Annotated in this window: 42 protein-coding genes and 1 CRISPR repeat array (2 of these 43 running past the window's edge); of the genes, 27 read left to right on the plus strand and 15 right to left on the minus strand. The window is 40.7% G+C overall.

The window, feature by feature from the left end; all coding sequences use genetic code 11:
• Positions 1–11,066 carry the 3' portion of a S8 family serine peptidase gene (locus SAGCYANO_RS23110; RefSeq protein ID WP_202222218.1) on the plus strand. 1,474 nt of this gene lie to the left of the window's left edge, so 11,066 of the gene's 12,540 nt are visible here — the last part of the coding sequence; the start codon falls outside the window, past its left edge; the stop codon is at positions 11,064–11,066.
• Between the two features lie 204 nt (positions 11,067–11,270).
• On the opposite strand, the gene SAGCYANO_RS23115 is transcribed toward SAGCYANO_RS23110, so the two are convergent.
• Positions 11,271–11,693 carry a PIN domain-containing protein gene (locus SAGCYANO_RS23115; RefSeq protein ID WP_237396569.1) on the minus strand — a complete coding sequence of 141 codons (423 nt, stop codon included), beginning with the start codon at positions 11,691–11,693 and terminating at the stop codon, positions 11,271–11,273.
• 47 nt (positions 11,694–11,740) lie between these two features.
• Positions 11,741–11,950: a hypothetical protein gene (locus SAGCYANO_RS23120; protein ID WP_202222220.1), complete on the minus strand. Its 210-nt coding sequence runs from the start codon at positions 11,948–11,950 to the stop codon at positions 11,741–11,743.
• Positions 11,951–13,512: 1,562 nt separating this feature from the next.
• On the opposite strand from SAGCYANO_RS23120, the gene SAGCYANO_RS23130 reads away from it, so the two are divergent.
• Positions 13,513–25,017 (plus strand): S8 family serine peptidase, encoded by an 11,505-nt coding sequence (locus tag SAGCYANO_RS23130; protein WP_202222221.1) that lies wholly within the window; start codon positions 13,513–13,515, stop codon positions 25,015–25,017.
• A 64-nt stretch (positions 25,018–25,081) separates the two neighbouring features.
• Here the strand turns inward: SAGCYANO_RS23130 and SAGCYANO_RS23135 are convergent, their stop codons facing one another.
• Positions 25,082–25,708 (minus strand): hypothetical protein, encoded by a 627-nt coding sequence (locus tag SAGCYANO_RS23135; protein ID WP_202222222.1) that lies wholly within the window; start codon positions 25,706–25,708, stop codon positions 25,082–25,084.
• Between the two features lie 70 nt (positions 25,709–25,778).
• Here SAGCYANO_RS23135 and SAGCYANO_RS23140 point away from each other — a divergent pair, with 70 nt between their 5' ends.
• The gene (locus tag SAGCYANO_RS23140) at positions 25,779–26,009 is read left to right on the plus strand and encodes a hypothetical protein (RefSeq protein WP_202222223.1); all 231 of its coding nucleotides are present in this window, start codon (positions 25,779–25,781) and stop codon (positions 26,007–26,009) included.
• Here SAGCYANO_RS23140 and SAGCYANO_RS23145 read toward each other — a convergent pair.
• Positions 25,994–26,431 carry a hypothetical protein gene (locus SAGCYANO_RS23145; protein ID WP_202222224.1) on the minus strand — a complete coding sequence of 146 codons (438 nt, stop codon included), beginning with the start codon at positions 26,429–26,431 and terminating at the stop codon, positions 25,994–25,996. The genes SAGCYANO_RS23140 and SAGCYANO_RS23145 overlap by 16 nt on opposite strands.
• A 70-nt stretch (positions 26,432–26,501) precedes the next feature.
• On the opposite strand from SAGCYANO_RS23145, the gene SAGCYANO_RS23150 reads away from it, so the two are divergent.
• Entirely contained in the window at positions 26,502–26,732 is a 231-nt protein-coding gene (locus SAGCYANO_RS23150; RefSeq protein WP_202222225.1) for a hypothetical protein, read from the plus strand.
• A 98-nt stretch (positions 26,733–26,830) separates the two neighbouring features.
• On the opposite strand, the gene SAGCYANO_RS47945 is transcribed toward SAGCYANO_RS23150, so the two are convergent.
• On the minus strand, positions 26,831–26,959 hold the full coding sequence (locus SAGCYANO_RS47945; RefSeq protein WP_255502668.1) for a hypothetical protein: 129 nt from the start codon (positions 26,957–26,959) through the stop codon (positions 26,831–26,833).
• Here SAGCYANO_RS47945 and SAGCYANO_RS23155 point away from each other — a divergent pair.
• From SAGCYANO_RS23155 to SAGCYANO_RS23190, 8 genes are all read left to right on the plus strand, one after another.
• The gene (locus SAGCYANO_RS23155) at positions 26,953–27,165 is read left to right on the plus strand and encodes a hypothetical protein (protein ID WP_202222226.1); all 213 of its coding nucleotides are present in this window, start codon (positions 26,953–26,955) and stop codon (positions 27,163–27,165) included. The genes SAGCYANO_RS47945 and SAGCYANO_RS23155 overlap by 7 nt on opposite strands.
• Entirely contained in the window at positions 27,149–27,745 is a 597-nt protein-coding gene (locus SAGCYANO_RS23160; protein WP_202222227.1) for a transposase, read from the plus strand. The genes SAGCYANO_RS23155 and SAGCYANO_RS23160 overlap by 17 nt, the downstream gene beginning before the upstream one ends.
• A 211-nt stretch (positions 27,746–27,956) precedes the next feature.
• A complete protein-coding gene (locus SAGCYANO_RS23165) occupies positions 27,957–28,220 on the plus strand; it encodes a UPF0175 family protein (protein WP_202222228.1) in 264 nt (87 codons plus the stop codon).
• Positions 28,201–28,683, plus strand: a complete 483-nt coding sequence (locus SAGCYANO_RS23170) for a DUF3368 domain-containing protein (RefSeq protein ID WP_202222229.1) — start codon at positions 28,201–28,203, stop codon at positions 28,681–28,683. Before SAGCYANO_RS23165 ends, SAGCYANO_RS23170 begins: the two co-directional genes overlap by 20 nt.
• A 64-nt stretch (positions 28,684–28,747) precedes the next feature.
• Entirely contained in the window at positions 28,748–29,386 is a 639-nt protein-coding gene (locus SAGCYANO_RS23175; protein WP_202222230.1) for a GNAT family N-acetyltransferase, read from the plus strand.
• 119 nt (positions 29,387–29,505) lie between these two features.
• Positions 29,506–30,519, plus strand: a complete 1,014-nt coding sequence (locus tag SAGCYANO_RS23180) for a GNAT family N-acetyltransferase (RefSeq protein WP_202222231.1) — start codon at positions 29,506–29,508, stop codon at positions 30,517–30,519.
• Positions 30,520–30,689: 170 nt separating this feature from the next.
• Positions 30,690–31,205, plus strand: a complete 516-nt coding sequence (locus SAGCYANO_RS23185; RefSeq protein ID WP_202222232.1) for a pyridoxamine 5'-phosphate oxidase family protein — start codon at positions 30,690–30,692, stop codon at positions 31,203–31,205.
• Between the two features lie 4 nt (positions 31,206–31,209).
• On the plus strand, positions 31,210–31,398 hold the full coding sequence (locus SAGCYANO_RS23190; protein WP_202222233.1) for a hypothetical protein: 189 nt from the start codon (positions 31,210–31,212) through the stop codon (positions 31,396–31,398).
• Positions 31,399–31,763: 365 nt separating this feature from the next.
• Here SAGCYANO_RS23190 and SAGCYANO_RS23195 read toward each other — a convergent pair whose 3' ends face one another.
• From SAGCYANO_RS23195 to SAGCYANO_RS23215, 5 genes are all read right to left on the minus strand, one after another.
• Complete coding sequence (locus tag SAGCYANO_RS23195; protein WP_202222288.1) at positions 31,764–32,036, minus strand: transposase; 273 nt, start codon at positions 32,034–32,036, stop codon at positions 31,764–31,766.
• Positions 32,026–32,325: a hypothetical protein gene (locus tag SAGCYANO_RS23200; RefSeq protein WP_202222234.1), complete on the minus strand. Its 300-nt coding sequence runs from the start codon at positions 32,323–32,325 to the stop codon at positions 32,026–32,028. The genes SAGCYANO_RS23195 and SAGCYANO_RS23200 overlap by 11 nt, the downstream gene beginning before the upstream one ends.
• 86 nt (positions 32,326–32,411) lie before the next feature.
• Entirely contained in the window at positions 32,412–32,552 is a 141-nt protein-coding gene (locus SAGCYANO_RS23205) for a helix-turn-helix domain-containing protein (RefSeq protein ID WP_202222235.1), read from the minus strand.
• A gap of 219 nt (positions 32,553–32,771) precedes the next feature.
• Complete coding sequence (locus SAGCYANO_RS23210; protein ID WP_202222236.1) at positions 32,772–33,170, minus strand: hypothetical protein; 399 nt, start codon at positions 33,168–33,170, stop codon at positions 32,772–32,774.
• Positions 33,171–33,737: 567 nt separating this feature from the next.
• A complete protein-coding gene (locus tag SAGCYANO_RS23215; RefSeq protein WP_202222237.1) occupies positions 33,738–34,298 on the minus strand; it encodes a YHS domain-containing (seleno)protein in 561 nt (186 codons plus the stop codon).
• Positions 34,299–34,833: 535 nt separating this feature from the next.
• On the opposite strand from SAGCYANO_RS23215, the gene SAGCYANO_RS23220 reads away from it, so the two are divergent.
• The gene (locus tag SAGCYANO_RS23220) at positions 34,834–36,639 is read left to right on the plus strand and encodes a S8 family peptidase (RefSeq protein WP_202222238.1); all 1,806 of its coding nucleotides are present in this window, start codon (positions 34,834–34,836) and stop codon (positions 36,637–36,639) included.
• Positions 36,636–36,860 carry a hypothetical protein gene (locus SAGCYANO_RS23225; RefSeq protein ID WP_202222239.1) on the plus strand — a complete coding sequence of 75 codons (225 nt, stop codon included), beginning with the start codon at positions 36,636–36,638 and terminating at the stop codon, positions 36,858–36,860. Before SAGCYANO_RS23220 ends, SAGCYANO_RS23225 begins: the two co-directional genes overlap by 4 nt.
• Before the next feature lie 308 nt (positions 36,861–37,168).
• On the opposite strand, the gene SAGCYANO_RS23230 is transcribed toward SAGCYANO_RS23225, so the two are convergent.
• A complete protein-coding gene (locus tag SAGCYANO_RS23230; RefSeq protein WP_202222240.1) occupies positions 37,169–37,459 on the minus strand; it encodes a hypothetical protein in 291 nt (96 codons plus the stop codon).
• 363 nt (positions 37,460–37,822) lie between these two features.
• Positions 37,823–39,173: direct repeats of the CRISPR family, unit length 37 nt; unit sequence GTTTCAATCCCTAATAGGGATTAGGGTAAGTTTCCAC.
• A gap of 405 nt (positions 39,174–39,578) precedes the next feature.
• Between SAGCYANO_RS23230 and SAGCYANO_RS23235 the strand changes: the two genes are divergently transcribed.
• The 3 genes from SAGCYANO_RS23235 (at position 39,579) to SAGCYANO_RS23245 (ending at position 41,562) form a co-directional block, all read left to right on the plus strand.
• Complete coding sequence (locus SAGCYANO_RS23235) at positions 39,579–40,145, plus strand: phycobiliprotein lyase (RefSeq protein ID WP_202222241.1); 567 nt, start codon at positions 39,579–39,581, stop codon at positions 40,143–40,145.
• Positions 40,142–41,296, plus strand: a complete 1,155-nt coding sequence (locus tag SAGCYANO_RS23240; RefSeq protein ID WP_202222242.1) for an extracellular solute-binding protein — start codon at positions 40,142–40,144, stop codon at positions 41,294–41,296. Before SAGCYANO_RS23235 ends, SAGCYANO_RS23240 begins: the two co-directional genes overlap by 4 nt.
• 119 nt (positions 41,297–41,415) lie before the next feature.
• Positions 41,416–41,562, plus strand: a complete 147-nt coding sequence (locus SAGCYANO_RS23245) for a hypothetical protein (RefSeq protein ID WP_202222243.1) — start codon at positions 41,416–41,418, stop codon at positions 41,560–41,562.
• Positions 41,563–41,979: 417 nt separating this feature from the next.
• Here the strand turns inward: SAGCYANO_RS23245 and SAGCYANO_RS23250 are convergent, their stop codons facing one another.
• Positions 41,980–42,504: a hypothetical protein gene (locus SAGCYANO_RS23250; protein WP_202222244.1), complete on the minus strand. Its 525-nt coding sequence runs from the start codon at positions 42,502–42,504 to the stop codon at positions 41,980–41,982.
• Between the two features lie 939 nt (positions 42,505–43,443).
• A complete protein-coding gene (gene dprA / locus SAGCYANO_RS23255; RefSeq protein ID WP_202222245.1) occupies positions 43,444–44,586 on the minus strand; it encodes a DNA-processing protein DprA in 1,143 nt (380 codons plus the stop codon).
• Between the two features lie 559 nt (positions 44,587–45,145).
• Here dprA and SAGCYANO_RS45410 point away from each other — a divergent pair.
• The 5 genes from SAGCYANO_RS45410 to SAGCYANO_RS23275 all read left to right on the plus strand — a co-directional run bounded on the left by SAGCYANO_RS45410 (position 45,146) and on the right by SAGCYANO_RS23275 (position 50,073).
• Positions 45,146–45,826 carry a vWA domain-containing protein gene (locus tag SAGCYANO_RS45410; protein WP_237396555.1) on the plus strand — a complete coding sequence of 227 codons (681 nt, stop codon included), beginning with the start codon at positions 45,146–45,148 and terminating at the stop codon, positions 45,824–45,826.
• Between the two features lie 24 nt (positions 45,827–45,850).
• Complete coding sequence (locus SAGCYANO_RS45415; protein ID WP_237396556.1) at positions 45,851–46,207, plus strand: hypothetical protein; 357 nt, start codon at positions 45,851–45,853, stop codon at positions 46,205–46,207.
• Positions 46,208–46,703: 496 nt separating this feature from the next.
• Complete coding sequence (locus SAGCYANO_RS23265) at positions 46,704–47,744, plus strand: MotA/TolQ/ExbB proton channel family protein (protein WP_202222246.1); 1,041 nt, start codon at positions 46,704–46,706, stop codon at positions 47,742–47,744.
• Positions 47,741–48,580, plus strand: a complete 840-nt coding sequence (locus SAGCYANO_RS23270) for a hypothetical protein (protein ID WP_202222247.1) — start codon at positions 47,741–47,743, stop codon at positions 48,578–48,580. Before SAGCYANO_RS23265 ends, SAGCYANO_RS23270 begins: the two co-directional genes overlap by 4 nt.
• A 149-nt stretch (positions 48,581–48,729) precedes the next feature.
• Entirely contained in the window at positions 48,730–50,073 is a 1,344-nt protein-coding gene (locus tag SAGCYANO_RS23275) for a cytochrome P450 (protein WP_202222248.1), read from the plus strand.
• Positions 50,074–50,331: 258 nt separating this feature from the next.
• Here SAGCYANO_RS23275 and SAGCYANO_RS23280 read toward each other — a convergent pair whose 3' ends face one another.
• On the minus strand, positions 50,332–50,631 hold the full coding sequence (locus SAGCYANO_RS23280; protein ID WP_202222249.1) for a DUF2103 domain-containing protein: 300 nt from the start codon (positions 50,629–50,631) through the stop codon (positions 50,332–50,334).
• A gap of 62 nt (positions 50,632–50,693) precedes the next feature.
• Between SAGCYANO_RS23280 and SAGCYANO_RS47950 the strand changes: the two genes are divergently transcribed.
• The 3 genes from SAGCYANO_RS47950 to SAGCYANO_RS23290 all read left to right on the plus strand — a co-directional run bounded on the left by SAGCYANO_RS47950 (position 50,694) and on the right by SAGCYANO_RS23290 (position 53,644).
• A complete protein-coding gene (locus tag SAGCYANO_RS47950) occupies positions 50,694–50,816 on the plus strand; it encodes a hypothetical protein (protein WP_255502669.1) in 123 nt (40 codons plus the stop codon).
• An 819-nt stretch (positions 50,817–51,635) separates the two neighbouring features.
• Positions 51,636–52,067, plus strand: coding sequence for a hypothetical protein (locus SAGCYANO_RS23285; RefSeq protein WP_202222250.1), 432 nt, complete (start codon positions 51,636–51,638; stop codon positions 52,065–52,067).
• Between the two features lie 458 nt (positions 52,068–52,525).
• Entirely contained in the window at positions 52,526–53,644 is a 1,119-nt protein-coding gene (locus SAGCYANO_RS23290) for a DegT/DnrJ/EryC1/StrS aminotransferase family protein (protein WP_202222251.1), read from the plus strand.
• A 756-nt stretch (positions 53,645–54,400) separates the two neighbouring features.
• Here the strand turns inward: SAGCYANO_RS23290 and SAGCYANO_RS23295 are convergent.
• Complete coding sequence (locus tag SAGCYANO_RS23295) at positions 54,401–54,541, minus strand: hypothetical protein (protein ID WP_202222252.1); 141 nt, start codon at positions 54,539–54,541, stop codon at positions 54,401–54,403.
• A 4-nt stretch (positions 54,542–54,545) separates the two neighbouring features.
• On the opposite strand from SAGCYANO_RS23295, the gene SAGCYANO_RS23300 reads away from it, so the two are divergent.
• Together SAGCYANO_RS23300 and SAGCYANO_RS23305 are read left to right on the plus strand one after the other, a co-directional pair.
• Complete coding sequence (locus SAGCYANO_RS23300) at positions 54,546–56,396, plus strand: LA_3751/LA_3752 family putative glycosyltransferase (RefSeq protein WP_202222253.1); 1,851 nt, start codon at positions 54,546–54,548, stop codon at positions 56,394–56,396.
• Positions 56,397–57,143: 747 nt separating this feature from the next.
• Positions 57,144–57,671 carry the 5' portion of a polyprenol monophosphomannose synthase gene (locus tag SAGCYANO_RS23305; RefSeq protein WP_202222254.1) on the plus strand. It continues 237 nt past the right edge of the window, so the window shows 528 of its 765 coding nt (coding positions 1–528); its start codon is at positions 57,144–57,146; its stop codon lies beyond the right edge, outside the window.

Here is a 57,671-nt window from a genome sequence, read left to right on the forward strand (position 1 = left end):
AATTTGCTCGCGAGAATAATGTTTTGTTGGTGGTAGCTGCCGGGAATACTGGCGGTCAGATGTCTGGTTTAGGCATGGCGGCAGAGAAGTTTGATAATATTATTACTGTGGGGGCGGTGGATCGTTCGAGAGACCGCGCGGACTATTCTGCTTATGACTCCGAGGGAGTTACTCCCCAACTTTCCCTGGTGATGGCACCGGGGGGTGAGTGGGAAAACGACCCCAATGCTTTTGTGGGTACGTCCAGAGCGGCGGGTTATGTGACGGCAGCAGCGTCTTTGGTTTGGGGCGCTAATTCGGAGTTGAATTATCAACAGGTGAAGGAGTTGTTGTTGACTACTGCTGATGACTTGGCAGCTCCGGGTTGGGATGCGGAGACTGGTGTGGGTTTGTTGGATGTTAAGGAAGCGGTGGAACGGGCCAAGGTGACTGAGGCAAAACCGCTGGAGGTGACTGCTGCGCCAGAGGTGTTGTCTTTTACAGGTGAGGGTCGGGTTAATACTTCGTCTCGCGCTGCTTCTGCGGGAACTGAGGCAGCTATTGAGGAGTTGTGGAGCGATCGCCAAAATTTGGTAAAAGATTTGGAGTCTTTGCAGGATGCGGGGAATCCAGATTTGGGTTTGGATGAGTTGAGGGCGCGGGTTGAGGATAAGACAGAGGCAGCTTTTAAGGAGTTTGGGCGCTTGAGTTCGGATGTAGCGATCGCTTCTGCCAAGGAAAATATGGTTTTGGAGGAGTTGGGGTTTGCGAGTCGGTGGAATGGAATTGAGCAAGGGCGCTTGCAGAATTTTGAGGTGGTTAAGTTAGCTTTGAAAAATCGTTTGGAGGCGTTGAATGAGGCTAAGGTTGAGTTAGAGAAGCCTTCTGCGAATGAGAAGTCTTTGAAGAAGGCGATCGGTGAAGTTGAAGAAAAACTGCGCAAGCACAAAGTACCGACTTACCCGGATTACTATTGGTTGGTAGCAACAAATACCAGTCAAATTCAAGACGAGATTGATTTAATCTCTGAACAAATTTCAGATTATCAAACTAAATACAATAAGAGTAAGAACCCGTGGAGACCACGCCAAAAACGGGAGATATTTGATAAGTTAAAGACGAGTGCAGAAGAAGTAAAAAGTAAGCTTCAAGAATATTTGAATCTGACCGCACAACAAACACGTCTCTCCAAGTCCAGGAATGGAATAGAAAAAGATCGGCAGCTACATAACATTTTGAAACGACGAGCTGCGGCAAAAGCTGACATTGATACTGCTTATGGCAATTTGCTAAAGTGGGCAAAAGAATGGAAGGAAAAAAATGGAACTATATGGAAGCACTTTCGTGGAGAAGGATTTCCTCCTATTCCTTTTATATTGAATCAATATAATAGATTTTCTACTATCTTGACTTACCCTAGTAGTAAAAGAGAAGTTCTTAAAGAGCCGAATGAAAAAATCGATTTTTACGATAAAAGAATCAATAATTGGAATAACATAAATTTTTTGAATGATCATGCGAGGGATGTTGGAGAGCGTGTTAGTGCATTAGATACGAAGCATTTTTGGGAGGAGCAACGGGCGGCCTTAAAAGACAAGAAGAAAATTGCCGATATTGTTAAACAGCAAAAAATTGAAGCTCTGGAATTGCAAATTGCTCAGACCGAATCCGAATTGAAACAGTTGGAAAATCTGTCTGTATATACCGAGCAAGAAGTCAAAGCCGCAGACGATCGCTTAATGGCCATCGAACAGCAGCTAAATACACTTCTGCAAGACAAAGCATCCGCAGAGCAAAAGCTGCCGGGATATGAGGAAGATTATCGTCGGTTCCAGGAAGCGGGCGAAGAAAAAAATAACATCTCTCAACAAATTCAGACATTAGAAGCACAACAGCGCTCTCTCCAACAGCGGGAACAGAACGAGCGAGCGCAGTTGCGGAATATTGAGGCAGCTCAGTTAGCTGATGAAGCAGCAATTGTTCGAGCCAAGAATAATATTAATTCGGTTCAACAAAGGTTGCGCTCTCATAGAATACCGATTTACCCGACTTCTTATCGTACTGAGAGTACCACAGCAATTCTGGCTGAAATAAAACGTATTAAGGACGAAGTAAGCTATTACGAAGGAAGGAGTAATACAAAAGTAGATATCAATGGCGTGCGTAAATACAGAAAGATATTTCGCCAACTAATACCACCGACTGAGAAAGTGCAAAAAAGTCTGGAAAAGTATTTGGATATCCTCAACAAGCAAAATCGCATTAAAAATGGCGCCTGGGGAATAGAAGAAGACCGAGAATTATCTCAAGTATTGAGGGAGCGAGCTCGCCAAAAACAAGAAATCGTTCGTTCCTATCAAGATTTGCTCAATTGGGTTGAAAAGTGGAAAAAGCGAAATAACGAAATATGGCCTGGAAGTAGAAATACAAATGCGAGAAATAAAGAGAGTGCTTACGATAGCGCCATCTCAAATTGGAACCGCATTGATAATTTTAGCTATAGAGCTAATTTGGTGACAAATCGCGTTAATGCACTGCAAACCAAACAAAATCTGGAGTCACAACTAGCTTCCGAACGCAATAAATTGGCATCCTTAGAAAACAATAAGAAGATTGCTGACCCTGTTAGACAACAGGAAATAGAGAGCCTAAAATTGCAAATTGCCCAGACTGAATCAGAAATAGAACAGTCTCAACAAAATATCGATAGCCTCCTTGAGCAAAAAGCAGTCGTAGAAGAAGACTTGCTGAAATACCAAGATAGCGATCGCCTCCTTGAGCAAACTCGCCAGCAGTTAGAAACTATTGGCCAACAGTTAGATACCTTGAATGGGAAAAAAGACGAACTGCAAAAGCATAAAGTCGCCCTTGGGGAAATGCAACAACACCTGGACTCTCTAGCAGGAGGCAAAGCAGCAGCAGCTACCCAAGCACGATTAGAAAAAATCGAGGAGAAACTGAATGAGAGGCGGTCGCAATCTACCTCCGCAGAAAGGAAGTTGCAACAATTCCTAGAGACTTCCGGCTATTTCCTACCTACCCGCGAACGGTTGGCGATTATTGACAAGCGAATTAGGGAGCTAATTACCGAACAGCTAACAGTGCAAACCACTAAATTTGAACTGTCAATGCAACCAGGAGCAGAACAAATTCCAGAGATGGAAGCTATATCGAATCAACTGCAAAATTATATAGATGACCTGGAACTAGAATTGCTCTGGATGCAGGTGCAGCGCGATGCTTTGGCACTAACGGTATCTGATTCTCTCGAACGGATGGCGATCGCCGATGTTAAGGCTGAAATCGAAAAATATAAAGCTACGGTCGGCGAGGCTGACTTGCCGTTGGATCGGTATCTTGATTTCTTAAATGGAATTGAGGGTAGCGGGGGAAATCTACGGGATGGTTTTGACGATATTAGTGCGTCGTTGCAAAAGGCTAAAACTGAACTGGAGGAAGCCGAGGATATTGTGGTGACTCTGGGAATACAACAGTTACAGCTAGAGGATGAAGAAATAGCAACTAAGGAGGCTATATCGAAAGCAGAAGAGGAGATTCCACAGACAGAGGAGGCGATCGCTCAAACTCAGGATAAGATTCAAGAAACTCAAGCATCTTTGGCAGCGTTGCCGACATTAGCGGAAATCCAAATATCTAAAACTCAAAAGCAAGCTGAGATAGACGAACGGGAGGAAGCGATCGCTAGTACCAGAGCCCAGATTAACAATATCAGTAGGCAACAATCAATCTATCACTCGCGGATTCGGAGTCGCAATAGCAGTATCAGCAATTACAGCCGACAAGTCTCTAATTTGTATTCTCATGCCAACTTCTACGAACGACAGCGGCAAACTTACCAAGCAGAAGTAGATCGCTTGACCAGAAAGGGCCTTTGGAAGAAAGTAGCTACTTGGCAGGGCGGACGAATTGTCCATAAATGGGTTTACAGGAAAAATCGTGGTCAAAAGTTGGATGACGCAAAAGCAAAAGTTCAAGATTTTACTAGAGCGCGTGATTCAGCACGCCAGCAAGCGCAATCGCTGAATGCGACAATTTCTCGAATGCGGACGGAAATTTCAGCCTGGAATCGGCAAATAAGCAGTTTAAACAACCAGCAACGAGGATTCAATAATCAGTTGACAGCAGATCGATCGCAACTCTCGAATTTGCAGCAAGAATTGGAGCAACTTGTCAGTCAAGAGAACGCTGTTAATTCCTACACCGAGCAATTGGGAACCCAGAATACTCAACTTTCCCAACTACAACAAAAACTGGATGAGTTGACAAACAGCTTGCCATTGCTGAAAGAGAAATTGCCAACTATTGCCCAACAGCTTACGGACAAATACCGGGAAAAAGAACTCGTAGAGACTTATTTACCCCAGGTGCAAGCAGAAGTCGAACGCTTCCAAGGACGACTGGACTTGTTCCAACGTGCGGATGTCTTGGAGCAGGAGTATCAAACCCAACAGGATGAATGGCAGAAAGCGACGGAGGAACAAAGCACTGCCACCGACGAACTGCTGGCAACTCGTCTGGAAGGGGCAAGCGATCGTGCCAGGTATGCAGCGTTGGAAACTTTTGTCGCCGAAGCTCAAGCCAAAATAGACGCTTACGAAGCTGAGAAGGAAGAAATAGACCCATCGCTGAAAAAATTGAGGCAAGAGCAAGAATTAATGCAAATGCAACTCAGCAACCAGAATCGGCAACTAGAAAGCAATATCGATCTGTATAATTCAACAAATGGGGCTTATATACAGGCAGACCAACAAGCCCAATTTCATAACAATAGGATTTGGAAGTGGGAAAACGGAAAATGGAATTATCGCGGGAGGCAGAGACGGCTACGCGATGAATTCAGAGAAGACGCATCCTTATTGTCCGACAGACTCAATGGACTGTGGGCAACTCGCAACCAGATTGTAGGACGCATCAACGACTTGCAAGAGAAAATGGATGAAAATCAGAGCGAGATTAACGGCCTCGTCTCCAAGAAATCTGCACTGAATCGGCAAATTCGGGAACAGGAGAGTTCTCAAACAAAGTGGAAAACCGAGCTTGCCTCTCTGAAAACTATTCTCGATCCCCTAGAGACAAAGGAACAAGCCCAACGAACAACTTTCGATAACGCCAATACCAAGTTGCAAGACACTTCTGGCAACATCGCCGAGACAATGGAAGAACAAGTAACAGCATTGCGTCGGTTGATTAGTTTGGGGATGGTGGCATCGGAATCGGATATTGATTTCTTCTCCAGCCAGGTTGAAACTAAGATTAATGGGTTTATTGAACAAATTGGCGGACGCGATGGCAAGCTGAAAGAACAAGCAGAACGGTTGCAGCAGTTAATTGACGATCGCCAGAAGGAGTTGGAACAAAAAGCCGAAAAAGCAAAAGCTATACGCGCTCAAGCAGACTTGTTAGAACAACAGGCTAAGGAGGCTTACGAACGCAGTAAAAAACAAGGACGATTCTATACTCGCGAATGGACCAAATATGAATTTCAGCGATTCGGCAACCGCACTCGTCAATTGCGGACGGATGTTTATACCGATCCTGATTACATTGATTACGAAACTTTCTCCCAACAAGCTTTGGAGTTACGGCAGCAGGCAGATAATATTGAGGATGGAGAATTAATGACCGATGTTGTGGAATTGCTGGAAGAGCAAAACGCACATCTGGACACCTGGCAGGGAGAAAACAAAGCCACTGTTGAAAAATTGGAGAAATGGTTGGAAGAGGCGATCGCTGCTTTGAGTCCGCTGCGGGAGAAGCAAGAGTTGGAAACTCGTGAAAAACTAATTCGCAATGATATTCGACTGAAGGCGCTGGAATCTCAGAAGGGATTGGAACAAGCAGCAGCGGAGGCTTTGGAAACAGATTCCATTCTATCTTCTGTTAAATTGAGCGATCGGGCTACCGAAGATTTGCAAAATCTCGCCCAGACTTGGGTCAAGGATTGGCAGTCTGGCAACCAGATGACGAAAAAGTTGGGTGATAAACAAAAGCAGCAGTCTCAGTCTGTGGATGAGTTGATTGAGGATATTCAGGAGATATTAGCCGATCCTCACGGGGAATATCTGCGTGGCGGGGCGAATTTGCGGGATGCTCTCACTATTCTGGGAGTTGTCGCTCCTCGTGCTGACCAATATGCGATTGGTAGCGTTAAAGAGGTAGATGTTGAGACTGTTAAAGAGGTAGATATTGAGACTAATGAAAGCGCCACTGAAAGGGACAACTGGGTTAGTAATATTGTCAATGCTGCCGCCAACGTGCAAAGAATTGTGGCACCAGAAGAAACGAGTCAACCTGATGCAAGCGATGCTAACAGCGAAAACTGGACTTCAAGCATTTTTAATACTGTAAATGCTGCTGCCAATGCGCAAAGAAATGTGACACCAGAAGAAACAAGTCAACCTGAGGCAAGCGTCACTGATACGGAAGAAACCGTAGCAGAAGCAGCACAGTTTGGGCGGGTTCGCAGCGTCACAAACACCGAACAGGCTGTAGAAGGACTGGATTTGCGCGTAGAGCATTACACCGAGTTAGGAGAGGAACTCGCACCGATCGCCAAGCGTTATGAAGAACGGGCTAAAACAGTAGAAAAGTACGTCGAGCTTTGGCAGCGCTTGAAAAAAGCTGAGTCTTTAATTGGGCGAGCGAATGGGCTTTACGAGGAATTGAAGCCTTCTAATGAGCGGTTGATCAGCTTGAACAACCAAGCTGATGAGAAAGAGAAAAAGGCAAGAAGGCTTGACAGAATAGCTAATAAAGCAGGCAAAAATTCCAATCGCCGAGCAATTTTGAATTCGCAGAGCCAACGTTTTAAAAATGAAGTCGATGCCCTGCGAGCAGGAGCAACTCGACTTGATCAAGACATCAATAACATACCCTTAGATGCCCGCGAGCTGCGAGAAAAAGGATTTTCAGAGTTAACGAGCGTTATCTCTGACACGCGCACTGAAGCATTGAGAGCAAGAGAGAACGGCGATGCCAGCAATTTGAGTTCGACTCGCTCTAGCTTAATTTCTATAAAACAGTCATGGCTGGTAAACGGCTTATCCGACAGAATGAATCAGCAGTTCGTCGATGCGATCGCTGAAGTTGAAGAGGTACTAGAAAAACTGCTTCGGAAGAAAGAAGAATCTCTCCAACAGTTGCCAGAAGTAATGCTAGCGGAGTCGGACTATAAACAACAACTACAGCAAGCAAAAGCCGCCCTAGCCCAAGCAGAAGGTAAGGCAAAGGCTGCTGTGGATACGATTAACTGGTACGAGACACAAATTGACGACCACCGCAAGCAAAGCAAAAGGAAAGGGTGGATCTGGTCAGATGAAGAAGATTTTCTTCACGTCGATCACCACTCGCTCATCGTTCAAAACTACCAGAAAATTCTCAACGGGCGAAAACGTGCAACTCCTGACACCGAGGAAAATCTCGGTTTGCGTCAGGTAGCGATAAACAATTTGGCTGAAGCGGAACGCTGGCGTGCAGAAGTTGCTCGCTTGTCAGAAGTGGTCGCCCAAGAAGAGGAAGCTGCGGATGCTGCTGCGGGGGCACGATATGCAAGTAAAGAGTTTCGCAATTTTGCCGAACAGTTGCAAGTACGGGAGGAATATATTCCCTCTTACGAACAACAAGGCGATCGCCTCGAAGATTTAGTCGAAACTTTGAAACCGCAACGAGCGGAAGCGATGGCCGAAGCTCAAAAAGCTGCCAACAAGGTCGAAAGTAGTTGGCAGGAGTACGAGGACGCGGCAGCAAATTACCAGAAAGCGATCGCCGAAGTACTGGAACGGCGGGGAACAGTTAACCAACAAGCGGTGGAACTCCAGCATTTGATGGCCGAAGCAGAACGGGAGCTAGAACGGCAAAGCGTGGCCTTGGCAACGGAACTGGAACAGGGACTATCGCTGAAAGATGCGGTCCATACTGCTTACCAGGAAACTGTCGGCAAAATTCAACAACTCGAATCCGAAGGCAGCACCGACGGTTTGACCGAATTAGAAACCAAAAAAGCCCAGTTAGAAAAAACCCTGCACCTGCTCACCAATAAAGCTGCCGTGCTGACTTCCCAACAAACCGCCCTCACCCAGAGGCGCACCCTACTAGCAGCACAAAACGAAGTAATTTGGGCAGAACAACGGCTCGTCGATGCCTATATCCAAGACCCAGACGACGATTTCAGCAACCTGGAAGACCAATTAAAAGATGCCCGCGAAGTCCTAGCAGAAGCCCAACGTCTGGCAGAACAAGCAGCTAAAGCTTCAGAAGCATTGGGCGAACATTTACAGGTGCTGCAATCGGATTTAGAAGTCCAGAATCAGGAGCATCTCGACGAACTCCAGAAGCATCGCGACACCTTCAAGGAATTAATCGAGAAGGTGGAAATCTACGATAACCTTGCTGGGGAAGCAGCGCAACAGCAGCAGAGAATTAACGATCTGGAGCGGGACATTATTCAGGAGTTGGAAAAAGCTATAGATAGCGGCAATACAGAAGCTCAGAAATTGCTCGAAGCAGTTCGGAATCGCGACTTTTTTGCTGCTGCCAATATTTACAAGCGCGATTACCAAGACCTCGCTCTGGAGGAGGGAGGCGATCATTTTCACCGCTTGTGGCGTAAATATCGCGAGGAACAACTAGATTATCGGGAGAAACAGAGAGAAGCCCTACAGGAAACTGTCGAGAACCAGGAGATAAGGCTGGCAGCAGAAGCAACTCTGGCAACTCTGGAGGATGAAAAAGAGATCGCCCAAGAGCAACTAAACGATACCCTGGAAAAACTGAACGATGCCCAAGAGGACCAAGAACGGTTGCAGCAAGAGTTAGCGATCGCTCAAGTCCGGGTAGATGAAACGGAACGGTTACGGGCACAAACGGAGCAGACCATCGTCCAGTTGGTAGCCTTGGAGCAGATGAATCTAGCCCAAGCCCAGTTAGAGCAGGAGATTGCTAAGGCTCGTCAGCAGGACATGGATAAAGCAGTGCGCGATCGGCTCCTCCGAGAGCAACGGGAATTGGAGCGGGAACGTCAGGCTACTATTGCTGAAATAGAGTTAATTAAGCAGTTGCAAGCTGAAGATGGCCTGCGTCTGTCATTGAATCAAATGCGGGGTATTTTGGGCCAATCTGGTTTGGCAGCAACAGATGATGCAGACGAGTTGGAAAGCCAGTTGGCGGGTTTGCAATCGCACTTGGGAAGTACGGAAGCGCAACTAGCAGGAGTGCTAGAAGGTTTTGAAAAGTTGGAAGCCGAACAACTTGACGACTTCCCCGACGAGCTTAAGACTTTGTTGGACAATGCCAAGAGCGATATTAACGATGCTTTGCAAGGTAAGGAAGCGGCGACGGTTCAGACTAACTTGCTGCGAGCAGTCGAGGGTCTGATAGGGCAGATGACGTACTACCAGATCCAAATGGCCATGATTACACAAGATGATGAGGAAGATCGCGATCTCCTGATCGATCTGATGGAAAGTTCGGACGAGAATATGGAGCGTTTGCAACAAGCAGGTCTGAAAGCAGATATTTTGGAAGAAGAGAAGCAAATTCTTCTACCAGATTACCTAGCTTCTCTAAATAAAGTGCTGTATGCCGAGCAAGCGTCAGATATTTCTAAATCTCTAGCGAAACAGTCGCGGGCAGCGATCCAGCAGATTATTCAGAAACGGATCGAAAGGCGCGAAGCAGCTAAGAAGAGTTTTTGGCGAAAGGTGTTGGGTATATTTTCCCAGATAATCAGCATTCTTACTGCAATCGCAGGACTTGCAGCCATCGTTTTTCCAGCGCTAGCTCCTGTGATGATCGGTTTGAGCGCTGTCGGGGCTGGTATTAATACCATCCAAGCTGCTGTCAATGGCGATTGGATAGGGGCAATAGTCAATGGTGTCATGGGAGTTGCTAACTTAGTTACAGCAGGATTGAGCAAGGCTCTCAATGCGGTGAAAAATGCTTGTGCGAGCGCCTGCCAAACTGTTTGGGGCATGAGTCAGGCAAAAGCCCAAAAACTTCTCACTATTCTCAACACATCGAAGGAAGTCCTACCCGGCACTGTTGATGGTATCCGTAATATTGCGGATGATAAGGAGATTCTGGGTATCGTTCAAATTTTAGGCAGTCTGGCAACAGCAATTACTGAGCCGAGTGCGTTAGGAAATTTAACTAAAACTACTTTATACAACCAATTTGGCAAAGGCTCGTTTATGGCCGACCTGATTTTTAATGGGTTCAAAACCTTAAAAAAAGCTCCCGAAGCCATTTATAAGAGCATCGAATACATTGATAAAGGCGACCTATTTAACGGTATTACAACAATACTAGGCACTGCTTTCTCTTTGGGTGAAGACCTAACAAAAGGTGTGGCTGACAATATATTTTCTAACTTGTTTGATGTCTTGGGCGCGGTAAATAGCACTGCAGTTACAGTTAACAACCGATTTATCGAGCAAGGCGGTGTCACTGGTTTGCTAGCAGGGATAGGAGAAATTGCCAGCGCTTGGAACGATCCGATTGATACTTTTGTTAATTATTTGGGCACCCAAGTTAATCTACCTGAAACGGTTGGTAAGTATGTGTCAAAAACGGTAGATGCTCTCTCGGTAGCACCGCAAAAGATAAGTGCTGGAATTGAAGCCATACAAAACGGAGATTGGGTAGATGGTATTGGCAATATACTTAAAGCAACTCTCAAATCGGCTAAAATTTATGCTAAAGGCACTAAAGTCGAACCATTTGCTAATGCTTTTGAAAACGCTGGTTATACCGCTATCGCCATCAGCGAAATTATAGAGGGTGCTGTCAATGGTTGGCGCGAATTGCCTAACAGTGCTAAGGATGCTTGGAAAACTCTTAAAGAAGGTTGGAAAGATGATGTGGAACGTTACACAATTGAGGAACGCTTTAAATCAATTTTCAAAGAACTGGGCATCCAAATCAAAGATTCTCATAGCCTAAAAGAGATGTTTGAAACTGCCAGAAATTGGGTTACAACTGAATTCTCTGGAGAAGTTAAAGAATCTCTACTAGACCTTCTTAGCACCTTAAATCCTTTCTCTAACCGACCAGTGCCCGTAAACCCTTAGACAGACAAGAATGAGCCGTTAACTTTTGTCTCAACTACCACTAGAACCCAGGCGATCGCTCTTGTTTTCAGGGAGCGATCACTTTTTTTCCTCTTGTCCGTCAACGCTCTTTTTATCTCAGAAAAAAAGCGATCATTTTTTATGATAACTGATAACTGAAAGGAGCGATCGCTATTATAACCAACTCTATTACCGATGCTACTCTCAATCAGTTAAAACTGAATCTGGTCCAGCAATAACAATCCCATCAGGAGCAAAAACTTTCCAGTCATCTACATCGTAAGTGTAAACCTGAAAAACACCAGCTACTAAAGCTGTAGCAGCGTGCCTAGCATCGTGAATCCGACGAGCTGTTAAACCTCGGTTAGCAGCAATTTCCAACATTTTGATACTCACCTCAAAATTAGTATCTAAAACGGCAATTTTTGAAGGGTTTTCCACCAATGCATGAACGCAAAGCTTCGCTAATTCTGGTGTTTGAGGAGGTTTAGCACCTACCCAGGTTAAAGCCGCATAAACTTCACTCAAAACCCCAACAGAGGTACAAGCATTCAACTCCCCCCCGTCTGGCCGCTTCCACGATAGCTCTGGCTTCAGTATGCCGATAATCACCACTACATAAAGCACCAATAAAAATTCCTGCATCTAAAAAAAAACAATTGTCATTGTTAACCCTAGTAAATTGCTTTCTTCCAACCCGAAGGTACGTTCGCCTCTAAAATAGGTAAAGGCTTTAATTCTTCTTGCCGAACTTCTACTACTAATATTTCTCTGTCGGATAACTGCACTGAGAGTGTCGTCCTCTCTTTTAGTAATTTGAGAAAATCCTCAACAGAAAAAGATTGAATATTTTCGATGGTCAAGACTTGATTAGTATCACTCATTGTCCAGGTTCTTAAATTCTATTTGATTTTAGTATAGCAGTTGTTGGGGCGATCAAGACAGATTTAATTGGGTTCCCAAGAATCAATTTCTGTAGGAAAATCAAGTTCAATACTGTTGTCATAACGGGGATTTTCTGCCAGCGCATCAATTATTTTCTTAATCCTTTGACGCACAACACCAGGTCATTTCAGTTATCAGTTATCAGTACCGACCACTAAAGCTGGAGGCTACGAAAATACTGAACTGAAATTTTTTCATCCCCTTAAAAGGGGAGGCTTTGGATCTCATTTTTTGGTAAATTATATCAAATCCGTTTTATTGAACATAAAAAAATTCTCCAATCGTCATAACTACGCTCATCTTTGTAATTCTCTCTCCTCCTGACTCCTGACTCCTGACTTCCCTTCCTGGGAGGGGTTAGGGGTGGGTTGACTCCTCCTGGCTTAACCATTCTATGGCTGTTTAACCGGATTTGATATTACGCCTGCGATCGTGGACTGATGCTAATAACCAAACTCTATACATATCTCTAGCCCAATTTGAATCTTTAATCCCATTCATCCTTAACTGCATCCCAATCTAAACCAAGTTATGTATAGCGATCGCTTTTTTCCTCTTGTCTACAGCTAGGTGCGGTGCTAATCTCATGTTTCATTAAATAACTGTAACAGGACTTGCGCAAACTCTTAGACAATATGCTACCTGTAGAGGGCAATAGATCCCAAATGGGGTTCTATAGTTGGGAGTGGGGGAGATTGAAGTAGTTATAGAATTATCAACATATACTATATAACCGGATTCTATATAATTTGTGGGAAAAATTAAATTTTTTTCTAAAATAGACAATTTTTTCCTTACCTATGTTATTTTCCTATAGAACCCCTGAGTGGATCTTTGGACGCGGTATGTGCTTTTGGCTTCCGTCCTCAGTCTGAGCGATCCAGTGGAAATTCAGGAACGAGAATAGGGGAGGCTAGCGGATGGGACCCCGCGTCGCCCAATAGCACACCTGGTAGCTTCCCTTGCAGGTAGAAAAATACTCTCATCTCCCCATCTCCCCATCCCCCCATCCCCCCATCTCCTCCTCTATTTTTAAATAGATACCACTCAGGGGTTCTATAATAGGTGATTTTAATTAGGGCTTGCTGAATAAAGCTAAAAATCAGGATATATAAGGTAATGAAGCTTTTTATATTCAATTGATCTCCTAGTTTATGGCTCTTATTTGCCTCAAAATACTGACATTTTCTGCTGAAATTCAAGAAAATTTATTCACATAAAATGGCCGAAACAGTTGTCTGTTCTCCACAAATCGACCCGTCCCCGCGTATCGACCCGTCCCCGTGTCCTACTCCACCAACCAATTTATTCAGCAAACCCTAATTATTAGTTTGCCTCCTGGTTAGGAGCTTTTCTTTGGAATGCTTTGCCAACTCTAACAGTTCTATAATGAGGATTAATTTCTCAAATAATCAAAAAACTAGATTAAGAACTGGATAGACTAAGAAAAATGCAATATAATTTTTTTGATTTAAAACACTAATAATTAGAGGTGCAAATTATGATTTGGTTCTGGAAGAAAAAGAATAAACAAAAACCACAAAAAAAATCTGCCAAAAAGCCAAGAAGTAAGACTTTTATTTTAGAAGAAATTATTAGTCCTGGTGCTTATTGTCCCATACCAATAGATGACTCCCTCGTTAACCATCCCATTTTTGGATTATTCACAGACCAAGAATTAATTACTACTATTTTAGGAATTGACGCTCCTCCAAATATTGCAGATATAGACACAGAAATTTTAGTCCAAGATTATTGGGAAAAGCTCAACGAATACTTTCAAGAAAACCCGACAGAAGCGGATGCTTTTGATATAAATAATTTGTCTACTTGGCCGACATTGGAGGCGCTGATAAATCCAGGGCAACCTAGTGTAGAAATACCTGATGTGGGTGGAGCTGTGGGTACTTTACCCCCTCCAGTGACGGTGCCAGTAGACCCCCCTAGAAATAATCCGGGTAGTGGCGGTCAAGACCCAGTTATCCCTCCTCCTGAACCACCTACCCTAGTTAATGCTATTTCAGATATTACTCTGACACCAGAAATATCCTCTCAAACCATAGATATATCCCAGGTATTCGCTACTCCAGATGGGGAACAACTAAAATATGAAGTCATAAATAACAACAACGAACTTCTTAATCTCAACTTAGAAAATAATCAACTATTAATAGAAGCACTACCCAAAACAGGGTCAAGTCAAATTACAATTCAGTCCACTACTAACGCTGGAGGTGTGGCAGCTCATACTTTTAAGGTTTTCAATAATTATGTTCCACCAGAGTCTGTGGCAACTATTAATACTGGTTTAACCGAGTTACAAAATGTTATTGATACTAACCCGGATGACTTATTAGCTAGTTTGGATAACCCAGAAGCACAAACAGCTTTGGAAACTCTAGCGACTGAATTAGAATCCAATTTTGATAATATTTTCAACGCTATCCAACAACCAGAAACTCTGGCAAAAGCAGGAGTATCTCCCGAAGCAGTTACTACTTTGGAAAAACTATTGGCCAATAGAAAAGTGGGTGCAGCTTTAGGTTTACCAACTTCTGTGGAGTCAGCTTTGACTTCGGATGATTTTCGGATTTGGGATAACTATTTAATTAACGCTACGGAAGCTGCTTCTATTCTTTTACCCGACGCACCTCAAACGAATGTGGCATTTTTGGATTTTGCTGATGAACATGGGGAAAATGTGACAGAAGTATTTGAGTCTGTTAACCCTAATGCTGAGTATGAACGTTTATCTATTAATAATGGAAATTGGGCACAACAGTTGGTGCAGTATGTGGATAACTTGAAAGCTGCTGGAAAAGACCGGGGTATTGTCAACCTCAGTTTTGATTTGACTCAGGTGGATGACCAGGGAAGGACAACAACTCGCTATGATTTGACCGAAGCAGAACAATTGGCAATTCAATATGCACGGGATAATAATGTATTGTTAGTAGCTGCTTCCGGTAATACTGGTGGAGAAATGTCAGCTTTAGGAAAAGCAGCAGAAAAGTTTGACAATATTATTACTGTAGGAGCGGTGAATAAGTTGGAGGAAGTTGCTGACTATTCGAGTCGAGGCGACACTTTGACTTTGGTTGCTCCTGGAGGACAGTATGAAAATGACCCGAATGCTTTTGTGGGTACTTCCCGGGCGACGTCTTATGTGACTGGTGCTGCGTCTCTAGTTTGGGCAGCTAACCCAGAGTTGAGTTATCAGCAAGTGAAGGAGTTGTTGACTCTGACTGCTAAAGATTTGGGCCCGGAAGGTTGGGATGCAGAGACGGGTGCTGGTTTGTTGGATGTGACTGAAGCGGTTTTGATGGCAGGTTTAGTGGCACCGGAGGCGGTGGTTAGGTTTGGGGATGTGGATATTTCGCAGTTTAGTGGTGCGGGTAGGGTAAGTGTTGATGTTCGTGCTGCGTCGCCGGAAACTGAAGCTGCTATTCAGGGTTTGACGGATACTCAGAATCAGTTGTTGGGACAATGGCAGGTTTTGAGGAATTTGGGTAATGATGATGTGACTTTGGAGGAGTTACAGAATGAGATTGCTTCTCGGAAGTCGGATGCGTTGGATAGTTATCGGGATGTTGATACTGCTGCTGCGATAAGTTTGGTGAAAAATCAAGAGTCGTTGACTGCTTTGGGTTTGGCAAGGGAGCATTATCAAATTGAGTTGGCGCGGTTGCAGGGTTTGTTGGAGCGTCAGGGACAATTGCAGGATGGGTTAGTAGCTTTGACTGGGGAACGGGATGAGTTGGTTGTTACTAATGCGGAACAGTTAAGAGTTTTGGAGGAGGCGATCGCTCGGACGGAACAAGAATTGGATGATGCGAGGAAGAAGTTGCAATATCAGCTTGTGGACCCGGATACTTTGGTTGCTCAGACTGATGCTGTGAAGGCTGAAATTACTGATTTGGAGGCCAAGATTCAAGAGTATCGTCAGCAGTCTGCTGTTTTGAAGGCACAAGCAGATAATTATTATGCCCAAGCTAACCAGTATCGGCAACAGCAACAACATCATACTAATATTGCTAATAACGCTTGGATAACGCGCCGAGGTAAAAGTGGACGACGGTATACGGAGCGTAATACTCCTGTATATAACCATCATATAAATATAGCTAACCAAGCGGCGCGTAATGCTGAGTCAGCTACTTCCCAAGGCGATGTTTTCCAAGCTAATCACAACCAATTGCAACAGTTGACTGCTCAAATGGAGCAACAAACTCAGGAGTTGAGAGATTATGAGGAGCTGCTGGAAGGAAATAATCAGCAATTATCCACACTCACAGGCAACCCCGATGATGCGCAGCAAATTTTAGAAGCACTCCAAAAACAAGCGGCAGAAAAGACCCAACAGGCAGAAGAATATTGGCAGCAAGCTGAATTTGCCGAAAAACGACGGGTGGAAAATCAGGAGAAAGCTAACTGGCATAATTCTATGATTAACCGTCGTGAAGTTGTTGGTCATCGTAAAAAGCGTAAGAAGCGTGAACCAATCTACGGTTGGCGTCACTATCCAGAACACATTGCTCCTCGCGACCAAGCACAACAACAAGCTAACAATGCTGAAGTTGAACGCCAAATCTTTGAACAGTGGGCACGACAAGCGCAAGCTGAGGCGGATGCTTTGAACGCAGAAGCTACGTCGTTAGGGGAACGAGTGGAAGATTGGCCAGAACTGAAGCGGGGTATCGAGTATGAAATAAATGCCAAACAACAACAGTTACAAGCTGAGAATGATTTACTGGCATTGCAAACTCCGGTGCAAAGGCAACAGTTAGAAACTCTGGAGTTGCAAATTGCTCAAAGCGAGGCGGAGTTGCAAAAACTGGAAACCGAGCAGTTACCGGAACAGCAGCAAAAAACTGATGCTACTGAGGAACGGTTAAGTCAGGTACAGCAGGATGTAGAGGAAAATCAAGTTCAGCGCAGTCAAACTCAAACAGATTTGCAAAATTTCCTAGAAACTTATGGTTATTTACTGCCATATCAGGAACGTCGGGCAGCAGTGCAAAAACAGATTCAACAGTTAACGGAAGAAATAACTATTGTCCAACAGTTATTATTGCAACAGCAAACTGAGGTAGCTAATAACCCCAATAATAATCTAACCAGTCAATTAGAATCTACCCAAAATTATCTAGAGCAGATAGAGCAACAGTTGGCTTATGCAAAAGTGCAGGAGGAACAACTGAATCTTGCTGCTCCTGACTCTCCGCAACGTTTGGCTATTGGTAATTTGATTGATGAGTTGGCAAAACGACAAAGTAGGGGCGAACGGCCGTTCGCCCCTACATTACCCTTACAGCAATACATTGACTTTTTGCGTGGGGTAGAAAATCGCAATAACAATTTGTTGAATGGGTTTGACGACTTGGAAGAGCGTTTGACGGCTGCTCAAACTCAACAAACTGCTGGAGATGAGACTTTGCGACGACTTCAGAACGAATATCGTGATTTAGGTTTGGCAAAAGCGGATATTGAAAATGAGAAATTAATGCCAAATCTGATTACAGCGTTGCAAACGGAAATTGACTCGCAACAGGAAATTTTAAATGGTTATCAGCAGCAAATTAGTGATGCTCATGCTGTGGCGAGTAATTTTGAGCAACAGCGACAACAGCATCAAAATAGCGCTAACCATTGGGATTCTCAAGTTAACACTTGGGGAGTTGTCGGTCATCGCCGGGAAAATAAAAAGACCGTCCCTGTTTACGGTTGGATACATAACCCACAGGCAGAAGCTAACCGCAATGCTGCTCAAGCTGCTGCTAACAATGCTGCCCAACAAAGGGATGTTGCCACTCAACAAGCACAACAGCTTGAGGCAAGTTTGCAACCAAGTATCAATACAACTCAAGCAACCATTGCTAACCTTGAGAACAAGCAGCAAATTTTCACAGATATCGAAAATATTCAACCTAACGCGACTTTGGAGGAGGCGATCGCTCTTAAAGATACTCAAATTGATAACACAAAAACAGCAATTAGTCAAACGAAAGATACGATTAATTCCCTCAAAAACGATTTACCTATCACCAAGCAAGCTAAGTTCGATAAAGAGGTAGAAATCGTAGGGCAAGAGGGAGCGATCGCGCCAATCCAAACCCAACTCAAAGCTACTGAAAGCAAGATAAATGTAAAACAAGCAGAAATTACTCAGAAACAATCATTATTGCAGGAGTATCATAACCAAATAAACCAAGCGAATGCCGTTACTAATAATTTCGAGCAACAGCGACAGCAGCATCAAGCGAATGCGAATTATTGGAATGGTGTTGCAAATCGATCTGGTGGTGGCTTCTTAGCCGCTATTGCCAAGATAACTGCTCGTATCAGACGCGACGAGGCACTTGCTGCTGCTGAGTCCGCAGCCCAACAACGTGACTTAGCTGCCCAACAAGCACAACAACTCACTGCTACTTTGCAACCGCAAATTCAGGCAATTCAACAAGATATTGCGCCACTGCAAACTGAAAAGCAAAACTTAGAAACAGAAAAACAAAACCTGCAAACTCAGTTAAGCAACCAACAACAAAATTTACAAAATCTCCAATCTGAACTAGCAGGAATTGAGCAAAATATCAGCAACATTGAGTCCGATATTGTCACCAATGAGCAAAAGGTACAACAGCTAGACGCCCAACTGCTGAAAGAAAACTCAGATAAAATACATCTCCAGGAGGCTTTAGCAGAAATAGACCAACGTATTGCGGATAAAGAGTTAGAAATATCAGACAAATATGAGGAAATTCAACTGACGGAAAAATACGCCCGCCATGTTAACGCCGAAGTCGATCGCCTAGAAAACCGCCTCGACTTAATTAACCGAGCAGATGCTCTCGAAACTGAATATCAAAACCAACAAGATAACTGGCAAAATGCCTTAGATAACCAAATAGCATCTACCGAAGAATTGTTGGCAACTCGCACAGCAGGAGAAAACGAACGGGAACAATTACTATCGTTGCAATCTCAGCTAGCAGATACTCAAACTCAACTTGCCACCGCTCAACAGCAACAAGCGCAACTCACAACTGAGGTAGAAACTGCCCAAGAAGATTTACAGTTTACTCAACTGCAACTAGGGAACCAGCAATTGCAGTTACAAAGCTTACAAGCTCAAGACGAACCATTGCGCAGCGCTGAAGCTTATTACTACAACCAAGCTCAACAACATCGGCAGCAGATTTGGTATTCCAACGGTAGCCAGTTTGTGTATAATGCCGAACAAGCAGCAGCATATCGCGCCAACATGGAGCAGGCAGCGCGGATGGCACAGCAGCGCAATGATAATTGGCCGAAAATAGAAGAAACTCAGAAGAAAATTGAGGAGTTGAACCAGGCGATCGCTACTCAAACAGCAAATATCGCTAGTAAGCAACAGGAGTTGGCAGAAGTCACTCCAGAGGTGGCTAACTTAACTGCCAAGGCAGCAGAAATCGAAATTCAAATCCCCCCTCTAGTTACTGCTCTAGAACCTCTGCAACAGGCAGAAAATGCCAAATTAGCAGACTTCCAAAATGCTGTTGAGCAAACAGAAACCGCATCCGTAGAATTAGCTCAAACCACCAAAGAGCAGGCAACCGCTTTGAATCATTTGATTAGCTTTGGCGTTTTGGGAACGGAATCTGATGTCGATTTCTTCCCGACTCAGGTGGAGTCAAAAGTTAATGAATTTATTCAACAGTTGCAAAACCGCAGTAATGACTTAGGTTCCCAAGCTGATACTCTAGGAAATTTGATAGCAGACTGGCAACAGGAATTAGACAATACCACAGATACAGTCAGTCGTCAAGCGTTAACCGATTTGATTACCGAAACTATTGGCCAACAGAATCATCTATTGCAACGTCAACAGGAAAATCAGGAAATAGTAACGGCATTGAGCGATCGCTTAACGGCAGCTAAAGCTTCTCTAGAAAATCTCCGACAACAGCAGGAGTTGGAAATTCGGTCACAACTCAATAATAATGATGAGCGGTTAGAGGCGCTTAACCGTCAGTTGCAAACAGAGACTGCAGCAGAAAAGGCGCTGAATGAGAATACAGTATTAGCTTATGCTCAACTCAATGACCAAGTGCGGGCAGATTTGACGGCGAGTGCGACTCAGTGGGTGAGTCAATTGCAAGAAGGGCATCAGCAAACTAAGGAAATTGGGGAAAGTCAGCAAAATCTGTCTCAGTCCGTTGATAACTTGATTGAGTATATAGAGGATAATTTAGCTGATGTTGATGGGGAACGCGACCGGAATTTGGCAGATTTGCGAGATGCCATTACTACCTTGGGTGTCGTTGCGCCCCGTCGCGATGAGTTTGCAGTAGGGGAAACTCACCTGAAGCAAGAGATTGAGAAGCTGAAACAGTTAATTGAACAGGATGCCAAGTTGTGGCAGGAAATTGCTCCCATCGCCCAACGTTTTGGGGTTGAGTCTCAAGAGTTGGCCGAGTATCAGCAGCAGTATGAGGCTAAAAAACTGCAGGACGAAACAACAGCGCAACAGTACGAGGAACAGCGACAGCAACATGAGAATAATGCCAATCATTGGAAATCTCAGATTAATACCTGGGGAGTGGTAGGACATCGGCGAAGGAACAGAAAGACTGTACCAGTCTATGGGTGGATTCATAATCCTACTGCTGAGGCCAACTATAATAATGAACTAGCAGCAGCGGAAACAGCAGCTCAAAACCGTGATGCAGCTTTGGAATTACCTACAGCTCTAGCATACCGGGAGGAATTTGTCAATAACGCTACCAACAATGGTACAGCTATCGATGTATTGCAAGCTGAAACCGAAGAAAAAAGTAATGAATACAGTTCCCTACTAGCACAAGTGAAGGCAGAAGAAGCACAAAACAACGCTCAAGCTTCTGCTGCTATAGTTCAAGCTGACTGGTACGAACAACAAGCTGCCGAACACTGGGAACGCAGTCGTAAAAATGGTCCGACTTGGACTGAAACTCGCGTAACTTGGAAACGGGGTAGGTCTGGTAAGAAGAAAAGGCATGAGGTAACTATCACCCATGTTGACCACGACTGGATACTCTGGGATACCTACAGCAAATTAGCTCCACAACTGCGACAACAAGCAGCCGAACAGTTGGTAGTCAGCGACGAAAAATCCCAAGAACAGGAACGCTTGCAACCGCTAGCAGAACAGTGGGCAGATACGCGTAATGCTACTAACATCGCTGAAGCACCGATTAATGCTAGTCGCAACCTGGTGGAAGTATTGGAAACTTCCCGCGAACAAATTCCTGCTGCCCGCGAACAGTTGCAACTGTTGGAAGAGCTATTGCCAGAGGTAGAGGAAAAATTTGCAGAAGCTCAGAAAGAAGCTGACGAATACAATGCCAGAGTATTAGCTGAGTGGCAAGAACATGACGAAAACGCGACAGAATATATCAATACCATTGAGGACATATTAGAACGTCGTGGCGACCTCAATAAACAATCCCAGGAATTGCAAAACAAACTTGCCGATACGGAAAAATGGGTGGAACAACAAACCGTCGCGTTGGATACTGAAACGGAGCAAGTCGATAATTTGCGTCAACAGTTGATAGCTGATGGGGAGGCGTTGGCAGAAAAAATTGCTGTGGCAACGGGTAGCGAATTAACAGAGTTGCAGACCAAACAAGCACAACTCCAGGAAGCTTTGGGACTCATTGAAAATAAAGCAGTGGTATTGCGACAGCAGCAAACAGCATTCAGCCAAAAACGCACTTTGCTGACCGCAGAAAACGAAGTTATTCTCGCAGGACAACGCTTATTAGATGCTTACCTGATAACTCCTGAGAGCGACTTTGAGGAATTGCAACAACAGCTAGCAGATGCTCGTGCTGCTTTAGCGGAAGCCCAACGTTTGGCAGAACAAGCAGAAGCCAGCAGTCAAGCATTAACCGCTCCGTTACAGGAACTCCAAGAAGACCTCCTGGCACAAAACGACGAACATTTGCAAGCTGCTAAGGAACGTCAGCAGATACTCAAGGATTTGTTGGAGGCAACGGAACTGAATGCTAACTACACTTTAGAAGCTGCCCAGAAACAGCAGGAAGTGAACGATTTAGAATTCCAAATCTTGCAACGGTTGCAGTCAGCCACTATTGCGGGTAACGAAGAGGCCAAACATTTATTAGATGTGGCGACTCAAAACGATATGGCAACGGCGGCAGAAATCTATTATCGCAGTTTCAATGATGTTGCTGGTGATAAGCGCAGTAGTTCTGCTGGTGGTGTGGGACGACCGGAAGACCGAATATTAGCGGATAAGTATTATCAGGAGATGCAAAACCATCGCCAGTTGCAGCGGTTAGCTCAAGAGCAAGCAGACCATTTTGGAGAGATTCGCCAAACTGCTGAAGCGCAATTGGAGGAATTGCAACAGCAACAGGAGGATGCTGCCCAGACGTTGCAGGAGATTAACGACCAGATTAATGAGACCCAGGAGCAACAGGAAGCCAAGGAGCAGGAGTTGGCAGTTGCTCAGGCTCGTTTAGATGGAATTGCTCGGATACGGGAGCAAACAGAACAAACTTTTGTGCAGTTGGTTAGTTTGGAACGCTTGAATCTGGCTCAAGCACAGTTGGAGCAGGAAATTGCAGAGCGACGGCAGTCGGAAATTGATGAGGAAGTGGCACGGCGTTTGGAACGGGAGGAGATTGAGTTGGAGCGTCAGCGTTTGGAAGCGCGGGCGAAGTTGGAGCAGTTGGAGCAGTTGCAGGCTGAGGAGGACTTGCGACAAGCGGTGAATCAGGCGCGGGCTGATGTTGGTTTGGATGCTGTGGCTGGTGGTAGTAATTCTGCTCAGTTGTCGTCGGATATGGCAGCGTTGTTGGGGCAGTTGCAGAATTTGGAGCAGCAACAGCCTGATTTGCCTGATGATGTGAAGGTTTTGTTGGCTGATGCGAGGGGTGATATTTATCTGGCGTTGCAAGGGGAAGAGGCTGAGAATATTCAGGAGAATTTGCTGAAGACTACTGTAGGGTTAGTGGGGCAGATTCAGAATTATCAGACTGAAATTGCTAAATTGGACTCAGAGGAGCTTTGGGATCATCAATTGTTGGCCCAAGCAGAAAATGATTTGCAAGCTGCGTCTCGCGAAATGGTAGAGGAGCTGCAGCGATCGCAAGCTTTATCTGGGGAACGGGAGATTATTAATCCTCTGTACATTGAGACCTTGAGTAAAGTTGCCTATGCAGAGCAGGCTGTGGACATTTCCCAAGATTTAGCCAAGCAGTCGAAAGATTTCCTCGGTCAAATCCTCGAACAACGAAAAGAAGAACGGAAAGCCCGTAAAAAAGCATTCTGGAATGAGTTGTTAAGCGTAGTTTCAACAGTTCTGAATATCCTCGCTTTTATTCCAGCTCTGGCTCCTTTCGCAATTGCTCTGAGAGCTGCTAGTGGAGCTATTAGTGCAATTCAAGCTGCAATCAATGGTGACTGGGCTGGTGCTATTTTCGGTGCTGTTATGGCTGGAGTAGGTGCTGTTGCTGGTAGTCTTGGTAATGCTATAAACGCAGTCAAGGGCACGACAGCAACTGTCTGGGGAATGACTCAAGCTGCTGCTGGTAGCCTCCTTTCCAATATACAAACCATTCAAGGTGTAGCAAGTGGCTTATTTCGTGGCATACGAGCCGCTGAATCTGGTGATAACATCATGGCTTTCCTACAAGTCTTGGGCGCAGCAGCAACGACAGCTATATCAGGAGGACTAGGGGGACTGAGTGAAACAGATTTCGCATACCAGTTGATTAATACCCTTCAAGATGTTCCGGTGATGATATACAGTAGTATGCTAGCTATTCAAAGCGAGGATTGGATTGCTGCGATTAGTAATATTTTCAATGCTGCGATAACTACAGCCCGAAACTTTACCAATTTGGTAGCTTCCTCAGACACATTCAAGAGTATTTCTCAGGAACTTAGCAAGTGGGAGTTATTTGGGAATGTTGGTTTAGCCCTAGCTGGCGCTATAGAAGAAGATAGTCTGCTTGGCTGGCTATCTGGCATTGAGGGAGTTCTAAGTTCTGTGCAAACGTATGGCAATGAGAGAGCTAGTTTTAGCAGGAAGGTAAGAGCCAGAGTGGAAGCTGAGAGGTTAGCAGCTAATTCCCACGATCCAGAAATAATAAGACTGGCAGAAAGAAAAGGTTTGTCCCTAGAACAAGTTTGGAGAAGTTCAAATGGACAAATTTACTATGATGTTCCTTTTGAAATTAGAGACGGTTTGATGGGTCGATTAGTCGTAGTAGGAGGGGATTTTGATCCATCTAAACCAACTCGCGTTGTTATTCATGGGTACAGAGGTTCTTTCAATGAGGAAGATACAGAAAATTGGATGACCCAAATGACCAATGGTTCTCCAGACAGAGATGAAAATATCGTGCTAGTTGATTGGGGAGAAGCAGCAGGAAACTTATGGTATCCAACACCAGCAGCAGATACTGAAATTGTTGGTAATACAGTTGCTCAAGAACTTGAACGATGGGGTGTTTTACCAGAAAACTTGACTCTTGTTGGTCATAGTCTTGGAGCTCAAGTTTCTGCCAACATAGGTGAATATTTTACGGATGATCAAGGATCACCTCTTGTTAAACGCATAATTGGCTTAGATCCAGCCCAACCTCTTTTTGAACATGATGGTATTATTCCCGTATTGGGTTGGTGGAATGGTCCTACCCCAGATCCTTCGGATAGGCTTGATGCTGGAGATGCCCAGGAGGTTATTACAATTCACAGTGACAGTGAATGGGATGGCTTAATTCCTCCTCTAGGGTATTCTGATCCTGGAGGACACAAGAGCTATTACTTAAGTGATGCAACTGTAGACAGTATTATCGCAGATAATCCCAATTTAAGTGGACCAGTTGCAGACCACTCAGTAGCCCCTTACTTCTTTCTAGAAAATGAAGATCAAATTTTAGAACAAAGCCAAAATGGCTCTTACAACATAGGATCTGATTCTAACAACAATCTAAAGATTGCAGAAAGATAAATCATCCTAGTGGAACCTATATACCATGTAGGGGCGAACGGCCGTTCGCCCCTACGGGTATGAATTATCCCCTCAAAATATACAAACAGCGATCGCTCCTTTCCCCAAAATCAACCAACCACAAAAAAACATGACAAACACAACAATCATTGCCCAAACCTACACCCACAGACCAGCCACCCAGGAGGTAACAGCGAACGCCAGAAATGTGTAGGGGCGAATGGCATTCGCCCGCACAGATACCAAGAATTCCCTCAAAATCTGGAATAGGCGATCGCCCCTGACCCAAAATCAACCAACCAAAAAAACCATGACAAACACAACAACCATCGCCCAAACCTACACCCAAAGACAAGCAACCCAGGAGGTAACAGCGAACGCCAGAAATGTGTAGGGGCGAATGGCATTCGCCCGCACAGATACCAAGAATTCCCTCAAAATCTGGAATAGGCGATCGCCCCTGACCCAAAATCAACCAACCAAAAAAACCATGACAAACACAACAACCATCGCCCAAACCTACACCCAAAGACAAGCAACCCAGGAGGTAACAGCGAACGCCTGAAATGTGTAGGGGCGAATGGCATTCGCCCGCACAGATACCAATTATTCTCTCAAAATATGGAATAGGCCATCGCCCCTGACCCAAAATCAACCAACCACAAAAAAACATGACAAACACAACAATCATTGCCCCTACCTACACCCAAAGACAAGCAACCCAGGAGGTAACAGCGAACCCCTGAAATGTGTAGGGGCGAATGGCATTCGCCCGCACAGATACCAATTATTCTCTCAAAATATGGAATAGGCCATCGCCCCTGACCCAAAATCAACCAACTACAACAAAACATGACAAACACAACAATCATCGCCCCTACCTACACCCAAAGACAAGCAACCCAGGAGGTAACAGCGAACCCCTGAAATGTGTAGGGGCGAATGGCATTCGCCCGCACAGATACCAATTATTCTCTCAAAATATGGAATAGGCCATCGCCCCTGACCCAAAATCAACCAACCACAAAAAAACATGACAAACACAACAATCATTGCCCCTACCTACACCCAAAGACAAGCCACCCAGGAGGTAACAGCGAACGCCTGAAATGTGTAGGGGCGAATGGCATTCGCCCGCACAGATACCAATTATTCTCTCAAAATATGGAATAGGCCATCGCCCCTGACCCAAAATCAACCAACCACAAAAAACATGACAAACACAACAATCATTGCCCCTACCTACACCCAAAGACAAGCAACCCAGGAGGTAACAGCGAACCCCTGAAATGTGTAGGGGCGAATGGCATTCGCCCGCACAGATACCAATTATTCTCTCAAAATATGGAATAGACGATCGCCCCTGACCCAAAATCAACCAACCACAAAAAAACATGACAAACACAACAATCATTGCCCCTACCTACACCCAAAGACAAGCCACCCAGGAGGTAACAGCGAACCCCTGAAATGTGTAGGGGCGAATGGCATTCGCCCGCACAGATACCAATTATTCTCTCAAAATATGGAATAGACGATCGCCCCTGACCCAAAATCAACCAACCACAAAAAAACATGACAAACACAACAATCATTGCCCCTACCTACACCCAAAGACAAGCCACCCAGGAGGTAACAGCGAACCCCTGAAATGTGTAGGGGCGAATGGCATTCGCCCGCACAGATACCAATTATTCCCTCAAAATATGGAATAGGCGATCGCTCCTTTCTCCCAAACCAACCCTAAAACTATGACCAACATAACAATCATTGTTTACCCAATACATCTGGTATGGGCGAATGCCATTCGCCCCTACGGATACCAATCATTCCACAGAAATATGAAATAGGCGATCGCTCCTTTCTCCCAAACCAACCCTAAAACCACGACAAACACAATAACTATTGCTTTCCCAATAAATCTGGTATGGGCGAATGCCATTCGCCCCTACGGATACCAATTATTTCCTCAAAATATGGAATAGTCGATTGCCCCAGACCCAAAAAAACACCCAAAAACCACGACCAACACAACAATCTATGGGCGAATGGCATTCGCCCCTACGGATACCAATCATTCCAGTAAAACAAAAATCTGATAAAATGGGAAAAAACAAGAAATATCAACCTTATGTCTTACGATCCTAACAAACATCATCGGCGATCGCTTCGCCTCAGAGGTTATGACTATTCACAAGCAGGAGCCTATTTTCTCACTATTTGTACTTACAACCGTCAGACTCTATTTGGAGAAATTCTTGACGGTAAAATGCAGTTAAATCAACTAGGTGAGGTAGTTGCTGAAGAATGGGAGCGATCGGCACAAATACGCCAAGAAATAGAATTAGACTATTCGGTAATTATGCCAAATCATTTACATGGCATCGTTGTAATTAATAACGTAGGGGCGAATAACCCTGTAGGGGCGAACGGCCGTTCGCCCCTACACGACCATTTTGTTTCGCGACATCAAACCCCCCTACGGATGAAACCTCGTTCAATATCATCATTAATGGCAGGATTCAAATCTGCTGTTACTAAACGTATCAATCAGATTCGCTATCATGGCGAACAATTAGCTACATCTGCTCCCGTGTGGCAACGGAATTATTACGAACATATTATTAGAAATGAAACATCATTAAATCAACTTAGACAATACATAATAGAAAATCCTTTAAAATGGGAAATTGATCAATTACATCCTAATAATCCTTCAAAATGGTAATCACAATGACCACAAATATTGCCTACCAAATAACCATGTAGGGGCGAATGGCATTCGCCCTCCATAGATACCAATCATTCCACAGAAATATGCGACAAGCGATCGCCCCCTTTCAGTTGCCAGTTATCAGAAAAAGCTATCTATCGCTTTTTTGAGTCAAAAATAGGCTAATATTAAACCATCATTAACATCCAAAAAAAATCCTACTCCAATGAAACCTGTCCAAATATCAATCGAAATCCCCGAATCAGTGTTGGCAGCAACCAACGCAGATGCCACAACATTTGCCAGAGAATTACGGACATTAGCAGCAGTAAAACTCTATGAAATGGCACGTTTATCCTCTGGCAAAGCAGCCGAACTAGCAGGAATGTCACGAGTAGAATTCCTACTCAACTTAGACAAATATCAAATCTTTCCCTTTGCTCAAGAATTACAAGAATTGGAAGCAGAACGTGCCAGCAGCAATCAGTAATACATCTCCCCTGCTCTACTTGCACAGAATAGATTCTATAAACTGGTTGAGAACTTTATTCGATAGTATCTGGGTTCCCCAAGCAGTAGTTATAGAACTAGCAGAAGGTCAACGTCTCGGCTTTGACGTTCCCGATCTAGCACTCTATCCTTGGCTGCAAATAATAGAACCAGTTACCATTCCACCTGAAATAGCTAATCTTAACTTAGGCAAGGGCGAATCAGCCGTTTTAGCTTTAGCCATATCCAACCCTAAACACTTGTTACTACTTGATGATGGATTAGCCAGACGGGCAGCAAAAAATCTAGGTTTTACAGTGTGGGGAACACTCAAAATTTTGTTAGAAGCTAAATCTCAAGGATTAACTGATAGAATAACCCCTTTGGTCGAACGCTTACAAAATTCTGGTATGTGGATTTCCCAAGATGTACGCCAACAAGTTTTAGATATAGCAGGAGAATAATCTCCCACTCTTAGCTCGAACAAGAGCGCTCCCTTCCTCAAAACCAACCAACCACAAAAAAACCATGACAAACACAACTACCACCCAAACCTACACCCAAAGACTAGCCACCCTAGACGACGTACCCACCATCGCCCCCCTGTGGAAAGCCCTTGTCCACAGTCGCGAACACCTAGACCCCGCCATGCAAGTCAAACCAGACTTTGACTTCACCGAATACGTCACCTTCCAAATTACCAAACCCCACTCCTACTGCTACCTCCTGGAACACCATCAAGACAACCAAACCACCATAGTCGGTTGCCTCTTCATCTACTTCTACGACGAAAACCCACCATCATACCTGGACGAACAATACCGACCTCAACACGAACTAGAAAACCCGTTTATCCCCCGCAGAGTCGGTTCCATATTAGGAATGTACCTCGACCCAGAACACCGGGACCCCAAAGCCATTCAAATATTAGCCAAAGCAGGCATAGACAAAGCCGAGGAAATGAAAGTAACCGACATCGACCTATTAGTATGTGCCGAACAGACCGGAATGCAGGCCCTGTTGAAAAAATGGGGATTCAAACAACAAGCATTCCAGTTTTGCAAACATTACAGTATCGACCCCAAGGAGGAATTACCAGACTTGCACCAACCTTTACCAGAATTGGAACCACTTCCTAAAAGTCAAAAGTCAAAAGTCAAAAATTAAAAGTAAGAATTGAAGAAAGTTAAAGGTATGATAAAAAATAAACTTTAGTATTTCAATCCTCTGGCTAAACCCAGAGCTGCTGATAACTGATAACTGATAACTGATAACTGATAACTGAAATGACTTACACTCATAGATTAGCAACTCCAGAAGACAGTCAAGCAATAGCACCCCTCTGGGCAGGATTTGCCACCGAACGGGCAAGTATTGACCCATCAATGAAACTCAAACCCAACTTTGATTACGAAAAATATGTCAGCCATCAACTCAATAAACCTCTATCTTATTGTTATATTTTAGAAGCTCAAACTAACAATCAAACTCAAATAGTAGGCTGTATATTTATCTATTTCTACGATGAAGCACCACCACCTAACTTACCAGCAGAATTTCTAGAAGAACATGAACTAGAAAATCCTTTTTTACCTCGGCGTATCGGTTCAGTTTTAGGAATGTACGTTCAACCAGAACATCGTCAACCAGAAAACATTCAATTATTAGCAAATACCGCCATTCAAAAAGCACAAGAAATGGAAGTAAGTGATATTGACTTATTAATTGCTGCCGACCAAAAAGGTATGCAAGCATTATTAAAACGCTCTGGTTTTACACCTACAGCAGTTCAATTTAGCAAACATTATGAAATTTTACCTAATACTAATTCACCTAGTTTACACCCGCCTCATCCAGAATTAGATGTACCAGAACCACCATTACCAGGTGCGATTCCTTTAAGAGACCCTAAAACTAATGAATTGGTTTACAATAATCAGGATAAACCTGTATTTATTTATCCAATTACTGATAGTAGTAGGCAGTTAATTAAAACATCAAAAAACCTACCTATTTATCCTACTCCATTGCGAGACCCACAAACTCAAGATTGGGTATTTGATGCTAATGGAGAGTTAGTAGTAAGTCCAATTTTACAAGATGATTCTGGTCAAATATTTGAGCATCAAGGTATGGTTCAATTTCATCCTCCCAGTTATAAAATGCAGGCAGGAAAATTAGTTTTAGAAAAAGATGATTCTGGTAATTATCTATTTCGTGATGTAGAACGAGATAGCCAAGGTAATATTGTTTTATCACCAGAAGGTCTACCTATTTTTCAACAAAACTCGCTCAATTAAATACATATTAGAATTCAGGATTCAACCCACCCTAACCCCTCCCAGGAGGAACTCAGGAGTCATATAAGGTAGCAAGATGCTCTCACTGCCATTCTCCTTGACCAAAATAACTAAAATAGACTACCATTACAATGCACCACTACCAGAAATTCATTTGAGAAGTTGAAAAAATGCAGATATCATCTCCTATCGATCAACTTACTGAAAAAGCCAAACAAGTACTCAATGAAATTACCTATCTCACCTTAGCAACAGTAGATAAAGAAGGAAACCCTTGGAACTCACCTGTCTATTGCGGCTTTGATGAAGATTACACATTTTATTGGTCATCATGGATAGAAAATCAGCACTCTCAAAATATTATTAATAATGGGCAGGTTTTTGCAGTTGTTTATGATTCAACAGCATTGAGTGGAGAAGGATTTGGTGTTTATTTCAAAGGTATAGCTGAAGTTATTGAAGCAGAAAACAAAATATTCAATAAAGCAATTGATACTATCTACACGAAAAATGGCAAACCAAAAAGAGACAAAAAATATTTTCTTAACTCAGGACCGCGACGTTTATTCCGGTTCATGCCAACAACTATTTGGGTTAATGTCAAAGAACCTTACGAGGATTATTTTCTTGACAAAAGAGTAGAAATTACTCAAGAAATCATATCAAATCCGGTAGTATCGGTGTAATTAGATGGAGGGATGGGGGATGGGGAGATGGGGAGATGGGGAGATGGGGAGATGGGGAGATCGGGGGATGGGGGATGGAGAGATGGGGGGATGGAGAGATGGGGGATGGGGAGATGGGGGATGGGGAGATGGGGGGATGGGGGATGGGGAGATGGGGGATGGGGGGATGGGGAGATTAAGAAATATTTGGTAATGGTTGAAGATGGAACATTTTTTACGTGCCGAATTAAACGGATTTGATATTACTCAAGAAATCATATCAAATCCGGTTACAGCGCTTTTGCTGATTGATGAACCACATCGTCATAACCAAAACCCTGTAGGGGCGTTAGCGGAGCTATGCGCAAGCTTTCGGCCGAAAGCTTGCGCATAACTATCGTTAACGCCCCTACAATACAAGGAAAAACCTTATATGACGGTAGATATTTCCCCAACTTTATACACAAACGATACCAACGGACACGATATTATAGCAGATTGCAAGTATAGCGCTGTGCGCAGGCAACAAGTAATAGGCAACAGGCAATAGGGGAATAAAAAGCCGATTTTATGAGACTTTTAGCTATTGGGATCTCCTGGAATTTGTAAATATACCAGCGCACACTGATATTGGCTATCCTGCCCTTGTAACTGAGCTATCTTAAGTTGAGATTTTTTCCAATTATTAGAAAATTTAGTTTTATGTCTGTTGAGGTATTGCAGTCGTGATAATTTAGATTCTAACTTTCGGTAAGACTTAGCGCCTTCAAATACTTCACCAGTAGATAACGTAGCTAGAGATTTTATACCTAAATCTACACCAACTACATCTGTTGATTTCTCAGTATTTATGGAAGCTGAGTCTCAGAGCGAAACTGACAAACCATCTATCAGCTTTTCTACTAATAGTTACTGACTTGGGAGTAACATTGTCTGGTAATATTTCAAAGGTTTTAACCCATCCAATTCTCGGTAATTTTATGTGATTAAAGCCTACCGATATTGAGCCATCTAAAGTAAAACTATCATCCCTACCTTTTTTCTTGAATTTAGGTTGACCAGACACTTTACTGAATCTTCGCTTCCAAGCTGATGATAAATATCTCAAAGCATATTGAGGCGCAGACTCAAGATACTTCATAATACCAATAGTTATTAGGTTTAACCATTGCTACTAATAGTTTATGAAGGTCAATTGCAGTGGGGAATTTAAGTTTACCTGAAGGATTATTGGAATAGGGAATTAAGAATGTTTCTAGTTAGCCATAATCCCCAATTCCAGGCATGGCGAGCCACACCTGCGTGTTTAGCTAGCAAGGTTTCTTGTTGGTTATTTGGGTGTAACTCCGTTTTGAATCCTAGTAGCATAAAATAAAATATAGATAATCATAGAATATACTAGATAATCTATGATTATGTCAAGCTGTTAATTACCCTCAAAATAGAAATGACTTACGCACGGACACACTTATCCAGTGAGGGCGAATGCCATTCGCCCCTACATACGGACACGCTTATCAAGTGAGGGCGAATGCCATTTCCTAAGGTCATGCTCCGCAAACGCCCCTACATATCGCGTTTTCAAGGTTAATTTGCGTGAGTCCTGATAGAATCTAAATATTTATACCAATTAATCGCTAAATCAATATCTGTAAACGGAACTTTAATATTTTTAGACTCAGAAAAAATAAACTCCAAAACTACCTTACCCTGACTTACTGGGTTTTCTATATCTATAGGTTTATTGTTAACCAATAATTGTAGCGATCGCACATCCTGCAAAGAAAAAGTCTGCAAATTTATCGGGCCACTGCGCGTTGGTTTTCCCCAAGTTATACTTTCACCATTCTGACCCAATACCGCATAAATATCATATTTAGCTTTCTCAAAAGATTCTGCCCAAGCGCGGTAAGCTTCCAACTTTTGATACTCATTCCAACCTGCCCAAGCTAACCAGATAAACACACCCAATAGGGGCAACCACAATAAACCTCTTTTCCATATTAACCTTTAGATTTTCTAGTTATCTTCTCTCAATTTTAGATGGTGAGCAAATTTCACAAAATATAAAGATTACAGGATTTATGCACGGACACTAAATCGGGTCAGGGCGAATGCCATTCGCCCCTACATATGGCTAGAAAATATCGGGAACGGGAAAATATCGGGAACGGGCAAGATGTCCATTCCACAAGACTATTAAAATCATCCGGCATTTTAACTTCCGTGTAGCGGCACTAGAGCTTTACCGAAAAATTGTGGTTGAAAGCCTCCTCTTTATAAGAGGATAAAAAGAAAAATTTTCCTTTGAGTCAATTCTCTTCTTTTGAAGGAGAGGTAATATCATGTCCGCTGGTATCGTTTGTGTAAATCCAAGGGTAAATATCTACAGGAAATTTAGGTTTTTTCAAGCTTTTAAGCCTTCTTCCTTCTTCCCTCTTCCTTCTTCCTTACCTTCGCTATACAATACCGATGCTACCGGACATGATATAATTCTAAATTCTAAATTCTAAATTCTAAATTCTAAATTCTAAATTCTAAATTCTTGAATCCTCACCCCCGAAAGTTGGCGGCGGCAGCAGGCCAGTTTTCATTGGCGCGGGCAATATTGCCTGGAATATCGCGTTCCCAGCGATCGCGAATCCTTAAACTGAAATTGAGATATAGCCTCCCATCGACAATGCTCCAGGCTTCTGGAACAATAGGGGCAGTGTATCCATTAGCAACGGCAAAAGCACAGAAACCGCCATACTGCGGAGCATATTGCTCTGGGGAAGCTGCAAACAAGTCGCGATTTTTGGCACTGGAAAACCACCAGTTGACACCCATCCAGTTGTGAGTAAATTGTTTATTTCCTGGGACAGGTTTACCTACTTGAAAATAGGCAACTGGGTCAGTACCTCGAATGGCAACTCCGTTTTCCGCAAAAATCGGCTCTGTGACATTGGCTATTTGAGATTCATCAGCCTTGTTGGACGATACGGCAATAGCAGGCGATACAGAATCTGTGGATAGTTCCACTGATGACTGAAGGGAATCTTTTGTTTCTAGGGAAGCACACCCTATGACCAACCCGAAACTAACTGAAGAAAGGACAAAATATCGACGTTTCATTTAACTTTCTCTCAAAAGGATTTTGGCATTGCAGGATAGACATCTTTAACTTAGGCCAGTCAACTGAGGAGGCTGTGAGAAATTCCTGAAACTCTTTTTCATAACAACCCCTATGGGGAGTGGGGAGTGGGGAGTGGGGAGAAATAAACATAAGAATAATTAACATTAACTGAGTTGTTAATGACTAAAAAGGGACTTTGTCTGTATTAATTATTTAATAACTGAAGCGTCTCCGGCCTAAAGGCGTGGAGATTCCTACTGAGCCGTAGTTCTTCGGCGGGGTGAAGTGCCATAATATTATCAAAATCATAAGGGTCGCGCAACCCCGCCTTTTAAGGCCAAATTTTTTGGAGCGAAGCTCAAATCCTACTTCTCCTCCAGGGAGGGGTTAGGGTGGGTTGGGAGGGGTTAGGGGTGGGTTAAATTCTGACTTCTGACTTCTGACTTCTGACTTCTGACTTCTGAAACCGTCCAATATTGTCAACTCTGAGCTAGAGTAGTAAGAAAGTCCTCAGTATAGTGAATATCTCAAACAATGAAAAAATTTCTGTTTGTCTGCTTATTCTTAATTGGGCTTGGTTGGGCCTTATCTAACTTTACAGGTTTGGCCAATAAAGGAATCTATGACTCAATTGTATTAGACTTCCGTGAAGATATCGGAGTTACTAAAATTGTCGATGAAATTAAGACAATCTCCGAACAATACCAAGTCTCTCCTCGTCTAAATAGTGAATTTTCTTTATCAGATAATGTGTATATTGTCAAGGGCGATCGCCAACTTCTCAAAGAACTGAAAAGCTCTCTCAACAAATATACTGAATACATAGAACCCAACTATATTTATAGCGCTAATGCTATCATTTTTGAGGGCACTAAGGGTGTTCCCAACGACCCTATGTACGGGAAACAATGGAACCTCCGCAGCATTAACGTAGAGGAAGCATGGAATGAAACCAAAGGCGACGGCGTAACTGTAGCGGTAATTGATACAGGAGTCACCAGAGTTCCCGACCTGGAAAAAACAAAATTTGTGTCTGGCTATGATTTTGTCAACGACCGGACTTTAGCCACTGACGATAATGGTCACGGCACCCACGTTGCAGGTACTGTTGCCCAGTCTACCAATAACGAATATGGTGTAGCAGGTATTGCTTACGAAGCCAGCATTATGCCTTTAAAAGTATTATCTGCTAGTGGTGGCGGTACAGTTTCCGATATTGCCGAATCTATAAAATTTGCTGCTGACAACGGTGCAGACATCATCAATATGAGTCTTGGTGGCGGCGGTGAAAGCCAAATAATGAAAGAAGCTATCAACTATGCTCATAGTAAAGGCGTAGTCGTTATTGCTGCTGCGGGCAACTCTGGCCAAAATTCAGCAAGTTATCCCGCTCGTTATCCCCACGTTATCGGTGTCTCTGCCACTGACCCAGCTGGAGAAAAAGCTTCCTATTCTAACTTTGGTGCAGGAGTTGATATTTCTGCTCCTGGTGGCTCAACCTCTGGCAAAAATGAAACTGGTGGTATTTTGCAAGAAACTATTAACCCAGAAAATGACAAGAGTGTGTTTGCTTCCTTCCAAGGTACTAGCATGGCATCTCCCCACGTTGCAGGTGTGGCAGCATTAATCAAAGCTAGTGGTATTGAAGACCCAGAGGAAATTGCCAATATCCTCAAAAAATCTGCCAGAGTTGTCAAGGAAGACCCACTAAATCATTTTGGTGCAGGTCAGTTAGATGCTGCTGCTGCAGTCAAATTGGCAATAAAAGGTCAAATTACTTTCCGCGACTTCTTCCGGTGGTTGCATGATAATGGGTATCTCAGTCCTGGTTTTTGGCTTGATGGTGGTGCTGTGGCATTGTTACCGAAGTTGGCAATGGTCTTGGGGTCTTATATATTAGCTTGGTTCCTGCGGAATTATTTTCCTTTCAGTTGGAGTTTCCCTCTCCATACAGGATTAGTTGCTGGTAGCAGTGGGTTATTTTTCCTCCGTGGTTTCTATATCTTCGACTTACCACAATGGCCTATGCGTGTGATGGGTAGTTCCCTACCTGAAGTCGGTGGAGCTATTCAAGGTAGTGGTATTTTGAATCCCATTTTTGCTAGTGTTTTGATTCCAGCATTGTTAATTGTGTTGTTATTAGGAAATCAGCAATGGAAGTGGTTAGCGATCGGCACAACTATTGGTGTTGCTAGCTGTTTGGCTGTAAGTGCAGTTGTATATCCGGCAGTTTGGGGATTAGGTTCTGGTTTTGCTGCTCAAATTTTCCTAGTTGTTAATGCATTTTTATGCTTAGGTTTAGCACGTTTGGCAATTAGAACGGAGGAGAAATTAGCATGAGTAGCATTACAGTGAGTGGTACTGTGGAAAAGAAAGGTTTTGGTACTGGCACTTGGGGGTTAGTAACTGAGGGTGAGACTTATGAGTTGAAGGATGCTCCGACTGAGCTATGTAAGTCTGACCTGAAGGTAAGGGTTACAGGTGTGGTGCGAGATGATGTGATGACTTTAGCAATGATTGGTCCGGTATTAGAAGTTGAGTCTTTTGAGATATTGGAATAGTGAGTTATAGCAGGTTTCAAATCAGTGAAGTACACCTGTAGCGGGCAAGATGCTCCACTACAAAAATTGGCGTTGGTGAATTTAGCTATGATTTTCGTGTTTAGGGAATAGGGAATAGGGAATAGGGAATAGGTAGGGACTTGCATCCAAGGTCCCTACAGACCTTGATTACGGTTCGCCCAAATATCTTAATTCTTATGTTGATTCACCAACGCCCAAAAATTTTATTTAAACCTCGCCTTTGAGAGCGATATCTTAGTTTAATATTTGTACTTCATATATAGCACCTTATTGAAAACTAGACAAAGCTAGACATTTGCCATCGGTGAGTGCAAATGATTTCGTGGCTCACCCGTTTCAATGTGTACTTGCACAGAAAGTTGATGTTCCGCCCATAAACTATGGGTGAGGATACCCTCAAGGGCTTTCCGACCTTGAAAAAGTTGAGTCCTCCGAATACGATGCAGGAGGAGATTAGAAAAACTGCGATCGCGAATATCTGGCACGGGAGCAAGATGCTCCCACTGTTCTTGTAATAAAAATAATGGCAATGCGCGATCGCCCATTTCTGTTTGTTTCAATCTTAGATAAGTTTCCACTTCTTTAAAAAAGCATGGTATTAGCACTTTGTAGGTTGGGTTGAGTCCGCGTTAATTGCCCCCTAAAATCCCCCAAAATTGGGGGACTTTTAGAAGCAAATTGACTCTTGTTCCCCCCCAAAGTTGGCTTGCTCGGGGGGCAAATTTCAGTAGCACTTTGTAGGTTGGGTTGAGTCCGCGTTAGCGCAGCTTATCCGGAGGATAAACCCAACAAGGGACTCCTATCTGTTGGGTTGCGCTACACCTATTAAAAGAACTTTTTGATGAATTGTCACAAAAAAAACCCAACAAGGAACTTCTATCTGTTGGGTTGCGCTACCGCTTAACCCAACCTACTAAGGTCTTTTGAGATTTAGCTGTCAGGTTTCAATCCCTAATAGGGATTAGGGTAATTTTCCACAAGAATTAGCTATCGGAAATCAAGCTGATTTTGTAGTTTCAATCCCTAATAGGGATTAGGGTAATTTTCCACCATTTGCTGATGGCTCTTATGTATTGGTACTCAATGGGTTTCAATCCCTAATAGGGATTAGGGTAATTTTCCACCAAAAAATAAAACCGAATATTTAGATTTAGTTGAATCTAATGTTTCAATCCCTAATAGGGATTAGGGTAAGTTTCCACATTTAATTCTTATGCGGGTGGAGTAAAAGTAAGTCATCCGTTTCAATCCCTAATAGGGATTAGGGTAAGTTTCCACTTTTTATATCCTAAGTCTTTTGCTAATTGCCGTCTTTGTTTCAATCCCTAATAGGGATTAGGGTAAGTTTCCACAAAATCAACAAAAACCTCGAAAGCTAAATACCTCGTTTCAATCCCTAATAGGGATTAGGGTAAGTTTCCACGAATGAGGGAATGAGCAATTCTCAAATCCTTAATGCAATAGTTTCAATCCCTAATAGGGATTAGGGTAAGTTTCCACTGACGGAAAAATCAACCTTTTAATTTGGGATACTGTTTCAATCCCTAATAGGGATTAGGGTAAGTTTCCACGGATTGGCAGTTTATCGTTAGGTGCCTTGTTGTCTGCGTTTCAATCCCTAATAGGGATTAGGGTAAGTTTCCACTGTAGGATAAAAACGACGAAAACGATAAACAAAAGGGTTTCAATCCCTAATAGGGATTAGGGTAAGTTTCCACTAAGAGAACCCCGAGGACTTCTCCACAAACGGATGTTTCAATCCCTAATAGGGATTAGGGTAAGTTTCCACAAGAGTGGTGATAAATTCATGTACAAGAGTCTTCGTTTCAATCCCTAATAGGGATTAGGGTAAGTTTCCACCTAGAGTAGCAGCTAGAGTGCTAGAAAAGATAAAGTTTCAATCCCTAATAGGGATTAGGGTAAGTTTCCACTATAGGATTTATGTCTGGTATTCTGGGAGATATGATGTTTCAATCCCTAATAGGGATTAGGGTAAGTTTCCACCAAATCACTACTAGAACTAATTGAAATGGAATTAGTTTCAATCCCTAATAGGGATTAGGGTAAGTTTCCACCTCATTTACAGATGGCAATTAAACGCACTAATTGGTTTCAATCCCTAATAGGGATTAGGGTAAGTTTCCACGCAGAAATATAAGAATCCAGGTTAGGTCGTCTTAGTTTCAATCCCTAATAGGGATTAGGGTAAGTTTCCACGATTTCTCAATATTATAGCCAGGTCAATAAAGAGTTGCGTTTCAATCCCTAATAGGGATTAGGGTAAGTTTCCACTGCCGGATTCTAGAACCCAGGCCATATTTAATTTTCAAGGTACATTTGCGACGTACATCTATAAATATAGCATTTCCAGCCACAGCTCCGCAATAGGCCACAGAAAAAAACAGCCAAAACCCTTGCCAAATAAGCATTTGCAAAATTGCGACGACCGCCTCAACTACTCCACCAACATCAAACCCTTGCCCAAACTTAACTTCAGCCATTTTTTTTCACCCCTTCTGTTCTACAGCTACTGATCGTCGCAAATCAACCCCTTATCTCAAACTCACTATCAACAATATGGCCAGTCCGGAAACCATTAAGAAAAAAAGGATATATTAATAGGAGTAACAAATTAAACAAAACTCTTGACAAATTACAGTTAGTTTGATACCAAAATAACCCAGAGGATAAAATTAAATGGAATTAGGCGTAAAGAACACCACACAAACATTAGAAATTGCAGACTCAAGAATCACTGAATATTTTCAACGCTCCGAAGGTCAATGGCATTCCGAAAGACGTTACTACACTTTACCCGAAGGAAATACCCAAGAAATTGTCAGTCATTTAACAATTAAATTTCTCAAGCTAGGAAGTCCAGAACTTATAGAATTAGCCAAGCTCCATAAACTACAAAATCCTGAAACAGCTATGATTTGTGGTTCATTAGTCAGTTGGCTTAGTCAAGATTCTGTATCGGGTAAGAAACAGTCTGAAGGGTCAACAATATTTGGAGTTCGAGGCTTAATTTTGTATCGCGATCGCGCTTTTGCCACTATTAACCCCATCATAGCTAAATATCGTCTATCCGATCCTAACACATTATGTCTCAGAACAGAGTACAATGGGTCTGTATTTGAGGAAGAAATTAAACAAATCGGCCATAAATACCGGACACGGCAAACTATTATTTCCCGTGCGGGCGAACAAAAAATGATTGGTCAATATCTAGAAAAACGTATATTAAGTAATCAGAAAAAGTGAAGCGACGGAATTTTTTAATCGGAGCTACAGCGATAACTTTAGCTGAATTTTTAGCAGGATGTGAGACTCAGGGAGATTTGAATATTCAACTGTTAAAAAACACTATTCCTGCTCAAATGGTGTCAAGGTTTAAGAGGGAATTAACATCTCAGTCTACATTAAATTTTAAACCCCAGGAAAATTTAACAGAATTATTTTCTCTGCTGCAAAGTTGGCAGAGGAAACTTTTATTAGAAGAGCAAAAATCATCTACAGAACAAACAAAAAATATAAACATTGCTAATCTTGTTACTTTAGGAGATTATTGGTTAGCAAATGCAATTAAACAAGAATTAATTCAACCTCTTAATTCTGAAAGTTTACAAAATTGGAATAATTTGCCGAAAAAATGGCAAGAGTTAGTTAAGCGTAATAATCAAGGTTATGCAGACCCCGAAGGGAAAATTTGGGCAGCACCTTATCAATGGGGTACAACATTAATTGCTTATCGAGTTGATAAGTTTAAAGCTTTGGGATGGCAACCTACAGACTGGAGCGATCTATGGAAAGAAGAATTACGCCATAGATTTTCTTTGTTAAATCAACCTAGAGAAGTTATTGGTTTAACTCTGAAAAAATTGGGTAAGTCTTATAATGCTAAAAATCTGAGTAAAGTTGAAAATTTAAAATCGGAACTGGTTAAACTAAATCAACAAGTTAAATATTACGCTTCCAATAATTATTTACAATCTCTAATTATTGGAGATACTTGGTTAGCTGTTGGTTGGTCTAACGATATTTTACCACTGATTAAAACCCGCAAAGATATTGCTGCGGTAATACCTAAATCTGGTACAGCTTTATGGTCTAATTTATGGGTAAAACCTGCTGCAACTGTGGAGACTTCTTTAACAGAAAAATGGATTGATTTTTGTTGGGAAACTGAGATAGCAGAACAAATGTCTTTAATAACTCAGACTACTTCTCCAATTATACCAGGGATAAATCCAACTGAATTAACTTCAGAAATTAAAGATAATTCTTTATTATTACCTCCAGAAGATATTCTAGAAAAAAGTGATTTTCTCTATCCACTGGCAGATAGTACCATTGAACAATATAGGCAATTATGGCGAGAAATTCGTCTATTTGTTGGGATGAAATCTGGTTAAATATTTGGTAGTCCTGCATAGTCAGGAATTACGCAAATTGACTTTGAAACCACAATCTGTAGGGGCTAATGGTATTTGTCCTTGCTATATGTAGAGTCTCTGTGTAAGTTTTGATAGTAATGGTATACAAGGAACAAGGGATGTTTGGCACGGGAGCAAGATGCTCCCACTGTTCTCGTAACAAAAATAAGGGATGCTTGGCACGGGAGCAAGATGCTCCCACTGCTGTATATCGTAACAAAAATAATGGAATGCACCACTACTAATTCTTCTAAAAATTGTTTGAAAAATTGGGAGTAAAGAAATCTAGTTACCGAATTATTAATTATTAATTATTAATTATTAATTATTAATTATTAAATAATTTTGGTTTAAAGCATCCCCTTTTAAGGGGAAAAAAGCGGTTGAGGGATGGCGAGGTCTCCTCGCCATATCCAATCAACCAAGACAGCGGTCGTTTTGCTTCGCATAACTACGTTAACGGCTGTCGCCGACATGTTTGCGTAGCATGACAAACGGAAAAAGCGGAGCTTCCCGTAGGGTGGAATGGGGAGGAAACCTGCGCCATATCCAATCGACCAAGAGAAGAAATAATATTTCTTTATATTCAATTCCGTAACGGTTTTAACCAGAGGTAATTATCCATTATCCATTATCCATTATCCACTAATGAAGCTCAATATTCACTCTCCTGTAGTGATAAATTCAAAATCTTTAGGTAGACTAAATAAACTTCTACCAAATCTATAATCAATTTCTACATTACAATTTAATGGAGCAGTTTCAAAGTTACAAAAATAGGCAGCAATTGGTTTTTTATTACGAGGTTCGCATACTTGTAAGTTATAGCCATATTGTCTAGCTACATTGCCAAAATGATTAATAAATTTATAACGTTCTAGGTAGCCTTGATTATCCCAATTTAATTTTCTGACTACCAAAATTACCCAATTATCATCAGAGTCAACAAACCAAGTATAAATAAGTTCTTCACCAAAGAAATCTTGGGTTAACCACAGACTAGGAATACTTGGTTGAGTTTGAGATAAAGGAGGTTGGGGTAGTTGAGAAATTTCGTTTCTCGGACAGGTGGGAAAAATAACTTTTGGTGTGGCAGTGGCACTCAGAAGGAGGAGGGAAGAAGGAAGAAATAAGAAAGAAGAAATAAGAAAGAAGAGGGAAGAAGGAATAAGTAAAAATTTAGTCATTATTCAGAAGGAAGAAGAAATAAGGAATAAGGAATAAGTAAAAATTTAGTCATTATTCAGAAGGAAGAAGAAATAAGAAAGAAGAGGGAAGAAGGAATAAGTAAAAATTTAATCATTATTCAGAAGCAAGAAGAAATAAGGAAGAATAAATAAGTAAAAATTTAGTCATTATTCAGAAGCAAGAAGGAAGAAGGAAGAAGGAATAAGTAAAAATTTAATCATTATTCAGAAGCAAGAAGGAAGAAGGAATAAGTAAAAATTTAGTCATTATTCAGAAGCAAGAAGGAAGAAGGAATAAGGAATAAGGAAGAAGTAAAAATTTAATCATTATTCAGAAGAAAGAAGGAATAAGGAAGAAGGAAGAAGTAAAAATTTAATCATTATTCAGAAGGAAGAATAAATAAGGAATAAGGAATAAGGAATAAGGAATAAGGAATAAGGAACAAGTAAAAATTTAGTCATTATTCAGAAGGAAGAAGGAAGAAGGAAGAAGGAAGAAGGAAGAAGGAAGAAGGAAGAAGGAAGAGAAAAAAAATTAGTAATCATTTGATATTCAACATCAAGCTTGAGTAGAAAAGGCAGAAGTTGCACAAAATATAGCAGAAAAAAAGCAATAGGGAATAGGCAACAGTGAAAACTGTCTAAAGATAATTACAGCAAATTTCAACTATATGAAGTACAGATATTAACAATTAAATATTTGTAGTGCGAGCATCTTGCTCGCTATGGGTATATTTCACAAAGATGGAATCTGCTTTATATGTTGCGGAGCAAAACGCCCCTACAGAATGAATCAAATACAGTCCGATTTTTTTCCACTTTTCTCTATACCATATTCCCTACTATAACAATCAAGAATCAGATGTGATAATTTGATTGCTTCGGTGTTTCCCATTCCCTATTCTCTATTCCCTATTCCCTATTCCCTAGCGCTATATATTAATTTTTTTGATAACGCATTCCTGGTAACTGAGTAACTAACCCTAATAACTCCAACTGTAATAAAGAACTAGAAACATCTCCAGGTGATAAACCTGTTTTTTGAACAACTAAATCTACAGGAATAGCTTCACTAGAAATATGTTGAAAAACCTTCGCTAAAAGAGGTTCTAAATCTGGAATAGAATCCCGTTTTTTCTCCTCAAATAAAGATAATTGTTGAGGAGGTTCTACCACATCAATATCTAACGGTGGTATTGCTCCTAACATTTCTAATAACTTATCCATAGTAATCGGAATTACCTCCGCACCATGATTAATTAACTGCAAACAACCATAAGATTTTTCATCATCCAAACGAGCAGGTAAAACATACACATCTCGACAAAATTCATTTGCCATATCTGCAGTAATTAAAGCACCCGACCTTTGAGGAGCTTCCATCACTAAAACTGCCCTACTTAATCCTGCAATAATTCTGTTACGTTGAGGAAAATGTTTAGAATTTGGTCTCGTACCTGCCGGATATTCACTCACAACCAACCCCTGTTTAATAACCTTTTCCGCAAGAGTTTTATTTTCCTTCGGGTAAACTGTATCAACCCCATTACCAAAAACAGCAATTGTTCGCCCCCCTGCTTCTAAACAAGCACTATGTGCCTCAGTATCAATTCCCATAGCTAGTCCAGAAACAATAGTAAACCCACTTTTTGCCAAGGTCGAACTTATTTTCCGAGTCCAACGACGACCATATTCCGTGGGGTAGCGAGTGCCGACTATTCCTACCGTCGGAGTAATACCTAGAATTTCTTGGGGGTCAACTATACCTCGATAATACAGCAGAGCAGGGGGTGTCGGAATTTCTTGCAAAAGGCGTGGATAGTCTGGGTCTGCTGGAGTCCAGAAATCAGGATTTTTGGCCGTGTGTTCTTCTATCAGTTGTTTTGGGTCGAGCCGCGATCGCTCTTCCACTACTTTCTCTATCTTCTGGCGGCCAAATCCTGGCACTTGGCCTAATTCTTTAGGGCTGGCCGTCCAAGCTACTGCTAAAGTCTCGAATTGTTGTTTGAGTCGTTGTAGAGCAATTGGACCTATACCACTAATTTTGGCCCATGCCAGCCAGTAGGCACGTTCTTCTATCAATTATTTCTCCTCTTGAGCAATTGGTGTTTTTGAGATAGCAGTCAGCGGTCAGCAGTCAGCTATTCCTAGGTCATGCTGCGCAAACAGCTTCTCTGGCGTGTATAGTGGAGGACATTGCAGGCAACGTCCCTACTTTATTGTCAAACGCCAAAGTAAAGAAGGTACTGCTATATTTTATGGGTTCTGGCTCTCCCAGAATTTATCTAAAATCTAAAAGTAAATTTATTGATTTTTTCTTCAATCTATTATTGACGTTTTGTTCAACATTGATTAAAATATAAATATACAGCAAGGAACAAGTTGCTTAGGACATAGACTGATGATGAACCTCAGACAGGAAAATGTTTTACCCCTGTTCCCTATCCCTATTTCCTGTTATAGCAGTCGAAGCAATAGCTGAATGTTGTTTGCGGAGCATTCCGTAGGAAACGCTGATAGCTGATAGCTATACAAAGAAAGCTTTCAAACCTGACTAATTTATCTAATTGGTAGCAGCTAATTTCTAAGCTGAAACCGAGGGATTTTCTGTGGAAATTTTGTCAAAAATTGGAGAAAAAATATGACTAATAATATAGAAGTAGTATTCAGCTTTGACACAACTGGCAGTATGTATCCTTGCCTAACTCAAGTACGCCGAAAAATCCAAAGTTCAGTAACTCGATTAATGTCAGAAATTCCTGGTATTCGGATTGGAATTATTGCTCATGGAGATTATTGCGATCGCCACTCTACTTATGTGACTAAACAATTAGAATTATCCCAAAATATAGATGCTATTTGTAACTTTGTAGAAAGGGTAGGAAAGACAGGTGGTGGAGACGCGCCAGAATGTTATGAATTAGTATTACATCAAGCCCAATCTTTTGCTTGGACTCCGAAAACTACCAAATCTTTAGTATTAATTGGAGACGATATTCCTCATCCACCTAGTCAAAATCCTCAGAAGCTAAATTGGCGAGAAGAAGTGAATAAATTATCAGATATGGGAATTACAATTTATGGCGTACAAGCATTAAATCGTCGTCATGCCACGATGTTTTATCAAGAATTGGCAGAAAAATCGGGTGGGTTTCATATCAAGTTAGACCAATTTGCTTATATTAATGATTTATTTTTAGCAGTTTGTTATCAACAATCTTCAGATGAAGAGCTGCAAAGTTATGAACAAGAAATTTTAGATATGGGGCGAATGAATCGTGGTTTAAATCAAATTTTTAATACCATGTTAAATCGAGAATAAACCAGTATTTATGAGTCAGCATATTTGCGAGTTGTGACACCGGGAAGGTTCCAAGTATTAGAAGTGGATGAGAATAAACCGATTAAAAAATTTGTTCTAGAAAATGGTTTGACTTTCAATAAAGGGCGTGGTTTTTATGAGTTTACTAAGACCGAAACTATTCAAGGTAAAAAAGAAATTATTTTAATGGATCGAGCAACAGGAGATTTATTTGAAGGAGAATCTGCACGGGAAATTTTAGGTTTACCTCATGGTACAACAGTGCGAATTAAACCTAATAATTTGGAGAAATATGTGGTGTTTGTTCAGAGTACATCCGTGAATCGGAAATTAATTGGTGGAACTCGTTTTTTGTATGAAGTTGAAGATTGGAGTTTATAGAAGGAAGAAGTAAGGAGGAAGAAGGAAGAAGAAAAAATCTGGCTCTGAGTTTTAAGCTTTTGATATGTCCGCGCCCTTTCCTTTGACTGCTATAATTTGGGCTAGGGAATTTGATTCCCTGGCTCTGGGGAAAATTTGCCATTTATCTTGATAATTAGATGGATTTTTAGCGGACCTTAAGCGAGAAAATTTAGTTTCTCGGCAATGGTTATTAGCTGAAGAAGGTACGGTTAAATGGCAAGATAATTGGGCTTATTGAACTACTATTCCCTGGAAGGGTTGTTAATAGAAGATTGACATACTCCCTACCGTGAATGTTCGGAGGGATTCTCAATCTTATGCTAGTTTTGGGCTGTATTTTAAGCACAGAATGTGGTTTATAATAATAGCTAAATAGGATGGCTATAACAGGGAAAGAGTAATATAATAGTAATTTAGTTTAATTCCAGCAATTCTGACTGAAAATAACTTTTTTGATAATAATTTTCTATTAAATATGCGCTATTCTGGTAGAGATTTTTTATTATGGCTGTTCTGGTTAGCAATTTTTTCAATCATCTCAATTACAGCGATTGGGTATTACTCAAACAACACCAATAATTATACAGACCAGACCGGAATTACATTTATAATTATCGCTCTATTTTTAGTTGCATTGCTAATAAATATTACCAATACAATGAAAATTAAGTGGGAATTTGCAAATGTAAAACACAGTGGGTCTGACTCTAGTTTGTTCAAGCAGCATATTAAAAATCTAGAACAGGCAGCTAAAAATAGTTTGCAAGTTGACCAAGAGTTTTTGTTAGAAATAATGGAAAATAAATTGAGTCGAAGAGAAAATTGGGTACAGCTTTTTGCAGGTTTATTGATTACTCTAGGAATGATAGGTACTGTGCTTGGTTTGACTTTATCAATGGGCGGTCTCTCCGAAGCAATTGATGGAATTAGAGTTAATATGCAGTCTAGGGATATTGCTGACCCTTCCAACATGGCAGCTTCTTTATCTGGACTTGGCAAGGCATTGTCTGGGATGTCTAGTGCATTTATCACTACTTTAGTTGGTGCTTTTTTAGGTGGATTATTTCTGAAAATACTCAGCCATTCTACTACTAACTTAATTGAAGATTTGCTGGATAATATTAGGTTTTTAACTGAGGTTGAATATTTGCCTGAATTGCAAAAGCAGGCATGGCAGCGAGAGTTGAAAAACCTATCTACTGCCAACCGCGATTTAAAAATGTTCGTCGATAGCTCTCAACAAATTGATTCTCTTTTAAAGGAATATACTTACAGCATGATGAAAGCTTCAAAGGACATGAATTCTGTTACTGAAAGTTTAGAATTTAGGATTACAAAGCATATTAAAAATTTGAGTCAGGCTGTGAATATTAGCCATCACAATAAATTGTTAACTGACTTAAACAAAACTGTTATCGGTCTTAATCGCTTAACAGTATTTTTTATGTTTTTGATGGTGGTTTTAATCTTAGTATTTGTTGTAGGGTTTGTCGTTTTATACCGAGCTTATTTATGAAAAAGCGCAAACGAAATAAAAATGAAGTTTTGACATCCGAGTTATTATCAGACCTTTCATTCTCAACTCTCGGCTTAGTTTTAATCGTTTTCGTTGTCTATTCTATAATTTTCAATTCAAATACCCCTTATCACAAACTTGTCGAATTAAGAAATACTATTTCAGAGTTAGAATCTAAAGGCGATCGCTTAGAAAGTAAAATAGCTAAGTTAACAGAAAGTAGCGCTCGTCTTTCTCAAGAAAAAGCTGACATCGAGAAAAAAAATACAGAACTAGCTAACTCAGTAGAAAAGTTGGAAAGTCAAAACACTAACTTAAAAGAAAAAGTTAGCTTGTTATCAGAAAATAAATCACAATTAGCTAAGGAAAAAGCTGCTCTGGAACAGCAAAAAATAGCACTGAATAAAACGAATAGTAATTTAATAACCGATAAAAACGAAGCAGAGGAAAAAGCAGAAAGGTTTGAAAGAAGACTAAGGCGCATTCAGCGTAAAAGCAGATATACCGGTTATTATGTTGGAAATTACAGAGGCATTATGTACACGCAATACTGTAACGGTCCCTATATTATAATTGAAGGAAAGCAGAGCATTTTTTATTTTCAAGAAGCTAATATACTTGTGTATTCCAAAACTCTTGAAAATTACGGAACATTAACTTTTGAATATAAAGGAACTTTAACTGGAAATACTTTTACTGGAAAGCCTAGAAAATATTCTCCAGGCGAAAGAAGCAGTTCCTGCAACCCTGACGCTGGAATAGAAGTCAAGTTTTCAGATGGCTACGCAAAAGTTGACGGCGACTTTGGAACTGAAACTTTGGGTAAAGTTAAGTAATTTAAGTCAGGATTCTAAAAATATCAACTCCTCATCCACATACCTTATCTCAGTAACTTGAGAAACGCTATAGTTGACTGATTCAATTCTGGAAAAATATGTTAAACCAAGTACAAGTGACAATAAAATTTATATGACTGATAACTGAAATGACTACCACAAATACCAAATCATCATTACCGCTACCACCAGGAAACTTTGGTCTACCTTTTGTTGGTGAAACTATCAGTTTCTTAACAGATAATACATTCGCCGAAAAAAGAGAAAAAAAATACGGACGAATCTATAAAAGTCATATTTTTGGCAACGCCGTATTTTTAGCCGGAGCAGAAGCGAATAAATTTCTGTTTTCCAATGAAAATAAATACTTTACTGCCACTTGGCCAAAAAGTACCAGGATTTTATTAGGTCCTAACTCTTTGTCCGTACAACAAGGTAGTCTTCATCAACAACGGCGTAGACTATTGGCCCAAGCATTTCAACCAAGAGCTTTGGCAAATTACACTCCCACAATGGAAAGCACGACTGCTAACTATCTAGAGAAATGGGCAAAAATGGGTACGTTAACTTGGTATCCCGAAATTCGTGACTATACCTTTGATATTGCTAGTCGTTTATTTATAGGTAGTGATGGGGGTTCTCAAACAAAATTAGCTAGTTTATTTGAAGAGTGGGTCAAAGGCTTATTTTCAATTCCCCTATCATTACCTTGGACAAGATTTGGTAAAGCACTTCGTGGTAGGCAAAAATTACTCCAATACATTGAAGAAATTGTTTTGCAACGACAGCAACAACAAAATTTGGGTGAGGATGCATTGGGAATACTCCTGCAAGCGCGGGATGAAGATGGAAATGCTTTACCTTTGAATGAATTGAAAGACCAAATATTATTATTGCTGTTTGCTGGTCACGAGACATTAACCTCAGCGATCGCCTCTTTCTGTCTATTAATAACCCAAAACCCCAATGTACTTACCCGCGCTCGTGAAGAACAAAAACAATTTTCTCCCACCGAACCCTTAACTACAGAAAATCTCAAACAGATGACTTATCTAGAACAAGTTCTCAAAGAAGTATTGAGATTAATTCCACCTGTGGGGGGTGGGTTCCGACAAGTAATTCAAGACTGTGAATGTTGTGGATATTCTATTCCAAAAGGTTGGTTAGTTCAGTATCAAATTGGCAAGACTCAACAAGATGAAACTATTTACCCAGAACATCAAAATTTTGACCCCGACCGTTTTGCCCCAGAAAATGCTGTAGATAAACAAAAAATATTTGGTTATATTCCCTTTGGCGGTGGGATGCGAGAATGTTTGGGTAAAGAATTTGCTCGTCTAGAAATGAAGATTTTTGCCACCAAATTGTTACGGGGTTATGAATGGGAGCTGCTACCAGAACAAGATTTAAGTCTAGTTGCAGTACCAACACCTAACCCTCGTGATGGTTTAAAAATAAAATTCTGGCATTTAGATAGACGAGAAAAAGATTGAAACTATAGCGCTACGCATTCAGGTGTTTGACATGAATATAAGCTGTTTGCGCAGCATTCCGTAGGAAAACCCTTTTGTATTTCCCTATTACCTGTTGCCTTGCGCTATAGGATTTAATCTTTATGTAGTAGGGAACAGGTAACATTGGTGCGACCCCGCATCGGTGAACACTCCCCACACTCCCCACACTTCCCACACTTCCCACCCTCCCCACACTTCCCACACTTCCCACCCTCCCCCACTCCTGAAAAGCAAACCCTATTTAGCTAAGACATAGGCGATCGCCTCTTCTAAATCTTCTTGAGTTAAGCTAGTTAACATAAACACTTCTTGAACTGTCTTTCCTTGTCTAGCAATAAGTTTAAAACCACCTCGAATAGGCACTGAAACTTTTAATTTCATGTGGGGAATATGACTTCTGGACCTGCTGATAACTCCTGGAGTAACAGTTTCAATACCCTGACGTTGGGTTAGTTTCTCTAAAATAGGAATCAACCCTTCAATATGGGTAGAATGATTCCAAACTAGACGACCTTTAGATTTTGATGATTTTTTCATGGCACTTTCTCCATCTGTACATCTTCAGTCTACTTAAAGGGATAGATTAGAGGCAAAAAAAAATGGCCCGATGCTTAACGAAGTCAGAAGTCAGAAGTCAGAAGTCAGTAGGGGTGGTTTCCTACGGAATGCTCCTAATTACTCGAACTACCCGTACAGAAGTTATTTTTGTAACGGGAATTTGAGCTCCGCATGAAGATGAAGAGAGAGAAAGGAGCGATCGCAACTTGACTTGAGCAAAAAGTCAAACTCCCTGTTTACTTTCTTATATCATGTCCGGTTGAACAGTTATAAATACAGGACTTACGCAGAGACTCTACATATAGGGAGGGCGAATACCATTCGCCCCTACAAATGGTGGCTTAAAAGTCAATTTGCGTAAGTCCTGAAATAATCAGGGAGGAGTCAGGAGTCAGGAGTCAGGAGGGAAGAAAGAAGAAGGAAGAGGAAGAACTGGAGTTGAAGGAGAAAGTTTTTTTGGTCGCGGAGCGCGGAACGGAGTTCTATCACGCTCTTATCCGGACATGATATTACGGAATGCTGGGCAAAGAAGGAAGCATTATATTCAGACAAGTTGTTTACTCTTGACTAGAATTTAGATTTACACTTGCACCTGGACTGGAACTAACTCATATTTACTTTGGTTTTTTGTGCTATCCCGCAATGTCTTTAGCCTATTTTTTGATTTTGAATAGGTAAATGACATTTTGAACAGGTAAGTGAACATTTTGAACAGGTAAGTGAACAGAAAAGTGAGCAGAAAGGTGAACGATCGGGCTGGAATTTTTGTGTAATTATAATTAGTAAGCCAAACTAATTTATACAAGACTTACGCATTAGGTAGGAAAAACTAGGATTTTAGATTGCTGTCCGGAACGGAGTGCTCGGCAAACCCTGTCGGTCGCTTCGGAGGAAAATACGTTGTACTGTGTAAGTCCTATGTATATATCAAGTTTATTGAGGCTTCACAAAATCATAAAATTACATTATAAGGATATTTACTTATGATTCAACAAATCATGTATCACAATGAAGTATTGGCGATGATTATTCCTGCTGATTTTAGAGAGCCTGGAATTCATTTTTTCACCCCAGATAGCTATTCTCAACAGCTAGCTTATATGAGACACCCTAAAGGCAAAGAAATTCAACCTCATCGTCATAATATGGTAAGGCGAGAAGTTTTTTATACTCAAGAAGTTTTACTAATAAAGGAAGGAAAATTGCTAGTAGATTTTTACAATGACCAACAAGAATATCTTGAAAGCTACATTTTGAATAAAGGAGATGTTTTGTTATTAATTAAAGGTGGACACGGTTTCAAGATGTTAGAAGAAGTAGAAATGATTGAAGTAAAACAAGGTCCTTATGTCGGAAATCTTGATAAAACCCGCTTTGAACGAATCGAGCATAGTCGAGAAGAAGTTCTAGTGTAATACCAAAATCAGTTCAAGAATTTAGAGTTTAGAATTTAGAATTTAGAATTACCGAATAATTAATAATTAAACAATTCGGGTTAAAAGTCTCCCCTTTCAAGGGGAAAAAAATAAATTTTTTCCTGATTTTTCAATCCTATCCCTAAAAGGGATAGGTAATTATCAATTATCCATTAATGAACTCTCCTTGAAAAGAAGAGGATTGGGTTAAAAGGATTTTTTTTCTTCTCTTGGTCGATTGGATATGGTTAGGAAACCAATCCATCCCACCCTTCGGGAAGCTGCGCTAACGACCGCTTTTTATCCATGAATGGAGAGGCTTTATACCTTAATTTTTCGGTAATTATAGACTGATTGCTTAAATTATTAAATCCGCTTTATACAAATGTTTTGAATATTTTGAAGATAGTTATATTAAGGCGGATTTCACATAAATTTAAATTGTAAGGCAAAGAAAAATGACAGAGTTTATTCCTGTGAATGAACCTTTGCTAAATGGCAAGGAAAAACAATATTTGAATGAATGTATTGATACTGGTTGGATTTCTTCTGAAGGCAGTTTTGTTAAACAATTTGAACAAGCTTTTGCTAATCGTGTAGGTAGAAAATATGGTATTGCTGTTTGTAATGGTTCAATGGCAATTGATGCCGCAATTACTGCTTTAGGTATTGGTGAAGGAGATGAGGTTATTCTACCTACTTTTACTATTATTTCTTGTGCTGCGGCAATTGTTAGAGCAGGTGCAATTCCTGTTGTAGTAGATTGTGATTCTACTACTTGGAATATTGATATTAAGCAATTGGAAAGCAAAATTACTCCGCAAACTAAAGCTATTATGGTGGTTCATATTTATGGATTACCAGTAGATATGAATCCAGTATTAGAAATAGCCGCAAAATATGGTTTAAAAATCATTGAAGATGCAGCAGAAATGCACGGACAAACTTATTTTGGTAAACCTTGTGGTAGTTTTGGGGAATTGAGTACCTTTAGTTTTTATCCTAATAAACACGTTACCACTGGTGAAGGAGGAATGATTGTTACTGATGATGAAACACTAGCTGAAAAATGTCGCTCTTTGAGGAATCTTTGTTTTCAACCGCAACAACGTTTTATCCATGAAGAATTAGGTTGGAATTTACGCATGACTAACCTACAAGCAGCATTAGGTTTAGCGCAATTAGAAAGGTTAGATGAATTTATCCAGCGTAAACGAAATATGGGTAAACTTTATACTGAACTTTTAGCAGATATTTCTGAATTAGAATTACCTCTAACAAAAACAGAATATGCTGATAATATTTACTGGGTTTATGGGGTTGTTCTAAAAGATTCTGTTCCTTTTGATGCTAAAGAAGCAATGCAAAAGTTGCGAGAACAAAAAATAGGTACTCGTCCTTTTTTCTGGTGTATGCACGAACAACCAGTATTCCAAAAAATGGGATTATTTAAGCAAGAATCTTGCCCCGTAGCTGAAAATATAGCAAGACGTGGATTTTATCTTCCTAGTGGTTTAGCTTTAAGTAACCAACAAATACAAACAGTTGCAAAATCATTAAAAACAATTTTTGCTTAATTATATTAATAGGTATTTAGGTGTTATATTACGTCCGGTTGAATAGTTATAAATAATAAAGGAGGAGTGAGGAGTCAGGAGGGAAAAAGAGGAGAAATCCGGACAGGATATTATACCATTTATCAAAAGTAATGCTACATTTGGAAAGTGTCAAAATAAGGCTCAAAATAGCAAAGATGATTAAAGGCTTACATCATGTCAATAAATAGTATTTAGAAATAGAAATTTCGAGTATAGCAAAGTTTTTGAGAATTGGTGTTAGGTTTTCAGGTGGTAGGTTTTATACCAATTTAAAATCAAGAATTCTACAAAATGGAAAGGTGGATATTTATGCTTCAAATTTAACCATTCAGTCGCTAGCTATCAGCCATGAACTTTCATCATTTATTGTATTTAGATGAGGAATTAAAATTAAGATTTAGCGATAATGAAAAGCCTGGTGTCGCTACGCGGAAATTAAAAGTCAAAAGTTAAAAGTCAATCATTTTTGATTTGTAATTGTTTTAGGATTTTGTAACCAGTTATTTCCACCATCCTGCACTAGGAAAAAGATTTATCATTAGCTAACTTTAGCTATTTATGTTGATTCTAATTGCTGATAACCCAGTTCCTCTGTAGGAAGCGATCTGACCACTAATAGCTGTTTGCGCAGCATTCCGCAGGAAATGCTTACTTAAAATTAACTCTCTCCAATGGTAGAAGCTACCTCTTTATATAATTTCCCCTCCCTTTTTTTTCTACCTTCTCCCTTATTCCTTATTCTTTACTTCCTTTTTTTTCTACCTTCTCCCTTCTCCCTTCTCCCTTCTCCCTTCTCCCTTCTCCCTTCTCCCTTCTTCCTTCTTCCTTCTTCCTTCTTCCTTCTTCCTTCTTCCTTCCTTTATAAATGGATGACAAATTTATGATAATTATCAAAGAACAATTATCTTGGCTAATAATATTAGCAGGAATTATTTATTCCTTATATTTATTTTCTCAAGTCGCTTATGGTGCATTTTTTAATGGTGATTCTGGACTTAAAGCTTTATTAGCAAAACAATTAAGTAGTGGTAAATTGCGTTTTGATTTAATTACATCTGAGGAAAAATGGGTAAAAGAACTTTGGAACCAAGGGCTTTATCCCTATGAAAAACCGTTCGTTTTTTGTTTAAATAATCGGTACTATATTTCTTTCCCGTTTACTTTTTCTTTAATTACTGCACCTTTGTATAAACTTTTTGGTTATAGAGGTTTATATCTGATTCCTTTAGTTTCTACCTGGACTGTTTGGATAACTTTTAATTTAATTTGTCAATCTTTGAACTTTAACGTTATCAATACAAATCTAGGATTAATTGGCCTAATTTTTGCTTCAAATCTAACTTTATATAGTGCGATGTATTGGGAACATACATTAGCTATTGCACTTTGTTTTGCGGGAATGAGTTTTTTCTTTATCCCTCAAATGTCTATATTTAATGTCATCATCACTGGATGTTTAGTTGGATTATCAGTTTGGGTTAGGTCTGAGTTTTTCGCTATGGTTGCTACTTTAACAATAGTAGTTATTTTACAAGCATTTTATCAAAATAATTTACTAGAATTTATGGCAAATCCCAACAATTTTAACTGGCACGATCTATATCTGAATTTGCAAATACCAGTTTTCTACTTAATCAGTATGTTTTTGGTTGTCGGTGCTTTTTTAGTAACTAACAAAATTATTTATGGATATTTTTTAGGTCTTCATTCTCTGTTAGTGCTGGAAGAATTTTCCCTATCAAGAAGAATCGAAGAATTTAAAATAATTATTCAATTTTTAACTAAGTCTTTAATAGAATATTTCCCTCTAACCATTTTTCCGATATTTTACCTTCTGTTATTTGGCATAGAAAATTCTCCGGATTTATTGAATGTTAATCTAATGATTGCTGTCCTTGTGTCAATAGGCATAATAATCACAGGATTTCAATTCATCAAAGGAGGTGTAAGAGAACTAAAAAATCAAATAAAACGATGGTTTATTCCTTTGATAGCAACAATTTTATGGTTTTATTTCATGGGTCAAACAAGTGTAGAAGTGAATAATCAGATAACAATTATTTATTTGATATGTTTATTTTTTGTGGTAGGAGTATCTCTTTTAGTTGATATAGCACCTGATGAATTTACAGTTGGAGGAAAACAATGGGGACCAAGATATTTATTAATCCTTCTCCCTCTTATTTCTTTGATGATTATTGAACAATTACAGTATTTTCAAAATTTATCATCAACTATATTCTATTATGTTGCTTTATTTACTGTTGTGACTTTTGTAGCTTTCGGTATCTATAAAAATCTATATTTAGGAACAAAATACATAAATAAAAACAGTAAAGATATTGAGCCGACAATTCAATTTTTAGCTAAAAATACTGACCCTATAGTTGCTGTTTCTCATCAACACGCAGCCCAAGCATTAGAATTCTCTTTGCCCCAAAACACTTTATTATTTCGTGCTGAAGAAAGCAAGGAATTATTAAAATTAGCTCAAGTATTGTTACAAAAAAGCTTAGATAAATTCATTTACATTTGTTATCCCCATCGTGTCTGTAATCCATTAACAGAAGCCACTGAAAAACTTCAATTTAGTCAAAATAATCAATTATTTCAGGTTAAATTAAATGATTTAGGTACTTATGGTAAATATCCTATTTATCAAGGAGAAATTGTTGAAATAAGTGAATATAGCAATTATCATAATGGTGAGGTACAAAATTCTAGGTTTTAGGCAACAGGCAACAGGCAACAGGCAACAGGCAACAGGCAACAGGGAATAGGGAATATATAGGAAAAAAGTCTTTTTGCAAATATGAGATGCATCCTACTGAGAAACCCTATATACATTTATTTTGGGAATAGTAAAGATGAGGTGTCATTTCAGTTATCAGTTATCAGTACTTCTACAATAAGGAGGCTTAACATAAGAAATATTCTCTTTTTGTTATCTTAAAACCTACATTCCGCACTTTAATTTGTAACATGAAAATTAGTATAAAATTCTGAGGATGTTTAAGTATTTATACTATATAAATTATCTTCATTTACCTCGAGCAAGAGTCAAATTCTCAGTTAAATATTAAGCATAAATATTTATTGAATTGTTGACTCTTATTAACCACTATCATTTCTTCTTACTTTTGACTTTTGACTTTTGACTGTCTTGAGTGCGTCTTACATTCTGAGGAAACCTCAGAATTACGCACTCGCTTTTGACTTAGATTTTTATCCTACATTTTGTCGTGCGGAATGTGGGTTAAAAGGGGAGGCTTTAGACCACAATCTATCGGTAAATAAAACAGGGAAAAGAGAGAAATTTAGGAGATTATAGAAGACACAGAGGTGAAAAATTTTATTATGCCTAATTAATGATAATTGACCCGATAACTCTTTTTAAAGTCTATATCTATATTCGCAATTTAAATGCGCAACAACTTAAAGCAATTAAGTAGTTAAATCTAGAAAAAATCAAGAAAAAATGATGTCTAATCAATTAGTTTGTACTGTTTTACCTACTTTCAATGAAAAAGATAATATTCGTCCTTTAATTGAAAGTTTAATCGCCAGCGTGCCTCATCCTTATCTAATTTTAGTTGTAGATGATAATTCTCCAGATGGTACTTGGAAAATAGTAGAAGAAATTGCCCATAATTACTCTCTTTCTCCTCAAGACGACAGTTTTAAATCTGGTGTAGAATTAATTAAACGTATTGACGAAAAAGGTTTAACTTCAGCAATTCAAAGAGGAATAAATGAGGCGATCGCTACTTATGATGCTAAAATTATTACTTGGATGGATTGTGATTTATCTATGCCACCAGAAGATGTACCTAAATTAGTCAAAGTAATAAGAGAAGGGGATGCAGATGTGGCAGTAGGTTCTCGTTGGATAAAAGGTGGAAAAGATGTTGCTCATGGTATGATGGCTCGTATCTTAAGTTGGATTATTAATAATTATGCAATGTTATTTCTGGGTAATCAAATACATGATTATACCAGTGGTTTT

Source organism: Okeania sp. KiyG1 (assembly GCF_014132355.1).
In the GTDB taxonomy this organism is placed as follows: Bacteria; Cyanobacteriota; Cyanobacteriia; order Cyanobacteriales; family Microcoleaceae; genus Okeania.

Bases quoted from the DNA above. Each gene is read 5' to 3' on its own strand.
- SAGCYANO_RS23120 (WP_202222220.1), bottom strand. From the start codon at position 11,950: ATGAGTGATACTAATCAAGTCTTGACCATCGAAAATATTCAATCTTTT.
- SAGCYANO_RS23130 (WP_202222221.1), top strand. From the start codon at position 13,513: ATGATTTGGTTCTGGAAGAAAAAGAATAAACAAAAACCACAAAAAAAA.
- SAGCYANO_RS23135 (WP_202222222.1), bottom strand. From the start codon at position 25,708: ATGATTGTTGTGTTTGTCATGTTTTTTTGTGGTTGGTTGATTTTGGGT.
- SAGCYANO_RS23140 (WP_202222223.1), top strand. From the start codon at position 25,779: ATGGCATTCGCCCGCACAGATACCAATTATTCTCTCAAAATATGGAAT.
- SAGCYANO_RS23145 (WP_202222224.1), bottom strand. From the start codon at position 26,431: ATGATTGTTGTGTTTGTCATGTTTTTTTGTGGTTGGTTGATTTTGGGT.
- SAGCYANO_RS23150 (WP_202222225.1), top strand. From the start codon at position 26,502: ATGGCATTCGCCCGCACAGATACCAATTATTCTCTCAAAATATGGAAT.
- SAGCYANO_RS23155 (WP_202222226.1), top strand. From the start codon at position 26,953: ATGCCATTCGCCCCTACGGATACCAATTATTTCCTCAAAATATGGAAT.
- SAGCYANO_RS47945 (WP_255502668.1), bottom strand. From the start codon at position 26,959: ATGGCATTCGCCCATACCAGATTTATTGGGAAAGCAATAGTTATTGTG.
- SAGCYANO_RS23160 (WP_202222227.1), top strand. From the start codon at position 27,149: ATGTCTTACGATCCTAACAAACATCATCGGCGATCGCTTCGCCTCAGA.
- SAGCYANO_RS23165 (WP_202222228.1), top strand. From the start codon at position 27,957: ATGAAACCTGTCCAAATATCAATCGAAATCCCCGAATCAGTGTTGGCA.
- SAGCYANO_RS23175 (WP_202222230.1), top strand. From the start codon at position 28,748: ATGACAAACACAACTACCACCCAAACCTACACCCAAAGACTAGCCACC.
- SAGCYANO_RS23180 (WP_202222231.1), top strand. From the start codon at position 29,506: ATGACTTACACTCATAGATTAGCAACTCCAGAAGACAGTCAAGCAATA.
- SAGCYANO_RS23185 (WP_202222232.1), top strand. From the start codon at position 30,690: ATGCAGATATCATCTCCTATCGATCAACTTACTGAAAAAGCCAAACAA.
- SAGCYANO_RS23190 (WP_202222233.1), top strand. From the start codon at position 31,210: ATGGAGGGATGGGGGATGGGGAGATGGGGAGATGGGGAGATGGGGAGA.
- SAGCYANO_RS23200 (WP_202222234.1), bottom strand. From the start codon at position 32,325: ATGAAGTATCTTGAGTCTGCGCCTCAATATGCTTTGAGATATTTATCA.
- SAGCYANO_RS23205 (WP_202222235.1), bottom strand. From the start codon at position 32,552: ATGCTACTAGGATTCAAAACGGAGTTACACCCAAATAACCAACAAGAA.
- SAGCYANO_RS23215 (WP_202222237.1), bottom strand. From the start codon at position 34,298: ATGAAACGTCGATATTTTGTCCTTTCTTCAGTTAGTTTCGGGTTGGTC.
- SAGCYANO_RS23220 (WP_202222238.1), top strand. From the start codon at position 34,834: ATGAAAAAATTTCTGTTTGTCTGCTTATTCTTAATTGGGCTTGGTTGG.
- SAGCYANO_RS23225 (WP_202222239.1), top strand. From the start codon at position 36,636: ATGAGTAGCATTACAGTGAGTGGTACTGTGGAAAAGAAAGGTTTTGGT.
- SAGCYANO_RS23235 (WP_202222241.1), top strand. From the start codon at position 39,579: ATGGAATTAGGCGTAAAGAACACCACACAAACATTAGAAATTGCAGAC.
- SAGCYANO_RS23245 (WP_202222243.1), top strand. From the start codon at position 41,416: ATGGTATACAAGGAACAAGGGATGTTTGGCACGGGAGCAAGATGCTCC.
- SAGCYANO_RS23250 (WP_202222244.1), bottom strand. From the start codon at position 42,504: ATGACTAAATTTTTACTTATTCCTTCTTCCCTCTTCTTTCTTATTTCT.
- SAGCYANO_RS45410 (WP_237396555.1), top strand. From the start codon at position 45,146: ATGACTAATAATATAGAAGTAGTATTCAGCTTTGACACAACTGGCAGT.
- SAGCYANO_RS23265 (WP_202222246.1), top strand. From the start codon at position 46,704: ATGCGCTATTCTGGTAGAGATTTTTTATTATGGCTGTTCTGGTTAGCA.
- SAGCYANO_RS23270 (WP_202222247.1), top strand. From the start codon at position 47,741: ATGAAAAAGCGCAAACGAAATAAAAATGAAGTTTTGACATCCGAGTTA.
- SAGCYANO_RS23275 (WP_202222248.1), top strand. From the start codon at position 48,730: ATGACTACCACAAATACCAAATCATCATTACCGCTACCACCAGGAAAC.
- SAGCYANO_RS23280 (WP_202222249.1), bottom strand. From the start codon at position 50,631: ATGAAAAAATCATCAAAATCTAAAGGTCGTCTAGTTTGGAATCATTCT.
- SAGCYANO_RS47950 (WP_255502669.1), top strand. From the start codon at position 50,694: ATGGCCCGATGCTTAACGAAGTCAGAAGTCAGAAGTCAGAAGTCAGTA.
- SAGCYANO_RS23285 (WP_202222250.1), top strand. From the start codon at position 51,636: ATGATTCAACAAATCATGTATCACAATGAAGTATTGGCGATGATTATT.
- SAGCYANO_RS23290 (WP_202222251.1), top strand. From the start codon at position 52,526: ATGACAGAGTTTATTCCTGTGAATGAACCTTTGCTAAATGGCAAGGAA.
- SAGCYANO_RS23300 (WP_202222253.1), top strand. From the start codon at position 54,546: ATGATAATTATCAAAGAACAATTATCTTGGCTAATAATATTAGCAGGA.